The following is a 56,562-nucleotide window of genomic DNA, read 5'->3' as shown; positions in this document are numbered from 1 at the left end:
GGGATCAACATCTCGACACCGTTGGTGGTGCCGTGCGTCCCGACGATGTTCGGGCTGTGCGCGAACCCGACGATCGCAATCCGGGGGAGGGTCACTGCAGACTCCTTGATGGAAGTGGTCCGGTCGAAGAATGTTTGTCGCTCAGAGGAACTCGCGATACGACTCGTACTCGGCGTCGGGTTCACCGGTGGGGCGGAAGTGGCTGATGCTGCCCATGGACAGTTCACGTTCCTCCTCGGGCTGCCAGACCGCCTGCACCCGCATACCCATCCGCACGTCGGCGGCCTCGCAGTCGAGGATCAGGTGCAGGAACGGGATGTCGGTGCCGTCGAGCAGGACGTACGCGGCCACATACGGCGGCTTGATCCGCTGCCCCTGGAACGGGACGTTGACGATGCAGAAGGTCGTCACGATGCCGGTGTCGGCCAACTCGACCCGCTCCACCGCGGCCGAACCGTCGGACGGGCTGACTGCTTTCGGCGGGAAGTAGACGCGCCCGGCATCCACCCCGGAGCCGATCCGCGACCCGTACAGCTTGCCGGCCTTGAGACCCTCGAGATACCAGGACTCCTCCTCGGTCGCCGAGTGGATGATCTCGGTGCTGATGGGGGTCGGCATGACGATGAGTTCGTCGTCGGAGTTCTCGGCCTCGTTCGCCGGTGCCGCGTCGGAGGTGTCACCGGGTGCGAAGTAGGCGATGTCGTCGATGCGGCCGATGCGGGCCGCCTTCCAGACGGCGTGTACCCGCAGGCCGGTGGAGATGTCGGCGGGCGAATCGACCGCTACCGCATGCAACATCGCGGTGTCCGCGCCGTCGAGGGTGATCAACGCCCAGGCGAAAGGCTTGTCGAGGGGTTGAGGCGTCAGCGGGTGCGGCTGCCACGACCAGGTGAGCACGGTGCCCACCGAGGCGACGTCGACCAGCTCGGTGGTCTTCGCGCCGCCGATCGGGTCGAACTCACGAGGCGGCACCGATACCGTGCCGTCGCTGCTCTTCGATCCGATGATGCGGCCGTCGCGGAGAGCGAGGGCGAACTGGCTCAGGACGGGTCCGAGCGAGCGTGTGTAGTCGAAGGAGTTCTTCAGCGGCGCCGACAGGATCTCCGACTGGGGCGCGGGGACCTCGGCGACCGGACTCGCCGGGGCAGGGCGGGGTGCAGTTGTGCTGGTGCTCACCCATCGAGTAGAACACGTTCTAGTATTGAGGCACAAGATGCACGTCACAGACCCGCGGAGGATGCACACGTGAAGCTCGGACTGCAGCTCGGATACTGGGGTGCCGGCCCCATCGACAATGCTCCGGAGCTCATCGCGGCTGCCGAGGAGGCTGGATTCGACGCGGTGTTCACTGCCGAGTCGTGGGGGTCGGACACCTATACCCCGCTGGCCTGGTGGGGTGCGGCGACCGACCGGATCCGGCTCGGCACGGCCGTGTCGCAATTGTCGGCGCGGCCGCCGACGTCGCTGGCGATGGCGGCGTTGACCCTCGACCATCTCTCCGGTGGCCGCCACATCATCGGTCTCGGTGTGTCTGGGCCGCAGGTGGTCGAGGGCTGGTACGGGCAACCTTTCGGCAAGCCGTTGGCGCGCACTCGCGAGTACGTCCAGGTGGTCCGGGACGTACTCGCCCGTGAGGGCAAATTGTCCAACGCGGGCCCGCATTATCCGTTGCCGTACCCGCCCGATGCGCCCGGATCGACGGGACTCGGCAAATCACTCAAGCCGATCACTCATCCTTTGCGAGCCGACATTCCGATCTGGCTCGGCGCCGAGGGGCCGAAGAACGTGGCGCAGACCGCGGAGATCGCCGACGGATGGCTTGCGATCTTCTACAGTTTGCGTCTGGCCGATCAGTACGAGGCCTGGCTGGCCGAAGGATTCGCGCGCCCCGGGGCCCGACGCACTCGTGACGACTTCGAGGTAGCGGCGACGGTGCAGGTGGTGATCACCGATGACATCGCAGAAGCCGTGGAGCGGTACCGACCGTCGACGGCACTCTACGTCGGTGGAATGGGCGCGAAGGAGAAGAACTTTCACGCCGAGCTGTATCGGCGCATGGGCTACGGCGACGCGGTCGACGAGATCGGCGCGCTGTTCCGCGAGGGCCGCAAGGCCGAGGCGATGGCTGCGGTCCCCGACGAGATGGTGCGCGAGACGATGATCGCCGGCACCGCCGATGAGGTGCGTGCTCAGATCAAGCAGTGGGAGGCTGCGGGCGTGAGCATGTTGATGGTTACCGCGCGCGACGCGGAGACGATCCGTCAGTTGGCGACGCTGGTGTGACCGTCGGCAAAACTCTCGCGCGCCCAGCAACCAACCGCGCGTGCAGTTTCACGCGCGGTTGATCGGCGGGCGCGCGAGGACCAGGCGACCTACCGCACCCGGGCCAGGAGTCGTTGTCGGGTGTGGTGACTTGTTCGACGCAGCTTGCGCTTTCGTCGTCGAGTACGTGCGGCGAGTCGTGCCGGCGAGATCGGCTTGCGCCGAACCGCCGCGTCCGCAGCCGGTGGTTCGGTTTCGGCTGGTTGTGGGTCCTCGCTGATCGTGCCGCTGCGGAGGTAGTGTTCGAAGAGTTCGCCGACCTCGTGGATCCGGTTGACCTGGGGTGGTCCGGGTGGGCTGCCGTCGAGTGGGTTCAGTGTCCACCCGGCGCGGCCGGCGTCACGGCCGTGGCGGATGATGCGAGTGGTCCATTGTCCGGGTTTGGGGCCGACCATCCGATTGTGTGGTGGGCAGGCTGGTGCGGTGGTGTCGATGTCGGTGGTGCCGCCGTCGGCCCAGTCTTTGTCGGCGTGATGGATTTCGACGATCGCGCTCGGATGTGAGCAGCCTGGTTTGGAACATCCGCTGCCGCCGTCTTGGGCGAAGTGCATCAATCGTTGCGCCTGGTTGGCGAAGCGTTTGGCGGTGCCCAGATACAGCGGTTGGGCGGTGTGGTCTTTGAATACGGCGAGGTGGAATTGCGCCTCGGCGGCCATCTCGATGATGTCGGCGATGGGCAGTTGGGTGCCGGTGGCGGTGTGTCCGAACCCGGTGCGGTCACGCAGATCGGTTTCGTTGACCTTGACGATGATGTGTGGCGGCAGACCGCGGTGGCTCTTGCCGAGCACACCGCCGTCGAGGACCAACTGGAACAGGGTGTGCAGCGCGTCGTGGTTGCGTTGGCCGGTGGATCGATTGTCGCGCCCGGCTGCCTCTTTCAGTTTCTCGATGTCGGCGTCGAGAGTCGCGCCGCGTGGGGAGTCCTTGTCGTCGGGATTGTTCATCCCGGGGGCGGCCATCTTGGCGAGGATCACGTCGAGCATGGCGCGGGTGGTGGGTGTGAGGGCACCGTCGAACTCGCTCATCGATTGATCATCTTGGTCGCCGATGAGTACGGAGCGGCGGCGGGCGCGGTCACGTTCATCGGTCAGGGTGCCGTCGGGGTCGATGCGCCCGAGTAGTTCGGCTCCGGCTTTCAGGATCTGTTTGGGGGTCAGGGTGCGGGCGAATTCGGCCATCATGGTTTCGGCCTTCTCGGCGACGTCGAGTGGCACCGAGCGGGGAATCTTCTTCACCACTTTCAACACGGCATCGACGTGGGCGGGTGTGGCGGCGCCGTCGGCGACCACCGCGGCCAACGCCGCATAGCGTGGGGGGGTGAGTTCGCCCTGCAGGGACCGGAATTCGGTTAGGGCCCGCATGTGTCGCATGCGGCGGCGGTGATCGGGGATGCGTAGATGGTGGGCCATCATCTCGCCGATGTGGCGGTAGCCGAGTTGGCCGGGTACGCCGCGGTCGTTGCAGTCCATCATGCGGCGATGCCCGATCAGACTCATCCGACGATGGGCACGTTCGTGTTGTTCGGCCACATCCAACACCGCGTCATCCATGGCAGGGGTGGTGTCGACGGCATCGATACGGTCGAGCAGGTCATGCAACTGCGCATACAGCTGCTGCACCTCACTGACCTGATCTGTGCCCGACACTGAATCCCCCGACTGTCGTTCGAACGTATCTTCGAGAGTAGCGCCAAACTTTGATGCCTGCAACTGTCAATTTTCCGGGACGTCGGGACAGTCCGGGCGGTCGTGCAGTCGCGCCGCCCTCGCGCTACGAAGAGTCCGTAATCCTGGTGGGAACTTCGGCCAGTATCGCCTCGGCGGACCGTAGGGTGAAGTCGCGCAACCACTCTGCAGGCCGGCCGCGGTCGGGGAGATGTCGTCGTACGGCCGCGTAGGGCAGGTCGACGAGTGCGAACGTGACCCGATCCATCACCTCGGCATCGGATGAGCCGAATCGTTGTCGAGCGTATCCTCGCACCACTTCGCGCGTGCGGCGATTGTGCGTCCGGAGTTCGGCGGCGAGTGTATCGGGCCAGGCGCGCAACAGGTCCCGCTTGTTGTACTGCAGCAGCAGCGCGGACTCCCCGGGATGCGCGGCCGTCCAATCGAAACAGTGCGCGACCGCGGCTCGGGCGGCCTCGTTGGCATCGTTGCGCCGCAAGGCTGTGACGACGCCCTCCTGGTATCGCGCGATGGAGCGTAGCCATAGCCGGGCCATCAGCTCGTCGCGGCTGGCGAAGCGGTGATAGACCGACCCCGACGGTGCCCCGATGCGACGGGCGACGGCGGATACGGTCGCCGCCGCCGGGCCGTCCTCGACTACGAGTTCGAGTGCGGCGTCGAGGATCTCGTCAATGCTGTAGCGCGGTTCTCGACCCGCGGCCCCGGACCATGCTCGTTCCCTGCGCGGCGGCGACCACGCGCCGGGTTCCGTCATTGTCGATGACGCTGATGTCGCACCGGGCAACGGCTTTGGTTCGGCCCGCGTGGACAAGTGTCGCGTGGGTGACCAGTTCACGCCCGTCGCGTGCAGGGGAGAGGTACTCGATCGAGAAGCCGCTGGTGACGATATCCGGACCGAGACCGAGCGCGGCGGCGTAGGTCAGTGCATTGTCGGCGAGGTAGCTCAGCACCCCGCCGTGGATGTAGCCGTACTGCTGACGGAGATCGTCGCGGACGTCGACCGCCAGTGTGACGCCATCGTCGCCGATGTGAGTCAGGCGTGCGCCGAGCATGCGACTGAACGGCTGGGCGTCAAGCACTGTATGTGCCAGATCCAGGTCCATCATTTATCAGAGACTTCTCTCCATTATCGCGCGTGTCAAGGGTGCGCCCGGATAGAATCCATCCGTGGATGGATTGACACGCCTATCCGCCGGGAGCAGGGTCGAACTGTGGTCAGGACGCTGAAGAACGACTGGTCGGGGCAAATCTTTCCGCACGCCGACCGTCGCAAACCGCTCATCGGTGACCTGGGAGTCTCGAGCCCCAGACACCCCATCCTGGATTTGCTTGCGTGGGGCGCCGACCTCGGCCCCATCTTCGAGATGCGGATCTTTCGGCAGAACTTCGTGTTCGTGTCTAGTGCAGAGCTCGCCGCCGAGCTCTGCGATGAGACGCGGTTCTGCAAGGCGCTGCCACCGGCGATCACTGCCCTGCGGCAATACGCCGGCGACGGGCTGTTCACCGCCGAGAACGACGAACCCAACTGGCAACTGGCACACGAACTGCTGATGCCCGCGTTCACCAAGTCGGCGATGCAGTCGTATCACCCGATCATGTTGGCCACCGCCGATGAACTGTTCGCGTTCTGGGAACGGCAGGCCGGACCGGTGGACGTCACGCAGTCGATGACGAAACTGACCATGGAAACGCTGAGTCGTGCGGCGTTCAGCCACGACTTCGGGTCCTTCACCAGTCAGCAACCGCATCCGTTTGTCGGCGCCATGATCCGAGCATTGGAAACCGGGCGTCGCAAGGGTGGTCTGCTGACGGCGCCCGGAGGCGCGCTGCTCGGCAGGCTCATCGATCGGCGCAACGCGGGCCAGCAGGCGTATGTAGATAAGATGCTCGACGACCTCATCGCCGAACGTTCGGCATCTTCCGACGATCACGATCTGCTCGGCATCATGCTCAACACCTCTCACCCGGAGAGCGGGGAGCGACTGTCACCGTTGAACATTCGATATCAGATTCTGACTTTCCTGGTGGCCGGCCACGAAACCACCTCGGGTGCGTTGTCATTCACGCTGTACTACCTGTCGCGGAACCCGCATTGCCTGGCGAAGGCGCAACAGGAGGCCGACGAGATCCTCGGTGACGACTCGGACGCGGTGCCGACCTTCGAGCAGATTCCGAAGTTTCGCTACATACGCCGATGTCTGGATGAGGCACTGCGCATTTGGCCGACGGTGCCGGCCTTCGCCCGCAGCCCGCGGGGCGAGACCATGCTGGCCGACGCCTACCGGATGCGGCCGCAGGACTGGGCGATCATCGTGCTCGGCTTCGTTCACCGAGATCCGTCCGTCTGGGACGATCCGGATGTCTACGACCCGGATCGATTCCTCCCGGCCAACGTCAAGAAGCGTCCCGCGCACAGTTACAAACCGTTCGGTGCCGGGTTGCGGGCCTGTATCGGCCGCCAGTTCGCGCTGCATGAATCGGTACTGGTGCTCGCGCGCATCCTGCATCGATACGACCTCTCCGGTGACCCCGATTACGAACTCGCGGTGGACGAGCGACTCACCATGGTGCCCAAGGGGTTCGAACTCGATCTTGTGCCGCGACGTGCGCCCGCCCTGCTGCGGTGATCCGGCCGCCAGGTCACCAGAAGCGCCAGTGCGAGCAGGATCTCGGCGATGTCACCCCAGTAGTACATGAGCGTGCCACCGGCACGGATCTCTGCGGCCGGGGCGTCGATCGCGACAAACCATCCCGCGTAGAGCAGCTGTGCGATCACGGCGTGTCCGAAGATGGCCACACCGAGTACCACGAGCCGGGTCCGCACGCCGGGCCGGTGTGGCCCGGGGTCGGGTCCGGCGATCATCCAGGCGAACAGGTATCCGACCACGAAGAAATGCACGTGGATCGCGGAATGTACGAGGTTGTTCCGCTCTGAGAGACCGAAGAGGCCGGTGAAGTACAGCGCCGCGAGACCTCCGATGTTGGCTGTCAGCAACACGATCGGATGAGTCATCACACGCGCCGGTGTGGAGCGGAACAGTCGAGTGATCGCGGCGCCCACCGACGGCGGCACAGATCGCAGCAGCAAGGTCAACGGTGCAGACAACACCAGCGCCAGCGGGGCAAACATTCCGATGAGCAGGTGGCCGAGCATGTGGTCGGCGAACCCATCGGATGTCGCCGGCCGGGCGGCGACCAGCAGTAAGGCCAACCCGGTCAGAAATCCGACCGTGCGCCGATGATCCCAGCCGCGGTTCTCACTGTGGCGCCGCCGCGCAGCGAGAACATACGTGGTCCCGGCAAATGCCGCCAGCACCAGGACAGCGATGGTGCCGGTGGGAACTGCGGTCTCGGCGCCATGTGCCAGCGTGTTCATTGTCCTGCGAGTGAGTCGACGCCAGGAACCGGTCGAGCGGTGCGTTGCAGTAACCATCCGCCGACAACGAGTAGCGCGCCCAGGACCAGGAACCCGAGATCCCACAGCAGTTGGTGATCACCGCTGCGGACATGGTGAATCCGCAGGATGTGGTGGTCGATGACTCCCTCGACCAGGTTGAACATGCCCCAGCCGACCAGGACCCAACCCCACAGTGCCCGTGACGTCCACAGCCGGCGGCGGGCGTCGGTGACCCGGCTGTAGAGCAATGCCAGGCCGATGAGCACGGCGAGCCAGGTGAACGTGTGGAACAGCCCGTCCCACACCGTGTTGATCTGCAACCCGTGCACGGTGTCTGCCGAGTAGTAGTCCACACCGAGCCGATCGTCGTCGGTACCGGTCAGCATGTGGTGCCACTGCAAGAGTTGGTGCAGCAGGATGCCGTCGACGAATCCACCGAGACCGACGCCGAGGACCACGCCGGGTAGGGCAAGGCTGCGTGTCGATTGCTCGTGCGCTGCCGGGCCGGCTTCCGGGTCGCCGCGGGTCATGTTTCCTCGTCGAATCCCGGTGTGCGCTGTGCGGCCGCGACCGATCCGCCCGCCTCGTCGGCTGACTGCCCGCCACTCGTGGTGGTGCGACGATCGTCGGTGCCGTCTGGCTGTCGCTCGTCTTCGGCCACAGCGCCCGCCTCGGGTGTATCGCCGAAGTCGGGTTCCTCCTCGGCGAGGCGCTCATCCAGCGTTTCGCCTTCGCGCTGCTCGCGGGCGGTGACCCCGGTGCGGTCGGCGGCTGACCAGCCCTCGGGAGGATCCATGCCCTCCTCGAGCGGGTCGAGCTGCAGCCGGTCCTCATCGAGATCCTCGGCGTCGACCGCGGAGGCGAGTTCGGGGTTCACCGAATCGGCCGGGTCGGGAATGTGCGGTTGGTCGTGTTCTGCTGCCATCGGTACTCCTCTCATCGCTGCGATGAGGGGGATACCCGAACCGGCATGGCGCCAACCATGCCGACGCCGGCGGCTCGACCGCGGTCATTCCCCGGTGAAGACCGGCTTCTCCTTGTTGGCGAACGCGCGGGGACCGACCTTGGCGTCTTTGCTCTTGAACACCGAGATGCCCAGCTTGGATTCGATCTCGAAGGCGTCGAGTTCGTGCATGCCCTCGGTGTCACGCATGGTTTTGAGGATTGCCTGTACGGCGAGCGGGCCGTTGGCGGTGATGGCCTCGGCGATCTCGAGCGCCTTGTCCAGAGCCGATCCGTCGGGAACCGTGTAACCGATGAGGCCGTACTCCTTGGCCTCGGCTGCGGTGATGTGGCGTCCGGTCAGCAACAGGTCGGCGGCGATGGTGTACGGGATCTGCCGAGGCAGTCGCACCGCGCTGCCGCCGAGCGGGAACAGCCCCCATCGGGCTTCGGCCACACCGAACTTCGCGCTCTCGCCGGCCACCCGAATGTCGGTGCCCTGCAGGATCTCGGTACCGCCGGCTATGGCCGGGCCCTCGACCGCGGCGATCAGCGGCTTGGTGAGGCGCCGTCCCTTCAGCAATGCGGGCAGGCTCGCCGGGTTCCAGGTGCCCTGATCGGCGGTGTCCCCGGGGGAGTTCTTGTTCATCGCCTTGAGGTCCATGCCGGCGCAGAATGCGCCACCGGCGCCGGTCAGGATCGCCACGCGGATGTCGGGGTCGTCGTCGACCTGATCCCAGGCCTCGACCATGATCCGCATCATCTCCGCCGACAGTGCGTTCCGTGCCTGCGGACGGTTCATGGTCACGATCAGGACGTGGCCGCGCTTCTCGACGAGGCAGTCGGGAGCGTGGTCGGTGGCGGCTTGCGAACCGGCAACTGTGGTCATCGTCGTTCCTCGCGAATCGGTGCGGATTGCTGCTTGCTCAAAACGATAACACGTTCTAATTTTGAGCCATGGCCTACACGATTGCCGACCTCATCGAGCATGCCGTCGATTTGATGCCCGAGCGCATCGCCCTGGAATCCGGCGACCGCACTCGCACCTACGCAGATTTGGAGGCGCGCTCCAATGCGTTGGCCCACAAACTCCGCGAGCTCGGCGTGCAACCCGGCGACCGAGTGGGTCTGTACAGCCGTAACACCATCGAGGCGGTCGAGTCGATGGTCGCGATCTTCAAGGCCCGCGCGGTCATGGTGAACGTGAACTACCGCTACGTCGAGGCCGAGCTCGAACACATCTTTACCGACTCCGGGATGAAGGTCCTCATCCACGAGCGACAGTTCTGCGAGCGGGTGTGCAACACGTTGCCGAATTGTCCGTCGATCGAGCATCGGATCGCGATTGACGACGGCAGCGATGCTTCGTTGAGTTGCAGCGGTTACGAGGACACCATCCCCTACGACGATGCGATCGCGGAGTCGTCGACCGAGCGCGACTTCGAGAAGCGCACCAACGACGACCTGTACATGCTCTACACCGGTGGCACCACCGGAAAGCCCAAGGGTGTGGTGTGGCGGCAAGAAGACGTGTGGCGGGTCCTCGGAGGCGGGATCGACTGGTACACCAGCGAACCCGTGGCCGATGAGTGGAAGCTCGCGCAGGACGGCGCTGCGGGCGGGCAGCTGGTGCGCTACCCGATCCCGCCGTTCATCCACGGCGGGTCGCAGTGGGCCATCTTCCAATCACTGTTCGCAGGCGGAAAAGCGGTGGTGTACCCGGAGTTCAGCGGCAGCGCCGCCTGGGACATCGTCGAACGTCACGGCGTGAACGTCATCTTCATCACCGGCGACGCGATGGGTCGGCCGATGATCGAGGCGTTGGCGGAAAAGGACGAACACGATCTGTCCTCAGTTGTATCCATCGCGTCGTCGGCATGCCTGTTCTCGCCGACCATCAAGGATCAATTCGTCGACCGGTTCCCCAATGCGGTGATCGTCGACGCGATCGGGTCGTCGGAAACGGGTTTCGGAGGTCTGAGTGTGGTGGCCAAGGGCGCGCCACACAGCGGTGGACCACGCGTGAAGGCGGACAGCGAGACCCATGTGCTGCGTGAGGACGGCACTCCGGTGGAGGCCGGCAGCGGCGAGGTGGGTGTGTTGGCGAGGTCCGGGCACGTGCCGCTGCGCTACCACAACGATCCGGAGAAGTCGGCGAAGACCTTCAAGGAGTTCAACGGGATTCGGTATTCGCTGCCGGGTGACAACGCGCAGCTGGAGGCGGACGGCACCATCACCATGCTCGGGCGCGGCTCGGTGTCCATCAACACCGGCGGGGAGAAGGTCTTCCCCGAGGAGGTGGAGGGTGCGCTCAAGGCGCATCCCGACGTGTTCGACACGGTTGTCGTCGGCGTGACCGACGACCGGTGGGGGCAGCGGGTTGCCGCCGTCATCGCCACCCGTGACGGTGCCCGGCCCTCGATCGCCGACCTCAACGACGTGGTCCGCAAGGAACTCGCCGGCTACAAGTGCCCGCGCAGCGTCTGGTTCGTCGATCAGATCAAGCGTTCGCCCGCAGGCAAACCCGACTACCGGTGGGGTGCCGGCATCACCACCGAACGTCCCGCCGACGAGGCGCTGTAGCGCCGGAGATGAGCTGAGATGCGTACCGAACTCGCCGACCGTTTCGGCATCGACTACCCCATATTCGGATTCACCCCGAGCCAGCATGTGGCCGCCGCGATCAGTCGCGCCGGTGGCATGGGAGTGCTGGGTTGTGTGCGCTTCAACGAGGCCGACGAACTCGACGAGGTCCTCGAGTGGATGCACGAGAACACCGACGGAAAACCCTTCGGTGTGGACATCGTGATGCCCGCGAAAATTCCCACCGAGGGCAGCCAGGTGGACCTGGACTCGATGATCCCGCCCGAGCACAAGGCGTTCGTGGAACGCACCCTCGATGACCTCGGTGTGCCACCGCTGCCCAACGGCGAACGGGTCAACGCCGGTGTGCTCGGCTGGCTACATTCCGTCGCGCGATCCCACGTGGACGTCGCGATGGAGCACACGCGAAAGTACGGGCAGATCAAGCTGATCGCCAACGCCCTGGGGTCCCCGCCGGAAGACGTCATCGCGACATCCCATGACAACGGCCTGCTCGTCGCGGCGCTCGCGGGGGCGAAGGAACACGCGCTGCACCATGTGGAGGCCGGGGTCGACATCGTGATCGCCCAGGGCTATGAAGGCGGTGGCCACACAGGCGAGGTCACCTCGATGATTCTCTGGCCCGAACTCGTTGACGCGTTGGGTGACGCGGCGCCGGTGCTGGCTGCCGGCGGTGTCGGTAGTGGCCGGCAGATCGCCGCGGCGATCGCGTTGGGCGCGCAAGGCGTGTGGATGGGCACCTACTGGCTGACCGCCGCCGAATACAAGCTCGGCATGGCCCCGGACGCTGACGGGCCGTCGACGGTGCAGAAGGCGCTGCTGAAGGCGACGTCGCGGGATACCGTGCGTCGCCGCATCTACTCCGGCAAACCCGCCAGGTTGCTGAAGACGAAGTGGACAGACGCCTGGGACGCCGACGGCGCGCCGGACGCGCTGCCCATGCCCTTGCAGAATCTGCTCGTCAGCGAGGCGCACGCGCGGATCTCGGCCGCCGACGATCCGGAGGTGGTGGCGATGCCGGCCGGTCAGATCGTGGGACGTTGCAACGAGATCACCCCGGTCGCCGCACTCATCGAGGATCTGGTTACCGAGTATGAGCAGGCGGTGGCGCGAATGAACACGACGTTGTCGACGCCGGTGAGCTGAACGTCCGTTTCGTCCGTGGGTGGATCGGCTATCTGTAGCGTTGTGCAACCGAAGGCCGATAAGCCTCACCCCGAGCGAAACGGACACCGATGACCCACCATCAGGCCAAGCAGACCGTCGACCGCGTCACCGACAGCCCGTGGTTCGAGCGGGCAGCGCGCGCCGGTTACCTCGTGACCGGTCTGCTTCACCTGCTCATCGCCTACATCGTGATGCGCATCGCCTTCGGTGGAGGCGGCAGCGCCGACCAATCTGGGGCGTTGGCGGTCTTCGCAGGTGAGCCCGGCGGGCAGGTGGTGCTCTGGGTGGCTGCGGTGGCCTTTGCCGCGCTGGCATTGTGGCGACTGGCCGAGGCGATCCTCGGTGGCAAGGCCAACGACCCGGATTCGTCGGACGGCGGTCTGAGCGAGTGGTTCGACCGCGGAAAGGCGCTGGCGCTGTTCGTCCTGTACCTGGGCCTGGCATGGTCGGCGATCAACTTCGCGACGGGCGGCGGGCAGTCCAGTGGGCAGCAAAATGCGGGCATGAGCGCGCGACTGATGCAGCACACCGGCGGCAAGGTGGTCCTGGTGATCGTCGGCCTGATTGTCATCGGCGTGGGCGCATACTTCATCTACAAGGGAGTCACCAAGAACTTCCTCGACGATCTCCGTCGTGGTGGTGGAACCGCGGTGACGACGACGGGGGTCATCGGGTACACGGCCAAGGGGGCGGTGATCGCCGGCGCGGGAATACTGGTGATCGTCGCAGCACTCCGGGCCGATCCGTCGAAGGCTGCCGGCATCGATGCGGCGATCAAGACCCTGGCGGGCCTGCCCGCGGGCCAGATCCTGTTGATCCTCGCCGCCGTTGGCCTGGCCGCGTACGGGGTGTATTGCTTCGTCATGTCGCGTTGGGCCCGGATGTGATGGTCACGCTGTATCCGGCTGCAGGTTCAGCGAGCAGCGGCGGCAATCATTGCGGTGCCGACACTGTGGCGCCGCAGAGATTTCGTCGTCCTACGGCGAGGCGTCAGCGGTGACCGCGTACCTCCCGCCATGTCGAACCCAGGTGGGCGGGCCGGCTGATTCCCGGAGTTGACGTTTGACCGTCTTGAAGGTGGCCGTGTCCGGTAGTTCGCGGGTCAGGCGCACGCGGTGCGGCCACTGTTTGGGTCCGAGATCGCTCTGGCGGCTCAGGAAGTCGGTGAATTCGTCGGCGTCGAGGCTCCGGTCGACCACCAGCACCGCCTCGATCTCGTCGCCGATCTCCACCGCCACGCCGTATACCGCTACCTGACGAACCATCGGATGCCTCAGTAGGATTCGTTCGATCGGTCCGGTGCCCAGGTTCTCGCCGTCGACGCGCAGCCAGTCGCCGAGCCGCCCGGCGAAGTGTAGGTAGCCGGCTTCATCGACCCAGGCGAGGTCTCCGGTGTGATAGACGCCGCCGCGCATCCGGTCGGCGGATGCGTCCGGATCGTTGTAATAGCCGCTGAACAGGCCTGGGCCCGAGGAATTCACGATCTCACCGACCTCGCCGACGGGTACCGGATCGCCGGATTCTGGGTCGACGACGGCAGTCGGCGCCCGCAGCGGACCCAACGCGTCCGGGGGAGTGTCGGGCGTGCGGGTGATGGCGACTCCACCCTCGGTGGAGCCGAATCCGTCGACGACCCGACATCCGAATCGGTCGGCGAAGCAGGCGCGGTCGGCTGCTGATGCCTCGTTGCCGTACATGATGCGAAGCGTGTTGTCGGCGTCGTCGGATCGTTCGTCGGTGGCGAGAATGTAATTGAGCGGCTTGCCGACATAGTTCGCGAAGGTGACGCCATATCGTCGGACATCGCGCAGGAAACCACTGGCGGAGAAGCGATTGCGCAGCGCGATCGACGCGCCACCGGCGAGGGCCACCGACCAGCCGGCGATGACCGCGTTCGAATGGAACATCGGCATCGACAGATAGATGACATCGTCTCGGCCGATGTCGAAACGGTCGGCGAGCATTCGGCCACTCTCGGCGAACTTCCGCTGGGTGCACCGAACGGCCTTTGGATCGCCGGTTGTCCCGGATGTGAAGATGAGCATCATCATGTCGTCGGGTGCGGGGGTCTCGACGTCGCCTGGGTCAACCCGGCGGTTGGCCTCTCCGCCGAACCGGCGGTGCGGGTCGTCGATGACCGGGATCCCCACGTCGACGCCGTCGAGGAGGTGGCGGCTTGCGCTGTCGGTCACCACGATCTGGCAGTCGGCACGAGCGATGTCGGCGGCCAGGGACTCGCCGCGGCGAGTCGTGTTGAGACCTACCAGTACGAAGGAACCCAGCGCGGCGGCGCCGAGGAGAACACTGAACTCGGGGGTGTTCTCCATCAATACCCCGACGTGCGGGGGTGCGTCGTGCGGCAACAACTCGCGCACCGCAGTTCCCCACGACCGTGATGCGGCGACATGGTCTCGCCAGGACATGAACCCGTCGTCGTGGTGCAGGCCGCGGTCGTCGACGTCGTCGACCGCGTGGAGCAGGTCGGCGAGGGTCACGCCGGGGTGGCGGCCAGGTCGGCGCCGATCGCGGCAAGCACCACCGGTGCCGAACCGAGGGTGAACTCGTTCTGCTTGGCGCGTAGGAAGTACCGATGTACCGGATGGCTGGTATCCAGGCCGACGCCGCCATGCACGTGCACGGTGGTGTGCGCGATCCGATGTCCGGCTTCGGCGGCCCAGAACTTGGCGGTCGAGATGGCGGTGCGCAGATCGGTCTCGCTGCCGGTGGGGGCGTCGGAATGGAAGTTGGCGAGCATCCACGCCGCCTGGATGGTGGTCAGCGACAACCCTTGGGCATCGATGTAGCCGTCGGCGAGCCGCTGGGCGACTGCCTGGAACGAGCCGATCGCGCGACCGAATTGTTCGCGTTCCCGGGCGTATTCGGCGGTGAGTTCCAGGGCGCGGGAGATGATGCCGGACTGTTCGGCGCAGACGGCCAAGGTCAGGCGTTCGGCGACATCACGTACGGCGGCCACCCCACCCTCGAGTACCCATGCGGTGTCGACGACTGCTTCGGTGAAGTCGACCTGACCGGTGGGGATCTTGCCGGTGGACGACTCGGCGCGGACGGTGACACCGGCTGTCTCGCGGGGCACAAGCACCGCCAGCGGTCCGTCGGGCCCGGCCGCGTTGACCACGAAGACGTGCGCGGCCTCGGCGTAGGGCACGTTGATCTTGGTGCCGGTGATCGTGATGCGTGCGTCGTCGACCACCGCGGTGGCCGTGGGTGCGGCCACGTCGACGCCGAGATCCTCCTCGAAGGCAACCGTGAGGATCTGTTCGCCACCGGCTGCCGGGCCGATCACCGAATCACGCAGCGCCCGAGAGCCGCGGTTGGCAGCCACCGGTAGGGCGGCGCAGGCGTGCGCGGCAAAAGGCACCTGCGCGATCGCGCGGCCGAGTTCCTCGGCGACGACGGTGTTCTCGATGGCGCTCAGGTCGCCGCCGCGTTCGCCCGCCAGCGAGGATGCGACCTCGAGGCCGAGCAACCCGGCCGCGCCGAGCTCGCGCCAGAGCTCGGCGTCGACCGGGGCGCCGGATTCCTCCAGCGTGGCGACCCGTTCGGGGGTGCTGATCGTGGTGACGATGTCGCGAGTGAGTCCGCGGACGTCGTCGGCGGTCTCGGGGTAGGTGAAGTCCATGGTGGGGGCCTTCTTTCGGGAGGGTGAGTTCAGCGCCGAGCGGCGGGGAGGCCCAGGGCGAGCATCCCGATGATGTCGCGCTGGATCTCGTTGGTGCCGCCGCCGAAGGTGAGGATGAGCGAGGTGCGCTGGAAGCGTTCGAGGCGGCCGTTGAGGTGAGCGCCCGCGGACCCCTGACGCAGGGTGGCCGCGGGCCCGACCACCTCCATCAGCAGTCGATAGGCCTCGGTGGCGAACTCGGTGCCGAACACCTTGGTCGCCGACGCGTCGGCGGGACTCGGCGACCCGCCGGAGGCGGCGATGGAGGCGATCTTCCAGTTGATGAGCTTGAGGAACTCCACCTTGGCGTGCACCCGCGCGAGGTTGGTCTGCACCCACGGCGAGTCGATCACGCGCTGACCGTCGCCGGTCTTGGTGTGCTGAGCCCACTCGATGGTCTCGCGTAGCGCGGTCTGGATCGGTGCGGCGCTACACAACGCGACACGTTCGTGGTTGAGCTGGTTGGTCACGAGCGGCCAGCCGCCGCCCTCGTCGCCGACGCGGGCGCTCGTGGGCACCCGCACGTCCTGGTAGTACGTGGCGCTGGTGTCCACGCCCGACATCGTGTGCACCGGCGTGTAGCTGAACCCCTCGGCGGTGGTGGGGACGATGATCATCGAGATCCCCTTGTGTTTCTTTCCGCCGGGCTCCAGGGTGGCGGGATCGGTGCGGCAGGCCAGCCAGATGTAGTCGGCGTAGGGGACCAGACTCGTCCACATCTTCTGTCCGTTGATGACGTAGTCATCACCATCACGGATCGCCGTCGTACGCAGCGCGGCGAGGTCAGTGCCCGCGCCTGGCTCCGAATAGCCGATGGAGAAGTGCAGCTGACCTGCGGCGATCTTCGGCAGGAAGAATGCCTTCTGCTCCTCGGTGCCGTAGTGCATGATGGTCGGCGCCACCGAGTTGATGGTCAGGAAGGGCACCGGCGCACCAGCGATCGCGGCCTCGTCGGTGAAGATCAGTTGATCCATCATCGAGCGGTTCTGCCCGCCGTACTCGGTGGGCCATCCCAGCGCGAGCCAGCCGTCGGCGCCCATCTGGGCGACCACGTCGCGATAGGCGTCGCCCTCACCGAGTTCACCGCCGTCGCCCCCGCTGAGCGCGGCGCGGCGTTCGTCGGTCATCAATCCGGCAAAATATGACCGGAGCTCCCGGCGGAGGTCGGCCTGTTGATCGGTGTAGGCGATACGCATCGGGGTCTCCGTGTCATAGTGGACAGCCGTGTGGCGGCGGGCACATGCTCGCCAACTTCTGAAACACGTTCTAACCTGTAGATCACAACCCGTCAACCAGACGAAGAGTCGGGAGAAGGAGTTCAGTATGCGAATCAAGGCAGATTTCGACCTGTGTGAGTCCAACGCCGTGTGTGTGGGTATGGCGCCGGACGTCTTCGATCTCGATGACAACGACTACCTGGTGATTCTCAAGGAAGAAGTCACGCCCGAGCGTGAGGAGGAGATGCGCCAGGTGGTGGCCAGCTGCCCCAAGTCCGCACTGTCGCTCGAATGAGTTCGGCTGGGCAATTCTGACCAACCGGTTCCGGTTGCCACGCGTTCGTGCTAGAACAGGTTCTAGTTTAAGAAACCTTTGGGGAAAGGGTGAGGCGTGAGCCGGTCGTTGGACGGACGTGTGGCGGTGGTGACGGGTGCCGGTGGCGGACTCGGGCGCGCGGAGGCCATCGGCCTCGCCGCCGAGGGGGCGACGGTGATCGTCAACGATCTCGCCGCGTCGCTGGACGCCAGCGACGTGATCGACGTGATCGGCTCTGCCGGTGGACGCGCGGTTCCGGTGACCGGTGACATCGCCGACTCGGCGACCGCCACCGAGATCATGCGCACCGCCACCGGTGACCTCGGCGGTCTCGACATCGTCATGAGCAACGCGGGCATCACTCGCGACAAGATGCTCTTCAACATGACCGACGACGAGTGGGACCTGGTGATCCGGGTGCACCTGCGGGGGCATTTCCTGCTCAACCGCAACGCCGCAAGCCACTGGCGCAGCGCCTCCAAGGCGTCCGGTGCGCCGGTCTACGGTCGGCTGATCAACACCGCATCCGAGGCCGGTCTGCTCGGCCCGGGCGGGCAGGCGAACTACGCCGCCGCCAAGTCCGGCATCATCGCGCTGACCGTCTCCGCCTCGCGGGCATTGGCCCGCTACGGGGTCACGGCCAACGCCATCTGCCCGCGCGCCCGGACGTCGATGACGTCGGATGTGTTCGGCGACGCCCCGGCCGACGGGGTCGACCCACTCGGACCCGAGCACGTCGTCACCTTGGTGAAATATCTGGCCGGGCCCGACGCCGCCAACATCAGCGGGCAGGTCTTCGTCGTCTATGGCGGCAAGGTGATGTTGATGGCCGCCCCGACGGTCGAGGAGACCTTCAGCGCGGTCGGTGATGCGTGGGATGACGCCGACCTGACCAAGACTCTGACCAGCTACTTTTCCGGTCGAGACGCGGCACGGTCGTTCTCGGCGAGTGAACTGGTCGACTGACCAATTATCTCGCGCAGTGCGTGATAGGTTCGCGGTGTTCGACGGGGCGGGCACTTTCGGCGGGTAGCAACCCGGGGGGATAGGAGTGTTGGTGTTCGAGAAGCTCGCGACGCCCATGGCAGGCGTTGGAGACTTCGTCGCGCTGGGGGTGGAATCGTCTCGGGAGCTGCTACGGCGTCCGTTCCAGTGGCGTGAGACGGTCGAGCAGTCCTGGGCCATCGCGCGGGTCTCGATGGTGCCGACGCTGCTGGTCGCCATCCCGTTCACGGTGCTCGTCAGCTTCACCCTGAACATTCTCCTGCGCGAGATCGGCGCCCAGGACTTGTCGGGGGCAGGTGCCGCCTTGGGCACCATCACCCAGATCGGACCGATCGTCACCGTGCTCATCGTCGCCGGTGCCGGTGCCACCGCGATCTGCGCCGACCTCGGCGCGCGCACGATCCGTGAAGAGATCGACGCGATGAAGGTGCTCGGCATCAACCCGATCCACCGACTCGTCGTCCCGCGCATCATCGCCTCGACCGGCGTCGCGATCCTGCTCAACAGTCTGGTCTGCACCATCGGCATCGGCGGCGGGTTCATGTTCTCGGTGTTCCTGCAGGATGTGAACCCGGGTGCGTTCATCGCGAACCTGACGTTGCTCACGGGCTTCGGTGAACTGATGATCTCGATGGTGAAGGCCGCGCTGTTCGGTCTGTTCGCCGGGATGGTCGGCTGCTATCAGGGCCTCAACGTCAAAGGCGGCGCCAAGGGGGTGGGCGACGCGGTCAACGAGACCGTCGTTTATTCGTTCATGGCGCTGTTCGTGGTGAACGTGGTGGTCACCGCGGTCGGTCTCAAGGCGACGGCGGGCTGAGCGATGGTTCTTCCGTTCACCACCCGCCTGCGCAGTGCCCGCGTTGCGGTCAAACGCGCCGGCGAGGACTGGGACCAGATCGGCGATCAGGCACTGTTCTACTGGGACAGCATCATCGCGATCCCGCGCGCGCTCAAGCAGTACAAGAAGGAGACATTGCGGCTGATTGCCGAGATCTCCATGGGCACCGGCGCGCTGGCGATGATCGGCGGCACCGTGGTGGTGGTCGGCTTCTTGACGCTGTTCACCGGCGGCACCATCGCCGTGCAGGGCTACAGTTCGCTGGCCAACATCGGCGTCGAGGCGCTCACCGGCTTCTTCTCCGCGTTCATCAACGTCCGCATCGCGGTGCCGGTGATCGCTGGTATCGCCCTGGCCGCCACCATCGGCGCCGGCGCGACCGCGCAGCTCGGCGCGATGCGGGTCAGTGAAGAGATCGACGCGCTCGAGACGATGGCGATCTCGTCCATCCCATACCTGGTCAGCACCCGGATCGTGGCGGGGCTGATCGCGATCATCCCGTTGTACTCATTGGCCTCGCTGGCGTCGTTTCTGGCCAGCCGGTTCGCGACGGTGTTCCTCTACGGTCAGTCGCCCGGCGTCTACGACCACTACTTCAACACCTTTCTGATCCCGTCGGACATCCTGTGGTCGTTCGTGCAGGCCATCTGCATGGCGGTCGCGGTGATGCTCATCCACACCTATTACGGCTACAACGCGTCGGGCGGCCCGGTGGGTGTGGGTGTGGCGGTCGGCAACGCCGTGCGCGCCTCGCTGGTCGTGGTCGTGGTGATCACCCTGCTCACCTCGCTCGCCATCTACGGCGTCGACGGCAAGTTCAACCTGGCGGGATAGGGCCGAACAGACATGGCACGACGACAAGAACGCAGCAGAGGTGTTCGGCGTACCGCCGCGGTCATCATGGTCGGCGGACTCGTCGCGATCATCGCGGCCGCGTCGGGACAGTTCCTCGGCTGGTTCGGTTCCACGCAGACGGTGACGGTGCAGGCGCCGCGGGCCGGACTGGTGATGAGCCCCGACGCCAAGGTGCGGCTGCGTGGGGTGCCGGTCGGCCGCGTGGACTCGATCGACACCGGCGGGGACGAGGCAGTCCTGACGTTGAGCATCGACTCCGACCAGATGGCGCAGATCCCCGGCAATGTTGGTGCCGACATCAAGTCCAACACGGTGTTCGGTGCCAAGGCGGTCAATCTGGTGGTGCCGGAGTCGGGGCCGAGTGGTCGGCTCCAACCCGATCAGACCATCACCGCCGACCACGTCGTGGTGGAACTCAACACCGTGTACCAACAGCTGGTGAACGTGCTCGCCGAGCTGCAGCCGGAGAAGCTCAACTCCGTTGTCGGTGCGGTCAACACCGCATTGGCCGGGCACGGCGACGAGGTGGGGGCGGCGCTCGAGCAGCTGTCGAACCTGCTGGCCAAGACCAACAAAGAGCTACCCGAACTCAACGAGCTGATCCGGCAGACCGCGGCCACCACCAATGTGTACGCCGACGCGATGCCCGACCTGATGCGCACCGTCGACAACGTGACCTACCTGGGCAACACCCTGGTCGCCAACTCCGCCAATCTCGATGCACTGCTCATCAACGCGACCGGGATGGCCGACACCATCAACGGCGAACTCGCGCCGTCGAAGCAGACGCTGATCTCCGCACTCACCAACCTGGACCCGGTGTCGCAACTGTTGGGCTATCAGTCACCGGGTGTCGAGTGTTTTCTGACCACGTCGGCGGTGTCGGCGGACCTGGCCAAGCCCTACTTCGGCGGCAAGAACGGCAACCTGTTGCTGTACGCCGGTCTGTTGCCCGGCAAGGAGCCCTACACCTACCCGGAGAGTCTGCCCCGCGTCGATGCGGCGGGTCCGCCGACGTGTGCGGGCGGCTTGAGCGACCCGACCACCAAGGTGCACTCCGACTTCTATGTGACCGACAACGCGCCGGTGCCGTATCAGCCCCGGACCAAACCGAAAGCCAACCGCGAGAAATTGTTCCAACTGCTGTTCGGGGAGCCAGGGCGTGGATAATCGTGCGCGCGCGTTTCGCGCGACCGTCATCAAGCTTGGTGCGTTCGCCATCGTCATGGTCCTGGTGTTTGTCGGGCTCGTGGTGGTCTTCAGCAACTATCGGTCCGGCAAGTCCGACGACTACCGGGCAGTGTTCACCAGTGCCTCGGCGATGAAATCCGGCAGCAAGGTCAAGATCGCCGGGGTGGAGGTCGGCCAGGTGTCGGGGGTGTCACTGACCCGCGACAACGATGCCGAGGTGGAGTTCTCGGTGGACCGCGAGTACCGACTCCCGTCGTCGGTGCGCGCGCTGATCCGCTACGAGAACCTCACCGGCGACCGGTATCTGGAGCTCGAACAGGGCAGTGGGGCCGCCGGTGAGTACCTGTCGCCCGGTGAACAGATCCCGGTCGATCAGACCGAGCCGGCGTTGGATCTCGACAAACTCCTCGGCGGTTTCAAACCGTTGTTCCGCACCCTCGATCCCGATGAGGTCAACGAGTTGTCGGCCTCGATCGTGGCGGTGTTCCAGGGGCAAGGCCCGGCGTTGAACAAGTTGCTGGCCGACACCGCGTCGTTCACCGGCGCGCTCGCCGACCGCGACCAATTGATCGATCAGGTCATCGACAACCTCAACACCACCCTGAGCACCCTCGACGGTGACCGGACCGGCCTCGACAGCAGTATCGATCAACTGCAGCAGTTGGCCTCGGGGCTCGCCGAACAGCGCGGGGTCATCGGGAACTCGCTGACCCAGACGTCGAAGGTGACCAACGGTCTGGCCGACCTGCTGCAGACCACCCGGCCCGACCTCCAGCAGATGGTCGCCAACACCGGCAGCACATCGCAGGAACTGCTCAACGCCGAACCGTATCTGCGGTCGCTGATCCCACGGTTGCCCAACGACTACAAGATGCTGTCCAACCTGGGCTCCTACGGCGCCTGGTTGCAAATCTACTTCTGCCGAATCCGGTTGCTGCTCACCGGTCCCGGCGGCAAACAGTACTTCTTCACGTCCAACGACGTGATGGGGGACACGACCAAGGCAGGCGGGAGGTGCGCGGCGCAATGACCGGACCGTTCGGCAGGCTCTTCAGCAGCCAGCGCAGCGAGTCGACGGAGGCCGAGGTCTCCCGCGAGGCCAAACGTGGCGGACGCAGCCGCGCCGGTATCGGCGTCATCGGCGTGGTGGTGACCACTCTCGTCGTGGTGGTCGCGATGCAGATGGACAACCTGCCCTATCTCCGCCCGATCAGTTCCTACACCGCCTATTTCGACGACGCCGGCGGCCTGGTCACCGGTGACATCGTGACGGTCGCGGGCGTCAACGTGGGCACCGTGCAGAACATCGAACTCGCTCCGACCGACGACGGCACCAAGGCGGCGGTGACGTTCCGGCTGAACGACACCGTGGTCCTGGGCACCGAGACGCAGGCGGCCATCAAGACCGAGACGGTGCTCGGTCGGCGGAATCTGACCATCCTGCCGCACGGTACCGGCCGGATCGAACCCGGTGGAGAAATCCCGAACGGCAACACCGTCGCACCCTATTCGCTCACCGATGCCCTCGACGACGCCACCACCACGCTGTCGGAGACCGACACCGACCAACTCAACGAGGCGCTGACCACAGTGTCGGCGGCGTTCGCCGAGACCCCCGACCAGGTGCAGGACGCGGTCGACGGAGTGGGGCGGTTGTCGAAGGCGATCGCCGACCGCGATAACACCCTGCGCGAACTGCTCGCCAAGGCCAATGGCGTGACCAAGATCCTCGGCGACCGCAACCAACAGATCAACTCGCTTCTGGTGGATACGAATTCATTGCTCGGCGAGCTACAGATGCGTCGTGCGGCGATCGCCGAACTGATCACCGGCGCCCGCGACGTGTCCGCGCAGATCAGCGGATTCATCGCCGACAACAACGAACAGCTGACGCCCACGCTGGAGAAACTCGACGGTGTGCTCGACATCCTGAACGACAACGAGCAGAGCCTGCGCGAGACCATCGACCGGATCGGACCGTACGCGAACGCGCTGGGTGAAGCCGTCGCCAACGGCCCGAACTTCGACTCTCTGGTAGGTGTGTCAACCTTCGGCGACTACACCGCAACCTTCCTCAAGGTGCTGCAACAGAAGTACCCGGAGGCGGCGAAGGCGTTCAGCTACAGCGGATTCCCGCTGCTGCCGAACGCCTGGAGCGAAGCGCCACCGGCCGGCAGTCGGCCAGAATCGCCCAAGCCCCCGCCCGCGACCTATCCGACACCACCGCCGACGAGTTCGAGATCAGGAGGCTAGCGCGATGACCAAACGTGTCCTCCAGGTTGTCGCCGGCGTCGTGCTCATCGCGCTCGTCGCGGTCGCCGCCTACCTCGGCTTCACCAAGGCGACGACGAAGTCGGTGACCGCCTACTTCCCATCGGCCACCGGCCTCTACAACGGAGATCCGGTGCGGGTGCTCGGCGTCGACGTCGGCAGCGTCACCTCCATCACACCCCGCGAAGGCGATGTGCGGGTGCAGATGTCGATTGACCATGACACCCCGATCCCGGCGGACGCCAAGGCGGTCGTGGTGGCTCAGAGCCTGGTCTCCGGACGTTTCATCCAGCTGACCCCGGTGTACTCCGAGGGCCCCCAGCTCAACGACGGCGACGCCATCCCGATGAAACGCACCGCCGTCCCGATGGAGTGGGACGACGTGAAAAAGCAACTCGGTGAGCTGACCGAGGCGGTCGGTCCGCAGGGAGCCGAACCGGGCACCGCCGCCACCGCCATCGACGTGTTCGAACAGAATCTCAACGGCAACGGCGCCGCGATCAACCAGTCGATCACCGAATTGTCGGACGTGATGGACACTCTCGCCGCCGGACGCGGAGACCTGTTCGCGACCATCCGCAGTCTGCAGAAACTCACCGATGCGCTGTCGGACAGCCACGAACAGCTCGTGCAGTTCAACGGGCGCATCGCCTCGGTCAGTGATGTGTTGGCCGACAACACCGATGCGCTCGACGGTGCGCTGCACAACCTCGACTCGGCGATGACCGACATCCAGGGCTTCATCGCGCAGAACAAGGATGCGTTGACGACGTCGGTGTCCGATCTCGCCCAGACGACCTCGATCCTGGCCGACAAGGACGAGCAGCTGCGCGGCCTGCTGCATTCAGCACCCAACCAGCTCGCCAACTTCTACAACATCTACAACCCGCTGACCGGGGCGCTCTCGGGTGTGTTCGGCCTCGGCATGGGCCACAACCTCATCACGCTGCTGTGCGGCACCATGGACGCCAACAACCGGCCGGGCCAGAGTCAGGCCGACGTCGAACATTGCGTGGATGTGCTCGCGCCGATGCTGTCGACCATCGCCGTGGCCTACCCACCGTTCATGACCAACCCGGTCACCGGCATCAACGCCACGCCCGATCAGATCACCTACCAGAACGAGAGTGTGAAAGCACGCGCCCAGGCCGGGGTGCGGGCACAGGACGCCCAGACGCGACGAGACAACGGCGGCGGTGCCCTCGGTGACCTCCTCGTCCCGTGGGGAGCCGAGGGATGACCGGGTCGATGATGCGGCAGGTGCGCCTGCTGGTGGTGTTCGCCACGGTGATCGTGGCCGCCACCGCGTGCGGATTCTCCGGGCTCAACAGCCTGCCGGTACCGGGCGCGCAGGGAACGGGCAACGGCGCCTACCAGATCAGCGCGGTGCTGCCCAACGCCGCCGGGCTGGTGAGCAACGCGCCGGTGATGATCGACGACGTCACCGTCGGCTCTGTCGGTGACATCGAGGTGCGGGATTGGAATGCCGAGCTCGACATCCGTCTCGACAAAGGTGTGCGGATACCCCAGGGTTCACATGTGATGGTCGGGATGACCAGCGTCCTGGGTTCGACCCACCTGCAGATCGTCGAACCCGACTCTTATGACGGGTACATGGCGCCGGGGGACCAGATCCCGCTGCCGGCCTGCCCGGAGTCACCGAACATCGCGGCGCCGACGACCGCCCCGCCGGAGCCCGACATCAACTCCGCACAGCAGGTGCCAGGGTGTTCCTATCCGACCACCGAGCAGGTGCTGAGCTCGCTGTCGGTGGTGCTCAACGGTGGTGGGCTCTCGCAGTTCGGCGACGTCGTGCACGAGATGGATGCCATCTTCGGTGGTCGGCAGGAGCAGATCCGCGCCCTCGTGCCGCGGCTGAATGTGCTCGTCGCCGACCTGAATCGGCAGCGAGGCAACATCATCCGGGCGATGGAAGGCCTCGACCGGATGACCGCCGCGATCAACGAACAGACCCCGACGGTGGAGAAGGCGCTTGCGGATGCCCCGGCGATCCTGTCGCTGCTCAATGATCAGCGACAGCAGTTCGTCACCGCACTCGATTCGCTGGGCCGGCTGTCGAAGACCACCAACGACGTGCTCGACGCCAACTCCGACGACATCGAGACCATCGTCGCGAATCTGGACCGGGTGCTCGAGCAGACGGCCGCCGCAGGCCCGGCACTGCCCGGGTCGTTGAAGATCCTGCTGACCTTCCCGTTCCTGGAGGAAGCCATCCCCACGATCGTCAAGGGCGACTACGTGAACTCGGATCTGGTGCTGGACCTGACCTTCGAGAGGCTCAACAACACGATCTTCCGGTCGGTCGGCGCCGTCGGACCCGAGGCCGTCGCCGGCACACCCGCCGGTGCCGCCAAGCGCGGGCTGGACCCGTTCACCTCACCGCTGACCCCGGGCGGGGAGCGACGTCCGGACTCTGACGAGCCCGTTCCCGCGCCGGCCGCCACGCCCAGCGCAACGACACCCCAGCGTGGTTCGGGAGGTGGCAACTGATGAAGATCACGCGGTTCGTCCGCATCCAGCTGATCATCTTCGCGGTCGTCACCGTGGTGGCGATGGTCGCGATGGCGATCTACTACGTACGGATTCCGTCGATGGTCGGCATCGGGCGCTATCAGGTGGAACTCAACCTGCCCAGCACCGGTGGCCTCTATCAGAACGCGAATGTCAGCTACCGCGGCGTCAACGTGGGCAAGGTGGAGTCGGTGCGGCTCACCGAGAACGGCGTGCAGGCGACACTGTCGATCGACAGTGACACCAAGGTCCCGGCGTCGTCGCAGGCATCGGTGCGCAGTGTGTCGGCCGTCGGCGAGCAGTACGTGGAGTTCACGCCGCGTGACGACGGACCGAGTGGAAACCTTCACGACGGGTCTATTCTCACCAGCGACGATGTGCCGGTGGAGATCTCGTCGGTACTCGATCAGGCCAATGCGCTGCTCGACAAGGTCGGGGACACCAAACTGCGCGCACTGATGGACGAGGCGTTCACCGCCTTCAACGGCACGGCCGAGGATCTGCGACGGCTGCTCGACTCGATGATCCTGCTGGTCGACGACGCGGACAAGAACTCCGATGTGACCATCGACCTGGTCCGGCAGGCGGGCCCACTGTTGGCGACGCAGTCGGCGACCGCAGACGACATCCGCTCGTGGACCGCCCATGTCACCGCCGTCACCGATCAGCTGCGCGCCAACAACCCGGAGATCACCGATCTGCTCGAGAAGGGGCCGACGACGGCGTCGCAAACCGAGCAGCTGTTCGCCTCGATGGATCAGACGCTCCCGCTGCTGATCTCGAATCTGGGTGTGGCGTCGAAGACCCTGGCGGTGTATCTGCCCAACCTCCAGCAGATCCTCGTCATCTATCCGCGGCTCATCGACGCCCTGCTCACCTCGCTCAACGCCGGTGATCCGCGATACGGCCCGAGCGTGATGTTCTCACTCGGCTTCCAGGATCCGCCGCCGTGCACGGTCGGCTTCCTGCCGCGCTCGGACTGGCGATTCCCGTCCGCGCAGACGGCGCGGGAGCTCCCGCCGGGCATGCTGTGCCGGGTGCCGCAGGACGCGCAGGTGGCGGTGCGCGGCGCGCGCAACTATCCGTGTGTGGAGTTCCCCGGGCGACGGGCACCGACCCCGGAGGAGTGTCGGACCGGCTACAAGCCGGAAGCCGGCACGAATGATGCCTTCCCGAACGGATTGCCCGGTGTTCGGCTGCCCAACGAACCGGCCGGTTACACCACGCCGGGGACACCGGCCGACCACGAGCCCGGGCCGGCCGTCTACGCCACCAGTTACGATCCCGAGACAGGAGATTTCATCGGACCGGACGGAAAGACCTACAACGCCGGTACCGGACAGAATTCGCAAGGACAAGACAGCACATGGCAGAGCCTGATAACGAAGACCGTCGAGGGCTGACCCCGCCGGCCGGGCAGACCGGGCCGGTGCGTCGCGCACCGCTGCGGCGGCCCCGGCGGCCGGGCGCCCGAGAGACGAAACCCGACGTCGGCGGCGAGAGCCCACCCCCGTCTCCCGATGAGCGCGAAAGTGACCCTCTGGTGCCTGAGGAGCGAGCTGGCGAGCGTCACGAAGGGCCGGCTGGCGAGGAGCGCGAAAGTGGCCCTTTGGTGGCTGAGGAGCGAGCTGGCGAGCGTCACGAAGGGCCGGCCAACGAATTCACTGACCGCGGCGCCGGTGACATCGAGGCCGACCCGACCGAGGTCGAACAGCGTCTCGGCTATCGGGCACGGCGCAAACGGCGACGCTCGGCCACCCGCCCGGCAGCGCCGAGCACGATCGACAGCGTGCGCTATCGCGGTGCCCGGCGTTCGCGTGGCTGGATTGTCGGTGGCGCGGTGGGTGTGGTGGTCCTCGTGGCGAGTGTGGTCGCAGCGGTGGTGTTTGCCGTCGGCATCGGCCGGATCACCGACGAACAGGAACTGCGCCAGGAGTACTCGACGTTCGCCCAACAGATGGTGGTGAATCTGACGTCGCTCAACGCCGACAACGTCGACGACGCGATGGCGACGTTGGAGGACAAGACCAGTGGCCGCGCGCATCAGCAGATGCAGGACTCGATGAAGCAGGCGGTGAGCCTGGTGCGGGATCAGAATCTCGACACCAAGTCCACCGTGATCTCCGACGCCGTGACACTGGCGACCGCCGACGAGGGCACCGTCATCCTGGTGTACGGCTGGCAGATGAAGCCGGAGAAACCCGACGAGCAGACCATCGTGCAGACCTTCCGCTGGCGCGTGCAGATCACGCGGATCAACGATGAACTGAAGATGACGAATTTCGAGTGGGTGACCTGATGCAGCTCACCACACGTAGATTGCTCGTGGCGGCCGCCGTCGTGGTCACCGTCGCATGTGTCTGTGTCGCAGGCTTTCTGGGTTATCGCTACAACGAATTGCGGCTCTCCGAGCAGGCGCGTGATTCCTCCTTGGCGGCCGCGAAGGGATATGCGACGACCATGTTCGGCTACACCCCCGATAACGTCGAAGAGCATGTCGCGCAGTCGAAACAGGTGCTCACCGGAGCAGCCAAACCGACGTACGAAGACCTGGTGACCAAGAACAACCTGGTGTCGGAGGTGCAGAAGCAGTTGGTCGTGTCCGAGGTGACGATCCAAGACGCCGGGGTGGTGACCAACACCGCCGACACGTCGCAGGTGCTGATCTTCATGAACCAGTCGGTGACGCGCGGCGGAAAAGAACTCGTGCGAGTCGATCCCAGCCGTCTGACCTTCGACTTGGTCGAACAGGACGGCCGATGGATGATCACCGGGATCGACGTGATCACCGACGATTCGTTCCGCAGCCGGATCGAGCAGACCGACACGCCACCGCCGGGTGCGGTCCCGTTGCCGGCCCCGAGTGCGCCTGCATCGCCGACGCCGGCGGGCTGACCTTTCGTGTATGACGTGGTTCTCGCGACCACCGGTGGCCGAGTAGGCCGACGCGCTAGCCGAGGTCGTATCGAGGTCACCTGACGTGGTCTCGATACGCGACTCACTCCGTTCGCCGCTACTCGACCATCGGGTTGTGTGTTCGTGGTTTTCTGGTGGTCGAGTAGGCCGACGCGCTAGCCGAGGTCGTATCGAGGTCACGTGACGTGGTCTCGATACGCGACTCACTCCGTTCGCCGCTACTCGACCACCGGCTGTTGCGTTCGCTGCTACTCGACCATAAGGGGTGCGTTCGCCGCTACTCGACCACCGGGGTTCCGCAGCACAACACAGAACCGGGGTCGACGGCCTTGTGGCCGCCGACCCCGGTATCCCCTGTGAGAGATCAGGCTTGCGAGGTGTAACCCATCGGCATGAGGATGGACTTGTGTTCCAGGTAGGACTCGAGGCCTTCGCGGCCGTTCTCCCGGCCGATCCCGGAGTTCTTGTAGCCGCCGAACGGTGACGCGGGATCGATGGCATACCAGTTGATCCCAAGCGTTCCGGTGCGGATCTGCTTGGCCACCTGCACGCCACGCTCCACATCCGCTGTCCAGATCGAACCGGCCAGACCGTAGTCGGAGTCGTTGGCGATGGCGATCGCCTCGTCGACGTCGTCGTAGGCGATCACACTGATGACCGGGCCGAAGATCTCCTCACGTGCGATCGTCATGTCGTTGGTGACACCGGTGAAGATTGTCGGAGTCACATAGAAGCCGTTCTCCAGGCCCGCTGGGCGGGTGCCCTCGAGAACAGCGGTCGCGCCTTCGGCTTTGCCGGTGGCGACGTAGCCCTCCACCTTGTCGCGTTGCTTTTCGGTGATGATCGGGCCGAGCATCGTGCCCTCGGCGGTCGGAAGGCCCGGCGTGAACGTCTTGGCGGTGTCCACCATGGCGGCGACGATCTCGTCGTGCCGTGACCGCGGCACCAGCACCCGGGTCTGGGCGACGCATGCCTGCCCGGCGTTGATCAGGCCGGCGGAGAACACCAGCATGTGAATGTTGGCCGCGAGATCGACATCGTCGAGGACGATGGCCGCCGACTTACCGCCGAGTTCCAGCGAACAACGCTTGAGGTTCTCGCCGCAGCGCGCGGCGATGGCGCGACCGGCGGCCGTCGACCCGGTGAAGGTGATCTTGTCGACGTCGGGATGCTCGACGAGGGCCTTTCCGGTCTCCGGTCCGCCCGGCACCACCGATATCACTCCTTCGGGTACACCGGCTTCGACGAAGAGCTGCGCCAGCAGGTTCGCGTTGAGCGGGGTCTCCGGAGCCGGTTTCAACACGATCGAGCACCCCGCCGCCAGCGCCGGGCCGAACTTGTTGCACAGCAGGAACAGCGGCACGTTCCACGCGATGATGGCGCCGACGACACCGACCGGCTCGCGCGTCACCAGGGTCTCGCCGAACAGGCCGGTGCGTGTCTCCTCCCACGGGAAATCGGTTGCGGCGCCTGCGTAACCCTGTAGCACGCCGGTCGCCGGTAATTGTTGCAGGGTCGCGACGTCGGTGGGAGTGGCACCCATTTCCGCCGAGACCAGATTCGTGATGTCGCCGGTCCGCTCGTTGATCAGGTCGGCGGCGCGACTGAGCACGGCCGCGCGTTCGGCGGGTGCAGTGGCGCTCCAGACACCCGAGTCGAAGGCGGCACGCGCACGGGTGACCGCGGTGTCGACGTCGGTCTCGTCGGCGAGCGGAACCGAGCCGACACGTTCGCCGGTGGCGGGCGAGAACACCTCGAGCGTCTCGGTCGAATGCGGGTCGACCCACTGGCCACCGATGAACAGTTGCGGCTGGTCGCCGGCGCCGACAAGGGCGGATGCCGGACGGGACTCGACGGTCTCGGTCATAGATGTGCTCCTGAGTCGGGTGTGAACTACTCCACACCTGATACTAGAACACGTTCTAACTTTGTGGCCAGGGGCGTCCCAAGCGCATCGGTCACCGACCGAAGCGGATCATCGCGGTCAACCCCTCGACGACGTCGTCGAGCACCGCGAGTTGCGCCGTGACGGTGTCGCATTCGAGCAATCGCTGTCGGTCCGCCGGGCCGATCGGCAACCGCAGTGTCCAGGCGAACAACCCGTGCTCGACGACGTCGTCGACGTCGAAGTGCGGCAGCCCCGCCGCGGCCGCCTCCGGCCGTGTCTGCGCGACCTCGGTGACGAAGTCGGTCAGTCGGTCGCGCAGGTCGATGATGCGCGGATGATCGTCGGCGGTGATGGCGGCATCGGGCAGCGGTTCGGTGACGGCTCGTGGATAAGGGTCGTCGGGCAGCCATTCGGTCACCCGGAACCGCCCGGCTCCGGTGCAGGTCAGCGATGCCTGGCCATCGGCCTGCCGCAGCACATTGTCGATGCGCGCATACGTGCCGACCTCGTGGCGCACGTCGCCGCCACCCACCTCATGGCCGCGCGCGATCAACACCACACCGAAGAACCCGGCACCGTCGGACCGCTCAGCGCGACCCAGGCAGTCCGAGAGCATCTGCCGGTACCGTGGCTCGAAGATCCTCAGCGGCAACGGTTCACCGGGGATCAGCGCGGTGCCCAGCGGGAACATCGGTGTCACCGGCGGGCCCTCCGGCGTCACAGGGCGGCCGTCATCGGTGTGCGAGGTTCGACGCCACCGTCAGGTCGACGGTTTGGCGTCGAGCACGACCTCGAACTCGAGCAGGTCGGCCCCGCTGGCGACGGGCTTGGCGCGCTCGCCGGAGTGTGCCTCGCGGGCGGGACCGGACGCCCACGCCTGAAAGTCCTCCTCGGTCTCCCAGTGCGTGACCACGAAGTAGCGGTCGTCGCCCTTGACCGGACGCAGCAGCTGGAATCCCAGGAAGCCCTTCGATCCGTCGACCGAATGAGCCCGATTGGCGAATCGCTTCTCGAGTTCGGGGCCGGCGCCTTCGGGGACCGAGATCGCGTTGATCTTCACAACAGACATGGCCACACCCTACTGGCATGCTGGAGGACGTCATCAGCAGTTCGTATCGGAGGCGGAGGTTCGTGATGGCGCGGGAGCGATTGACGCCGGGTCCGGAGCATCCCATCACCGTGGCGCGCGCGGATGGGCGGGTCGTGGTGCGCGCGGGTGACGCGGTGGTCGCCGACAGCGTGACCGCGCTGATCCTGCGGGAGGCGCACTACCCGCCGGTGGTCTACCTCCCCTTGTCCGACGTGGATTCATCGATGCTGCGTGAGAGTGCGACCACCACCTACTGCCCGTTCAAGGGGGAGGCGAACTACTACGACCTCGTCGTCGACGGCGGTGTGTTGCCAGATGCGCTCTGGGTGTACCGCGATCCCTACGACGCGGTCGCCACCATCGGCGGTCACGTCGCGTTCTACCCGGATCGGGTGCAGATCGAGACCGGCGTCGCGCGGGTCGGCTAGTTCGTCGCTGCCATACCCTGGAGTTCGTGACGACCGAGTACGTGGCGGGAACGGTGAGCAGGTCGGGCGATGCAGCGCCGGCAGTCCGGGAGACCGGGTTGCGTGATCATGGCGGGCCGGTCGACGTCGACGGACACGATGTTCGTGGAGTCGGTCCGATCGTGTTGCTGCACGGACTGATGGGGCGCGGACGGACCTGGCGTCGACAGATTCCGTGGCTACGTCGCCACGGCCGCGTCTTCACCTTCGACGCGGCCTTCCACACCGGCGCCGACGTCGCCGCACCCGACGATGTCGCCGAACTGAGTACCGAACGCTTTGTGGCCGACCTCGCCGAGATCCTCGTGTGGATCGATCAGGGACCTGCGGTGCTCGTCGGCCATTCCATGGGCGGGCTGCACGCCTGGTGCACGGCGGCGGCGTATCCGGAGATGGTGTCGGCGTTGGTCATCGAAGATATGGCGCCGGATTTCCGTGGCCACACGACGCGGGACTGGACACCGTGGTTCGACTCCTGGCCGGAGCGATTTGGCTCTGTCGAGCAGGCCCAGCAGATGTTCGGTGAGGTAGCGGGGCGCTATTTTTTCGAGGCTTTCGACGACGGCCGGCTGCACGGCGATCTGCAGATCTGGACCGAGCTCGCCGAGGAGTGGGGCCGGCGCGACTTCTGGTCGCAGTGGCGGGCGGTCGACGTACCCAGTCTGCTCATCGAAGCCGGCAATTCGGTGACCCCGCCCGGGCAGATGCGCACCATGCGTTCGCTGCAGCAGTATGCCGACCATCTGTGCGTGGTGGGTGCGGGACATCTTGTGCACGACGACGCCCCGGACGTCTACCAGGGTGCGGTCGAGGCGTTCTTGTCGGCGTTGCCGAGGTGAGTGTTCTGGCGGCGGGTGCTGTGGTCTCGATACGCTGACTCGCCTAGCGGCTCGTCGGCTACTCGACCACCGGAGGGCGCGGGTCGTCGGCTACTCCCTGGATCGAGTAGCGAGATCGACCACCGGAGAGGTGGCTCCAATCGCTGGTCGATCTCGATACGCGACTCACTCCGTTCGCTGCTACTCGATCCAGGGAGTAGTTGCAAGCTGCTAGGCGAGCGACGTATCGAGACCATTCACACCTTCAGCCCGCTTCTCCCGCAAGGCAATACCGGCCATCGTCGGTGAGCTCGACCAGACCGTCGACGAGCAGTGAGTCCAGCGCGCGGTCGCGCTGCGCGGTGTCCGACGTCCACACCTGGTCGAGTCGTGGGCGTTCGACCGGATGGGCGGTGCCCCGCAAGACGTCGAGCAACAGTCCACGCACCTGGCGATCGGTGCCGGCGAACTTCTGCACCTTGCGTTTCGGTCCGGTGTGAGCCGGGCGACCGAGGCGGACCCAGGTGCAGTCGGTGAGCGGGCACTCGTCGCAGCGAGGTGTGCGTGCCGTGCACACCAGCGCACCGAGTTCCATCAGCGCCGCGGAGAACCGGGGCGCGGTGTCGGCGGGGGAGCCGTCTGCTGCGCGGGGCAGCAGAGCGTCGGCGTCGGCGAGATCGGCTCGGGCGGGGTTGCCCGGGTGTTCGCGGCCGTGCACCGCGCGGGCGATGACCCGTCGGACGTTGGTGTCCACCACCGGAACCGGTTGCCCGTAGGCGAAACAGGCGATCGCTCGAGCCGTGTAGTCGCCGATACCCGGCAACTGCAACATCGCGGCCACGTCGTCGGGCACGCGGTCGTGGTGATCGCGGGCCAGCACCGTGGCGCATTCGTGCAGACGCAGCGCCCGCCGAGGGTAGCCGAGCTTGCCCCAGGCGCGCAGCACCTCGCCCGGGGAGGCGGCGGCCATCGCCGACGGCACCGGCCAGCGCGTCACCCATTCCCGCCACGGTCCGATCACCCGGGAGACCGGGGTCTGCTGCAGCATGATCTCGCTGATCAGGATCTGCCATCCCGATAGTCCCGGCTCTCGCCAGGGCAGGTCGCGTTCGTGGAGGTCGAACCAGCCCAGCAGCGCGGGCGGTGGCACACTATTCGACATGAGCCAACTGACGCCTACCGAAGCCTGGAAGATCCTGCAAGAGGGGAACGATCGGTTCGTCGCCGGGGAGTCTCAACATCCCAAACAGGGTATCGAGGACCGCGAACGTCTCACGTCGGGGCAGCACCCGCACGTCGTCCTCTTCGGGTGCTCGGATTCACGGTTGTCTGCCGAGATCATCTTCGATCAGGGCCTCGGCGACATGTTCGTGGTCCGTACCGCGGGCCAGGTTCTCGATTCGGCCGTCATCGGTTCGCTGGAGTTCGCCGCCGCCGTCCTCGAGGTCCCGCTGATCGCGGTGCTCGGGCATGACAGTTGCGGAGCGGTGAAGGCAACTCTGAACGCGTTGGACAACCTGGAGATCCCCGGCGGCTACATCCGGGACGTCGTGGAGAAGGTGAGCCCCAGCATTCTGGCCGGCCGCAGCGAGGGACTGACCCGTGTCGACGAATTCGAGGCACGCCACGTGCTGGAGACCGGTCAGCAGCTGATGGAGCGTAGCCGGATCATCGCCGATCGTGTCGAGGACGGTCGGCTGGCGATCATCGGGTTGACCTACGAGCTCGGCGAGGGGCGTGCGCAGGTTCGCGGCGTGCTCGGTCAACTCGACGGAGTCGAGACGGTCGACGTCGCGCACGGCTGAGGTCACCGGGCGGGGCTGAACCCCAACTTTAGACTTTCCGCCGGTCAGGCCCGGTTTGCGCGACACGCCGAGCCGGGTCGGACGGTGGTTTCTCGCCTCCCGTTAGCGTGGGGGCGTGATCGAACCGAGCGGCCCGCTACCACCCGAGATCTACTGGCGACGACGCGTCGTCGCGTTCGGTGGCGCCGTCCTCGTGATCGGTCTGATCATCGGTTTGATCATCTGGGCCACCAGCAGCGGCGGCGACGAGCCCAGCAATGCGGCCGCGATGTCGTCGGCCCCGTCGTCGACGATCGCTTACTCGGCCGAATCGTCGGAGCCGTCGGAGAGTGCCGGCGTGTCCGGAGGCGGAACCGGCGGTGGTGTCGCCGGTGGTAACGCGGCCGCCGGGGCACCGAACGACGCCTCGGCGTCCGGGGCAGTGCCCACGCCCGGCGGTGAGTCGGCCACCCCCGGTCCGGTGCCGGCCTCCGGATTGTGTCCGGACGCGAACATCTCCGTGGTGCTCTACACCGACAAACCCACCTATTCCCAGGGCGACCAGCCGGTGTTCACCATCGTCACGACCAACGCCGGCCTGACCGAGTGCACGCGTGACGTCGGCAAATCCGCTCAGGATGTGATCGTCCGCAACCTCGACGGCACGCGCACATTGTGGTCGGCGCGCGACTGCTCGCCGCTGCAGACCCCGAACAACGTGAGCCTCAAACCCTCCCAGCAAGTGCGCGACACCATCACCTGGTCGTTCACCACGAGCAGCCCCGGCTGTGACACGCCACGTGTGCCAGTCCCGGTCGGGGCTTACCAAGCCATCGGAAAAATCGGGGAGAAGGAGTCCGCGCCGATCACGTTCAACGTGGTCGCGCCCGCGCAGGAGCCGTGACCCCCGGTTTCGTAGTACCAACCAGCGAAAAACCGCGGGTTGGTACTACAAAACGGGTCAGGTGGTGGCTCGACCGATGAGCTCGACCGGCAGGCGAATCGTTTCCGGTTCGCGGTCGGCGACCAGGTCGAGCAGGCGGCGAGTGGCAGTGGCGCCGATGTCATGTGCCGGTGATCGCACGGTGGTGAGTGGGACCGGCAACTGCGCGACCACCGGGATGTCGTTGTAGCCGATCAGCGCGAGATCCTCGGGAATGCGCAGACCGAGATCGCGGGCCACGCCCATCACACCGATGGCGATCGTGTCGGAGACCGCGAAAATCGCGCGGGGTCGGTCCGGGCTGTCGAGGAGTTGCCGGCCGGCAACGATGCCGCCATCGACCTCGAAACCGGATCCGACGACCCGACTGTCCGGCAGCGGCACCGATGCCGTCTCGAGGGCGGCGCGGAATCCGGCGGTTCGGTCCGATGCGGTGGTGGCGTGCGGTGGGCCCGCGATCACCGCGAGGTCGGTGTGGCCGCGGTCGAGCAGGTGGCGCGCGGCGAGATAGCCGCCGTGCCGGTCGTCGCCGCCGACGAACGGCAACGACGACCCGGCGTGGCGGGTGACCGCGAGCAGCGGAAGTCGGCCGAGCGCCAACGAATCGACGAACGGATCGCCGGGGGTGTGCAGGCCGCTGATCATCAGTCCGTCCACCTGTCGACCCACCAGCAATTCGATGGCCCGGCGTTGGGCGGCGAGCTCATCGGGCGGGCTGGACAGCAGCACCGAGTACCCGGCTTTCGACGCGGCTTCCTCGATGCCCTGGTAGGTCGTCGCGACCACACCGTCGGTCAGCCGTGTCATCACCACCCCGAGTGTGGTGGTCTTGCGGGTACGCAGGCTTGCCGCCCAGATGTTGCGCTGGTAGCCGAGTTCGTCGGCGACCTGTCGCACTCGTCGGGCCGATTCCGACCAGCCCACCGCGGGCTCCGGCTGGCGCAGCACTCGCGACGCGGTCGAGACGTGCACGCCGGCCCGTTCGGCGATTTCTTTCAGCGTTGGGACCCGATCTGCTTCGGTCACGTGCGCAGCCTCCCCTCGAACGCCGTTGACGAACCGCGTGTGTGCCCCTAGCCTAGGCCATGCAAACGTTCTCGCAAACGTTAGCGAGAACGATCTCTCATACCAAAGCGCAGTAGTCTGAGACTGTTGCCGACGCTGCCATCGGAGGTAGACCACATGTCCCGACCCCAGACTCTCGGTCAGTTGTTCGCGCTGGACTCGCTGCTCGAACCGGAGGAGATCGCGATCCGCGACACCGTGCGCAAATTCGGTGAGGAGCGCCTGCGTCCGCACATCGCCGAGTGGTTCGAGGATGCGCAGCTGCCGGCCCGGGAGCTCGCGAAGGAACTCGGTGAGCTCGGGGCGTTGGGTATGCATCTCGATGGTTACGGTTGCCCGGGCATGAGCGCGACCGCCTATGGCCTGGCCTGCCTGGAACTCGAGGCCGTCGACTCGGGCATTCGCAGTCTGGTGTCGGTGCAGGGTTCGCTGGCGATGTTCTCGATCCATCACTGGGGTAGTGAGGAGCAGAAGCAGGAATGGCTGCCGCGGATGGCTGCGGGCAAGGCCATCGGCTGCTTCGGGCTCACCGAACCCGACTTCGGCTCCAACCCCGCCGGGATGCGCACCAACGCCAAGCGCGACGGCGACGACTGGGTGCTCAACGGCACCAAGATGTGGATCACCAACGGTTCCATCGCCGACGTCGCGGTCGTGTGGGCACAAACCGACCTCGACGACAGTCCCCGCGGCATCCGCGGATTCGTCGTCCCGACCGACACCCCGGGTTTCTCCGCGCCCGAGATCACCAAGAAGCTCTCGCTGCGCGCATCCGTGACCTCCGAGCTGGTGTTCGATGACGTCCGGTTGCCGGCTTCGGCGATGCTGCCGGAGGCCGCGGGTCTCCGCGGGCCGCTGACCTCGCTGGGCGAGGCACGGTTCGGGATCATCTTCGGCGCGATGGGGGCCGCACGTGACTGTCTCGAGGTGGCCGTCGACTACGCGCAGTCGCGCCACGTGTTCGACAAGCCGCTGGCCGGATATCAACTGACGCAGGCCAAGCTGGCCGACATGGCGCTCGAAGTGGGTAAGGGGCATATGCTGGCCTATCACCTCGGCCGGCTCAAGGACCGCGGCGAGATCACCCCTGAGCGCGTCAGTCTCGGCAAGCTCAACAACGTGCGTGAGGCGATCGCGATCGCGCGTGAATGTCGAACCATCTTGGGCGCCAACGGCATCACCCTCGAGTATCCGGTGATCCGACATGCCAACAACCTGGAGTCGGTGCTCACCTACGAGGGCACCTCCGAGGTGCATCAACTCACCATCGGCAAGGCGCTGACCGGGGAGGGCGCATTCCGGTGACGGCCGCACTCGATGGGCTGGTCATCGCCGATTTCGGTCGAGTGCTGGCGGGGCCGTATGCCACGATGCTGCTCGCCGATCTCGGTGCCGAGGTGATCAAGGTCGAGCGGCCGGGTGCGGGCGACGACACCCGCGCCTGGGGGCCGCCCTGGGTGGGCACCGGTGATGATGTCGAGTCGTCGTACTTCCTGTCGGCCAACCGCAACAAGCAGTCCGTCGCACTGGATCTCACCGACGACGACGGGCTCGACGCCGCCCGCGGGCTGGTGGCGCGCGCCGATGTGGTGGTGGAGAACTTCCTGCCCGGCACCATGGATCGCCTCGGCCTCGGCTACGACGCGGTGCGTGAGATCAACCCCGACATCGTCTACTGCTCGGTCACCGGCTTCGGCGGTGGCAATCAGCTTCCCGGCTACGACCTGCTCATCCAGGCCGTCGGCGGCCTGATGAGCATCACCGGCCCCGACCCGGACACACCCACCAAGGTCGGTGTCGCGATGGTCGACGTGATCACCGGACTTCATGCGGCCGTTGGCATTCTGTCTGCGCTGCGGCATCGGGATCGCACCGGTGAGGGGCAGCGGGTCGAGGTCAACCTGCTGTCGTCGTTGCTGTCCGCGCTGGTGAATCAGACCTCGGCGTATGTGACCGCGGGCGTGGTGCCGCACGCGATGGGCAACCGGCATCCCAGCATCGCGCCCTATGAGGTGTTCGGCACGGCGGATCGGCCGCTGGTGCTCGCAGTCGGCAACGATCGTCAATTCGCTGCCCTCGTCGACGCGCTGGGCCGGCCGGAACTTGCTGCCGACGAGCGGTTCTCGTCGAACAAGGCGCGGGTGGCGCATCGTGAGGAGCTCGGCGAGATCCTGAACACGGCGCTCGCCGCGCACACCGCCGACGCCTGGTTCGAGCAGCTCACGAAACGGCGCGTGCCGTGCGGTCCGCTCAACGACATCGCTGACGCTCTCGCGCTCGCCGAGCGGCTGGGGCTGACGCCGGTGGTCGAGATCGCGGACCCGGGCCGAGCCATGTCCGTCCGAACCGTCGCCAACCCGATCCGTCTGTCGGCCACCCCTGCGACCTACCGGTCGGCGCCGCCCCGGTTGGGTGAGCACACGGTTCCGGCCGCAGAAGTCGAGGCCTGCGGGGCGCCGCCTACTCGGCGCGACTACTCGTAGCGTTCGATGCTGCTCTCGGCGAGACGGGAGAGTCCCTCGCGGATGTGGCGCGCCCAGATGCTGCCGATGCCCTCGACGGCCTGCAGGTCGGCGGCACTGGTGGCCAGCAGCGCCTGCAGGGTGCCGAAACTGCGCACCAGCCGGTCGACGTGCGCGAACTGCAGACGCGAGATCCGCGCGAGCAGTCGATAGCCGCGCGGGCTCATCGTGGTGTCCTGCGCGTCGATCGTCGTCGGGTAGCCGAACGCGCCGGCCAGGAGCGTGAGGTCGAGCAGGTCGGCGTCCGACAGCTGCTCGACGGTCTCCAACGTCTGGCGCACCTCCTCGGTGCCCGCGGGTTCGGGGCTGGCGAAATAATCGCGAACCAGCAACTCGCGCATGGTGTCGTTGTCGTTGATCAGTTCCTCGAGCTGCAGGCTCACCTGGCGACCGTTGACGCCGAGCTCGAGGACGTACTCCTCGATCTCGACCGACACCCGGCGCACCATCTCCATCCGCTGCGCGGTGGACATCGCGTCACGCAGCAGCACGTAGTCCTCGATCTCGGCGCGGGACAAGCCGGCGATCACCTCATCGAGCCGCATCTTGTACCGCTCCAGGGTGGCCAGGGCTACGTTGGCGCGCGACAGGATGGGGTCGGGACTCTCGACGACCCGGCGCACTCCGCCGACGTAGACACTCACGATCGACATCGAGGCGCTCACCGAGATGACCGGATGGCCGGTCTGCACCGACGTGCGTTCGGCGGCCCGATGCCGGGTGCCGGATTCCTCGGTCGGGATCGACGGGTCGGGCACCAACTGGACGTTGGCGCGCACGATCCGTTTGCCGTCGGTGGACAACACCACCGCTCCGTCCATCTTGGCGAGCTCACGCAAGCGGGTCGGGGCGAACTCCACGTCGAGGTGGAACCCGCCGTCGCAGATCCGTTCCACGTCGGAGTCATGGCCGATGACGATGAGGGCGCCGGTGCCGCCACGCAAGATGCGTTCGAGTCCGTCGCGCAGTCCGGTCCCGGGGGCGACCCGCGCCAGGGTCTCCCGGGTGAGCTCGGATGTCGCGGTCTCCGCCATGTCGGCCTTCCTACGGCTACGGGTGGGTCTGCCCACCGCGGGCAGGTGCGCTGCGACTAGGGTATCGGGACGTGAAGAGCAGTTTTGTGGTGCCTGCCGACCTCGATGCAGTCCAGCGCCATCCGAAGGCGGCGAAGGCCGGCGAGCGGATGCGGATGCACAATCCGCTTTGCTACGGCTGCGGCGAGGAGTCGGCCGAGGGCCTGCACCTGCAGATGTTCGCCGGCGAGGACTTCGAGGTGACCGCGACCATGGATGTCGCCGCACGCTTCGAGGGCGGTCCCGGGGTGATTCACGGCGGTGTGCTGTCGACGGCGTTCGACGACGTGATGGGCATGATTCCGCTGCTGATCGGGCCGTCGGCGGTCACCGTGCACCTCGAGGTCGACTATCAGCGGCCGATCCCGATCGGATCGCAGCTGCAGTTCACGGCGAAGCTGCTCGGTCGCCAGCGCCGCAAGATCTACGCCGAGGGCATCGCCCACCTCGGTGATCCGGATGAGCCCGTGGCCACCGGCCACGCAATCTTCGTCACCATCGATGTGCGCGAGCATTTCGCCGACCATCTGGCCAACAGCCGGCTCGCCGACGAGTACAAGGCTCGGATGTCGCGCCCGTAGTAGGGGCCGGACGCGCCGGGTTCAAAACGGGGCGTCGACCACGTCGCGCTTGCGCTTCGCCGCGATCGCCTGCGCGAGATTGTCCACGCGGGTTATCCGGATACCGGACGGCAGTTTCTCGTCGGTGCCGGCGGGGATGATCGCGTGGGCGAAGCCGAGTCGTTTCGCCTCGGCCACCCGGCGTGCGACGGCCGTCACCCGGCGGACCTCACCGGCCAGGCCGACCTCGCCGATCGCCACGGTGTTGTGTGGGATCGGTTGATTCTTGACGGCCGAACCGATGGCCAGCGCGATCGCGAGATCGGTGGCGGGCTCGGTGACCCGCATGCCGCCGACCGTCGACACATAGACCTCCTGATCGTCCAGCTTCACGCCGAGACGGCTCTGCAGGACCGCGATGAGCATCGCCACCCGCGCCGAGTCCACACCGGAGACTGCCCGTCGCGGCATGGCCATCGACGATTTGTTGGTCAGCGCCTGGATCTCGCCGACAAGCGCCCGTTTACCGTCCATCGCCACCATCGCCGTCGAACCGCTGACGTCGACGTCGCGTTCGTGACGAAAGATTCCGGAGGGATCGGGGACCTCATGGATGCCGTCGTCGCGCTGTTCGAAGCACCCCACTTCGTCGGCGGCGCCGAAACGGTTCTTGATGCCGCGCACCATCCGCAGCGTCGAATGGCGATCGCCCTCGAACGACAGCACGACGTCGACGAGATGCTCGAGCGACCGCGGCCCCGCCACCGCCCCGTCCTTGGTGACGTGCCCGACCAGGATCACTGCGATGCCGCGGTTCTTGGCCATCGACACCAGCGCGGTGGTGACTGCGCGGATCTGGGTGACGCCGCCGGTGACGCCGTCGGTGCCGGTGGCCACGACGGTCTGTACCGAATCCACGATCACCAGTGACGGACTCACCGCGTCGACGTGGCCGAGGATTGTCGCCAGATCGGTTTCCGCTGCGAGATAGACGTTCTCGTGGACCGCGTCGGTGCGCTCGGCGCGCATGCGCACCTGCCCCGCGGATTCCTCACCGGTCAGATAGAGCGCGGTGCGACCGCCTCGCGCCCAGTGTTTGACGCTCTCGAGCAGCAGGGTGGACTTGCCGACCCCGGGCTCACCGGCGAGCAGGATCACCGACCCGGGCACCACACCGCGGCCGAGCACCCGGTCGAGTTCACCGATCCCGGTGGCGATGGCCGCCGACGAGTCGGCATTGATCTCGGTGAGCGGGCGGGCCGGACTCGTCGGCGCGACCCCGCCGACGCCGTTGGATCGTGCCGGCACCGATGCGACCTCGTCGACGGTGCCCCACGCGCCGCAGTCCGGACACCGGCCGACCCATTTGGCGACCGTGTGTCCGCAGGCGCTGCACCGGAACGTCGACCTCGCTTTTGCCACGCGCCCACCCTAGTCGCGATGCCCGACAACACTTCCGCGCGCGCCCGCAGGCGTACACAAAACCTCACCTGCCGCCCTTTGGCTTCCGCGCAGGAGGCTGGGCAGCAGGTGAGGTTGGTGTTCTGTGTCTGGGACTCCGAGCTCAGTGCTCTTCGCCGGCGTGCTGATCGGCCGGCGGCTCGGCTTGCCGGATCTTGTCTTGGCGAACCATGTAGGTGCCGGCATCGACGGGGGTCTCGACAGTGACCTCGCCGGAGTTCTCGAAGCGGAAGGTGAGCGGCGTGGTCAGTCCGGGGGCGACGGAATCGCCGGCACCGGACAGCGTCACGGTGAGCCGTTCCTGTTCGTCGGTCGCCTCGACGTCTTCGGGCACGAGCAACCCCACCGGCTCGCCGGCACGCAGGGCCTGGCCGGCCGGGATGTCGCGATTGTCACCGGTGATGCTGACGGTGCCGCCCGCAGGGGCGTCGATGCCGAGGAGACGATCGTTCTCGATCGGGTCGATGTTGCTGATGACGAAGGAGACCTCGAAGGGTCCGCCGTTGCCGAACACCTCGTCGGACTTCTCCGTCGGGTACATGATCTGCACGTCGCGCAGTTGCAGCGAGCCGAGGGTGGCGAGGTTGCCGTTCACGGCCGGTTCCATGTTGGCGGTCTGCGAGATCTGACCCGCGCCGCAGGCGGTGGTGCCGAGGGCAAGCGCGATGCCGAAAGCGGCTACCGCCGTGGCCTTCACGGCGCGCCCACCGAAGGCGCGCCCGGTCGTCGTACGTCGAGCGGTTTTGCGAAGCACTGACACCCGTTCCTCCCAGGTCATCGAAGGCGACACGCCACTCGGCGCGAACCCTGCACTACGCAGCGTAGTGGGCGCCGGGCGCAAAAGTCCGATCGGGTGCCCGATTGGTCGGCCGAGGCCCCTGCGCGTCGGGTTGTGCACAGGCTTCCAGGACGGGTTTGTGGGGCCGATCACGGCGTGGTTTATGCAGGTCCGTACGCTCTCCAGAGGGCTGCGTAGGTGCCGCTTCAGGGCGTTGACCTGCACCGTTGGGTGTGCCCTCTCGGACGCCCGTGCTAGACTGGCTGTACTCGAAAGGGGCATGGAACATTGAACTTCAAAGTTGGCGACACCGTTGTCTACCCCCATCACGGTGCTGCTCGAGTCGAAGACATCGTGACTCGGACCATCAAGGGTGAACAGATCGAATACCTTGTTCTCAAAGTCGCCGATGGTGACATGACCGTCCAGATCCCCTCGACGAAGCTCGAATACGTCGGTGTGCGCGATGTGGTGGGTGAAGAGGGTCTCGACCAGGTCTTCCAGGTGCTTCGCGCCCCGCACACGGAGGAGCCCACCAACTGGGCCCGCCGCTTCAAGGCGAATCAGGAGAAGCTGATCTCCGGCGACATCATCAAGGTCGCCGAGATCGTCCGCGACCTGTGGCGTCGCGAACAGGATCGTGGGCTGTCCGCGGGCGAGAAGCGCATGCTGACCCGCGCTCGTCGCGTGCTGGTCGACGAACTGTCGCTGGCGCAGAACACCGACGACGCCAAGGCCACCAGCATCCTCGACGAGGTCCTGGCCGCGGCGTCCTGAGTCGCGTACGTGGCTGACTTCTCGGCTGCCGCGGTTCGTCCCCCTGATCTTCGTTCCTTCTCCGAATACATTCGGGGGAGGATCGAAAATGAGGCGGACGAGCCATGGCTGCGCGCTCGGTGTGGCGAGGGCTCGTCGTGAGCGTCGGCGTCATCATCCCGGCCGCAGGGTCCGGAACCAGGCTTGGCGAGCCGGTACCCAAGGCCTTTGTTGAACTGGGTGCCCGGACGATCCTCGAGGTCTGCGTGGCCGGCGTGCTCGATGCGGGCGTTGCCGACACCGTCGTCGTGGTGGTCCCGGCAGAGTTGATCGACACTGCGCAGCGACTCGTGCCCGAGGCAGTCGTGGTCGCCGGGGGTGCACACCGATCCGATTCGGTCCGTGCCGGCATTGCTGCTGTGCGTACCGCCGACATCGTGCTCGTCCATGACGCCGCACGTCCTCTCACCCCGCCAGGTGTGTTCGAACGAGTAGTCGCGGCCGTTCGCGCGGGCCATCCGGCAGTGGTGCCCGGTCTGCCGGTTGCCGACACCCTCAAACGCATCGACCCTCATCCGGTGGACGGTGCCGAACGCGTGGTTGCGACTGTGGACCGCGAGGTGCTGCGTTCGGTCCAGACGCCCCAGGGCTTCACCCGCGATGCGCTGCAACGCGCGCACGCAGACGACCTCGGTCTCGCCACCGATGACGCCGGCCTGGCCGAACGCTGCGGCATCCCGGTGCACGTCGTCGCCGGTGACCCGTTGGCCCTAAAGATCACCACCCCGTGGGATCTGCGCATCGCCCGCGACGTCGTCGCGGAGCCGAACTCTTCCGCCGGTGACGTGCGTGACGGCCGCAGCGCGGAGCCGTATCGCTCCGCTGGTGCCGTGGGCGGCGGCGGGGACCCGTATCCTTCCGCTGGTGCCGTGGGCGGCGGCGGGGACCCGTATCCTTCCGCTGGTGCCGTGGGCGGCGGCGGGGACCCGTATCCTTCCGCTGGTCGAGTAGGCGACGAGCGCAGCGAGGAGCCGTATCGAGACCACCCGACCCACGATCGGAGCTCCACATGAGAGTCGGCATCGGAACCGACGCCCACCAGGTCGATGCCGACTCGCCGTGTTGGATGGTCGGCCTGCATTTCCCCGACGAACCCGGATGCGCCGGCCATTCCGACGGTGACGTCGGCGCGCACGCGTTGTGCGACGCCGTGCTCTCGGCCGCCGGTCTCGGTGACGTGGGCTCAGTGTTCGGTACCGGTCGGCCCGAATGGGCGGGGGTGTCCGGGGTCGCGATGCTCGAACACGTGCGGGCACTCATCGACGCCGAAGGGCTCAGCGTGGTCAACGCCGCCGTCCAGGTGATCGGTAACCGGCCGAAGATCGGACCCCGTCGCGACGAGGCGCAGCGGGTGCTCGGTGCGGCGCTTGGCGCACCGGTATCGGTGTCGGCGACCACCACCGACGGACTGGGGATGACAGGTCGCGGCGAAGGCGTGGCGGCGGTTGCGACCGCCCTGCTCGACTGACGCGATCGCCCGGGCGACCCGAACGGGGAATCTGACCAGGTAGACTCGCACGTCGTGACCTTGCGCCTGTATGACACCGCAACCCGAGAGGTGCGTGACTTCGTTCCACTGCACCCCGGCCACGCCTCGGTGTACCTGTGTGGCGCCACCGTGCAGGGCATCCCGCACATCGGTCACGTGCGCAGCGGCATCGCTTTCGACGTGCTCCGACGCTGGCTGCAGCACCAGGGCCTCGACGTGCTGTTCGTTCGCAACGTCACCGACATCGACGACAAGATCCTGCGCAAGGCCGACGACGCGGGCCGGCCGTGGTGGGAGTGGGCCGCCACACATGAACGCGCCTTCGACAACGCTTACGACGCTCTCGGCGTGCTGCCGCCGTCCGGTGAGCCTCGCGCCACCGGATTCGTCACCCAGATGGTCGAGTACATGCAGCGTCTGATCGAGCGCGGGCACGCCTACGCCGCCGACGGCAACGTGTACTTCGACGTGCAGAGCCTGCCCGACTACGGTGCGTTGTCGGGTCACCGACTCGACGACGTGCACCAGGGTGAGAGTGCGGGCACCGGCAAACGCGACCCGCGCGACTTCACCCTGTGGAAGGCGGCCAAGCCCGACGAGCCGTCGTGGCCCACCCCCTGGGGACACGGCCGGCCCGGTTGGCATCTGGAATGCTCGGCGATGGCCACGTCGCTTCTCGGCGCAGAATTCGACATCCACTGCGGTGGAATGGATCTCATCTTCCCGCACCACGAGAACGAGATCGCGCAGGCGCATGGCGCCGGTGATCCGTTCGCCCGCTACTGGCTGCACAACGGCTGGGTGACCATGGGTGGCGAGAAGATGAGCAAGTCGCTGGGCAACGTGGTGGCGATTCCCGCGATGCTCGAACGGGTGCGCGCGGTGGAACTGCGCTACTACCTGGGCAGCGCACATTACCGGTCGATGCTGGAGTACTCCGAGGGCGCGCTCACCGAGGCGGCCGCGGGTTACCGGCGGGTGGAGTCGTTCATCAACCGGGTGTCCGCTCGCGTCGGTGCCGTCGGTGCCGTCGAGGCCGGCGACGTCCCGGCCGAATTCGGTGCCGCGCTCGACGACGATCTGGGTGTCCCGGCTGCGCTCGCCGTGGTCCACAACGTGGTGCGTCAGGGCAACACCGCGCTCGAATCAGGCGACGGCGCAGGCGCATTGGCGGCCGCATCGTCGGTGCGGGCGATGATGGGCATCCTCGGGGTGGACCCGCTCGACCCCCACTGGCTCGACGAACAGACCGACGAATCGGCCGCGACCACCGCCCTCGACGTGCTGGTTCGAGCCGAACTGCAGCGGCGTGCACAGGCGCGCGCCGACAAGGACTGGGCGACCGCCGACGGCGTCCGTGACAGACTCGCCGAGGCGGGCATCGAGGTCACCGACACCCCCGACGGGGCGCAATGGTCGCTGAAGGGAACCTCCTGACATGGCCGGAAACTCCAAACGTAAAGGTGCCGTACGCAAGTCGGGGACCAAGAAGGGGCAGACCGTCGGTTCCGGCGGTCAGCGTCGACGTGGCCTGGAGGGGCGGGGCGCAACGCCGAAGGCCGTCGACCGTCCGTATCACCCGGCGCACAAGCGCGCCAAGGCCGCATCGAAATCCACCACGGGACGTCCGCGAGCCAACCGCAAGGACGATGGGCCCGAGTACGTGTTGGGCCGCAATCCCGTCCTGGAGTGTCTGCGTGCCGGCGTGCCCGCGACCGCGTTGTATCTGGCGACCAATTCCGAACCGGACGATCGGGTGGCCGAGGCTGTCAAGATCGCCGGTGACAATGCGATCACCATCCTCGAGGTCGGCAAGCCCGAACTCGACCGGATGGCATCCAACGGCATGCACCAGGGCGTCGCCCTGCAGGTGCCCGAATACAGCTACGCCCACCCGGACGATCTGATGCGCGAGGCCATCGACAGCGGGACACCGCCGTTGCTGGTGGCGCTGGACAACATCACCGATCCGCGCAACCTCGGCGCGGTGATCCGCTCGGTGGCCGCATTCGGCGGCCACGGCGTGGTGATCCCGCAGCGCCGCAGCGCCAGCGTCACCGCGGTCGCGTGGCGCACCAGTGCCGGTGCCGCGGCTCGGCTGCCGGTCGCGCAGGCGCCCAACCTGACTCGCACACTCAAGGATTGGGCCGCGTCGGGGGCGCAGCTCGTCGGACTCGACACCGAGGGTGATGTCACCCTCGACGAGTACGACGGCACCGGGCCGACGGTCATCGTGGTCGGCTCCGAGGGCAAGGGGCTGTCGCGGCTGGTCCGGGAGAACTGCGACTCGATCCTGTCCATCCCGATGGCCGGTGACGTCGAGAGCCTCAACGCCTCGGTCGCCGCCGGTGTGGTGCTCGCCGAATTCGCCCGTCAGCGTCGGCAGGCCTGACTCCGCCCACAGAACCCCGAATCTCGCCGAGAGAACCGAGAATCTCGCCGATGCATCCCGGTCGCGCGCCGACAGAACCTTGGATGTCGTCGATGGACCCGAGATCTGGTCGACGCCACCGGCTTGCCGTCAGGCTTCGGCGTTGCGCGTCGTCACTAGACTGAGCTCATGACGCGGTCGGAGATCATCATCGACCTGAACGCCGACCTCGGCGAGGGGGTCGGCGACGACGAGGCCATGATCGGCGTGGTGACCAGCGCGAACGTCGCCTGCGGATTTCATGCCGGCGATCCGCACGAACTGCTCGCGACCTGTCGGGCCGCCGCGGCGGCCGGTGTGCGCATCGGCGCGCAGGTCTCCTATCCCGACCGCGAAGGGTTCGGTCGGCGGTTCATGGACATCGAACCGGCCCGACTGACCGCCGACATCATCTATCAGATCGGTGCGCTGCAGGCGATCGCACGATCCGTCGGGGCGGATGTCGAGTACGTGAAACCGCATGGTGCGCTGTATAACTCGATCGTCGCACACGAAAATCAGGCGGATGCGGTGATCGACGCCATCGTCGAACTCGGTGTCGACCTACCGCTGATGGGGCTGCCCGGTTCGCTTTCGTTGCGCCGCGCAGAGTGCAGAGGTGTCCGGGTCATCGCGGAAGCGTTCGCCGATCGCGGCTACCGCCCGGACGGCACGCTTGTGCCCCGATCGGAGCAGGGTGCGGTGCTCACGGACACCGATGAGATCGCGCGTCGGGTGGTCTCGATGGTCGAACATCACGAGATTCGGGCCGTCGATGGAACGGTGATGCGCATCGAGGCCGAGTCGGTATGTCTGCACGGTGATACCCCGGGGGCGGTGGAGCATGCCCGGGCGGTCCGTAACGCTCTGGCCGCCGCAGGGATCGGCTTGGCGGCCCGCTGACGATTCTGTTGGTGCCAGATTAGGTTCTGTCGGCGAGATTCTGGGTTCTGTCGGCGGGTGGCGCGGAACCCGGCGTGACGGGGGTCACTCGACGGTGGACCATGCTGCATTATCTTGGGCTATATGACAGCGATCGATAGTAGGGTTACCACGGCCGATGGCATCGTCGAGGGGGTCCGGGGCAAGCGCACCCGGCGCGGCACCATCAGCTGGAAGGGCATCCCGTTCGCGGCACCGCCGGTGGCCGGGCTGCGGTTCCGCGACCCCCAGCCGGTGCATCCGTGGCCGGGAGTGCGCGATTGCACCCGATTCGGCAAGGCGGCCATCCAGGAGAAGATGTACACCGCGGTCGGCCCCGGCCGTTACCAGCCGATGGGCGAGGACTGCCTGACGCTCAACGTGTTCGCCCCGGAGAAGTCGTCGTCGCGGCCTCGGCCGGTGATGGTCTTCGTCCACGGCGGCGCCTACATCCTGGGTACTGCGGCCACCCCGCTCTACGAGGGCTCATTGCTCGCGCGTGCCGAGGACGTGATCGTAGTGACGGTGCAATACCGTTTCGGCCCGTTCGGTTACCTCGATTTCAGCGCCTACAGCACCGACGAGCGCCCGTTCGACTCGAATCTGGGCCTCAAAGACCAGGTCGCGGCTCTGCAATGGGTGCAGCGCAACATCGCCGCCTTCGGTGGTGACCCCGACAACGTCACCGTCTTCGGCGAGAGTGCGGGAGCGTCGGCGGTGCTTTCGCTGATGTGCGCACCGGCGGCGAAGGGACTGTTCGCCCGGGCCATCTCACAGAGCCCGGCGCCCGACCTCACCATCGGCGCCGACGCCGCCCGCGCCTACGCCGACGAGTTCGTGCGTATTCTGCGTGACCCGGATCGTCGCGCCACGCAGCTCGATGACGGGGTCGAGCCGATCTCTGCCGACGAGGTGCAGAACGTGCTCGCCCGCGCCTCCGCTCGCGACATCCTGCGCGCAGGCGATCGACTGATGAAGTTCGCGCAGGTGGCCGGCCTCGGAGACCCGATCCCGTTCGGGCCGGTGATCGACGGCGAGTACCTGCCCGCACTGCCGCTGCAGATGGCCGCGGCCGGGAAAACTCATCCGGTGCCGCTGATCATCGGCAGCAACCGCGACGAGGGGCTGTTGTTCAGCAAACTCTGGAACGTCCTGCCCGATGCCGAGAAGGCCTTGGTGCGTGTCGACGACGAGCAGTCGCGCAGAGAGATCAGCGCGCTGTACAACGGTGGCGACAGCGACCTGATCCGGTTGTCGGCGGATTCGGTGTTCTGGGCGCCGATGGTGGCCTTCGCGGAGGGTCACGCCGCGGTGGCCCCGACCTACGTGTACCGCTACGACTTCCGCAGCCGGATGCTGAAGGCCACCGGCATGGGTGCCACCCACGCCACCGAATTGTTCGCGGTGTTCGGGGCCTTTCGGTCGGCGATCGGTGCCGGTCTCGCGGTGGGCGACTGGCGCTCGACGGGCCGGATGATCCGGTCGGTGCAGGCCCGGTGGGGCGCATTCGCAACGGCGGGTGTGCCCGGGCTGGGCTGGCCCACCTACGATCCGGCCACGCGTAAGGTACTGGTCATCGACAACCCGGATCGTGTGGAAACCGATCCGGACGGGGCGCGCCGTGTGGCCTGGCGCAAGGTGCATGTACCGGCCTGATGTGCCCTTCGGTCAGCGGTAGGGCACCCAATGGTGGGGTGGGTCGGCGGCCAAGAAGGACACCACCAGCGGATTGAAGAGTTCCGGTGCCTCGACCGGCAGGATGTGGGTGCCCGGCAGCACGGCCAGCCGGCCCTTGGGCAGTGCCCGGACCATGTCCAGCACGTGGTCGAGGAGGCCGACGCCGTGATCGGGCGCCACCACCAGCGTTGAAGCAGCGACCCCGGCAAGCACTGACAGGTCGAAGTCGGGTTCGTGTTCCAGCATGGCGAACGTCTTGTCGTAAACGACGCCGAAGTGCTCCGGCCCGTCCGGGGTCACCGCGACATACCCGTCGCGCAGGAACTCCACCGTCGCCGGATGGCGGGACCGGATCAGGTCCAGGAACTCGGCCGCATCGTGGCCGGTCTGGTTGATGTAAGTCGATGTCGTCACCACACGGCTCACCAGGTCCGGCCGGCTGCGAGCGACGAGCAGCGCGATCACCGCCCCGTCGCTCCAGCCGACGAGGTGCGCCGGCGCGCCCACCGCCCGCTCGAGGTAGCCGATCGTCTCGGCGACCATGTCGTCGAGTGTGAACGGCCCGTCATGGTCGGGCGAATGCCCGTGCCCGCTGCGTTCGGGAGCGAAAATGGACAAGCCGGCGCGGATGAAGTCGCTGAACTGTGCGCCCCAGGTGGACGCCGACCCGAACGCGCCATGCAGCAACACCACCGGCGGCCCGGACGGGTCGCCGCCACAGAAATGCCAGATCCGTCGTCCGCCGACGTCTATGTAGACGCCGCCGTCGACCCGATCACCGATGGTCACGCTCGACACTCCCGCCATCGTTCCAGAATCCGTGGAGCCGTTGGGAAACGGTTGCGACTCGAATGCGCAACGGGGGCCGAAACCGAAACCGATCGCCCGGGCGCCGAAAACGCCGACGGCGGGTCCGTGTCGTTGTCCTGCCACCGAGATCGGTTTCGACTAGGTTTCCAGGTGGAGTTCGTAGGTTGTTCCGGGGTGAGGAGTGCGCGGTGGGGGCCGTGCGTCGTGCGCAGGGAAGGGTTCGATGTACGTTCGCCAGGGGTATGGCCGTCGCGTGCAGGCGATGTCGGTTCTCATCGCGGTGCTGGGCATGGTCGCCGCTTCCGTCGGCCTCGCGGGTGCGGCCTCGGCGGCGCCCGGCGATCCGCCACCACCGATGAGTCTGCGTGACCTCGGATCGTCGACGACCCTCGCGTTCGAGGGTCAGCAGGGTGAGATCAGCTTGAGTCTGCCCGTCACACCTGATCTCACACCGTCGGTTCTGCGTGCCGAAACCCAGGTGCCGGCCTTCGTTACCGGCGGCAGTATCGATGTCCTGCAAGGGGAGCGACTGATCTCGCGCACCCCACTCACCGCCGGTGTGGGTGCGCCGATCTCGCTGTCGCTGCGCGGTGTTCGGGTCGATCAGAATGCCGTTGACCTGACGCTGCGCGCCTACCTGCGCGTCGAGGGGTTCTGCCAGTTCGACCCCGAGAACGCGTTGCGACTGACCAACACGGAGGTGGTCTACACCGGGCGTGAGGCCATTCCGCAGACCGTCGCCGGGTTCCTGCCGCCGACCCTGCGCGGGCTCACCATCTATGTTCCCGACGATGTCCGCGAGGCCGAGGGAGCGGCGGCGGTCAATCTGGCGTCGGCCGTGGTGTCGCAGTACGCTCCCGCGCCGGTCCGCATCGAGACGGTGCCGTTGTCGCGCGGTTCGATGGTGCCGCCGACGGCGGCCGGACCGCTCGAGCGGCAGATCGTCATCAACGGCGACGCCGACCCCGGACTTGCGATCGAAACCTCCCGCGGGTCGTCCTACCTGGTCATCGGCGGGTCCGATGAGGATCTGCTCACCCAGACCCAGTTCCTCACCTCCAACCTCGCGCCGATCGCGCTGAGCTCGTCGGCGGTCGCCGGCGCGCTGCACAACGCGCCCCAGCTGCCGGCGTCGGTGCAGACGCTGAGCGACCTCGGCGTGCCCGATCAGTCGATCACGTCCGCGGCTTGGCCGCGGGTCACCTTCGGCATCGACCAGACCCGACTGGGCTGGTCGGCCACCGGGGTACGAGTGCAGTTGATCGGTGTTCGTACAGCCCCGGACCGTCCAACTCCGGCAACGGGGCCATCGCCGTCCGGGTCGGTGACCGGGTGATCACGACCATCCCGATCGACGGCTCGGGCACCTATAACACCTGGGTCGACATCCCCGATGACGTTTTGCGGCGCTACACCGAAGTGTCGCTGACGCTGGAGCGGGGCAATCTGGGCGAGACCTGTGGCAGCGGTTACCGGAACACGCTCAGTATGTCGTCGGCCGGTGAGATCACTTCCGAGCAGGCCGACCCGCCGCAGCCCGCAGGTTTCGGCTCGCTGCCGCAGGCGCTGATGCCGCGCACCCAGCTCGCGTGGACCAACGGTGACGCGGCCGACGTGGGCCGTGCCGTCGCGATCGTCGCCGGACTCCAGTCGATGTCGGCGGTGCCGCTGGGTATCGACGTGGTCTCGATGGACACCGCGGCGTCGTCGGGCCAACCGGCCATCCTGATTTCCGCCGACGGCGAGGGGCTGCCGGAGATGACCCTGCCGTTGACCTCGGACGGACGCACCCTGACCGTCACGTCGGCAGGGGAGTCGGGGCAGGCGTCCACAGTGACGCTGAATCCCGGGATCGAGTTCGGAGCGTTGGAGGTGACCCGGCAGGGCGGGCGCAGCCTGCTGGTGGCGACGTCCACCGACGACGAACGTGATCTCGACGCGCTTCTGCAATGGCTGTCCACCGATGACCGGTGGCCGGCGCTCGATGGAGATGCGGTGCTGCAGGTCAGCGGTCAGGATCCGGTGTCCGTCGCATCCGACGAGGTCAATGCGCCGGACACCGATTCCGAACAGATCGGACCGTGGGTCATCGGCGTCGCGTTGCTCGCCGCGGTGGTGCTTGCCGGAGCGGTGATCTTCGGCACCCTGGTCATCCGGAGACGACGCGGGCGTCCGGAGTCGTCGTGACCGCGACGGCGCCGGTCCCCGCACCGGCGACACCGCGAGCGGGTCTGCGTGAGCGGATCTCGCAGGACGTGACATGGATCCTGGGTCTGCGGTGGGCGCTGGTGGTGGCCGCGACGATGGTCGCGTTCTGGAACACGCTCGGCGCCGTCGTCACCGAGATGGGCTCGCAGACGATCATCACCTATCTGCCGGCCGTGTTGGTGCTGGTGCTCATCGCCGCGACGGGTGTGTCCTGGCGCCGCGGCGAGGAACGGCCGATCCACGACCGGCAGACCGATGTGATCGCCGGTGTGGTGCTGCTGTTCATCGCGATGACCGTCAAGTTCCTCAACTTGCGTTACACCGACGCCTACCTGGTGAGCCACGTCGATCTGTTGGCGCTGTGGATCTTTGCGCTGGGCAGTTGCGCTCTGGTGTTCGGACTGCGACCGGTGGCCCGCTACCGCTGGGTGTGGTTCCTGCTGCTGATGATCTTCCCGGTGCCATACCGGATGGAGGTGCTGGTGATGCGCGGCGGGCCGGTCGCCGCAGGCGTCGTGATGGTCGCCTTCGCCGCGGCGGCGACCTGGGTGGCCTCCGCTCGCACCTGGCGGCGTGGACTCGTCGGGGCTTCGATTGCCGCGGTCGCCGGCACCATGGCGCTGTTCGTGGTGCGCATGGTCTTCCCGGATGTCCGCCTGTGGGTCTACCAGACCGTGCCCGCCGTGGCGGCTGCGCTGGCAGCCTGCGCCGTGCTGTACGTGGACCGTCGCCGGGTGTCGCATGTCGCGTGGAGCCCGCTGGGGCGCGAGAAGTATCGCCCCGCCGTGAAGAAGGTCGGTCGGCCCGGGATGCTGCTCGCCGCGGTGGCGATCGCGATGGCGTTCATCCCGATCCCGACCTTCGGCGACATCCCTAATCCGCGGATCGACGGCCTCGACACCCGCCCGCCGATGCTGGTGCCGTCCGGTTGGGTGGCCGGGCAGGTCCGGCAGTACGAGTGGGTGTCGCGGATGTACGGCCGCAACGCGGTGATGACCGGTCAGGATCTGTATCAGTCGCAGGGGAGTCTCGAGTTCGACAAGTTCGCCCGGCCCCGCAAGGTCGTGGTGAACACCATCGAGAGCTCGCGACCGATCACCTTCGAGGTGTACCCCATCTTCTTCGTCTACGACCTCGTCGGCGACCGGTTCAGTGACTCGCAGGAGATTCCGCTGCCGCACGGCGTGATCGGGTTTCTGCAGACCGTGGTCGACGACACCAGCTACCTCACCTTCAACCGACTCACGTGGGAGTGGAACAACGGCACCACCACGCAGCGGGTCACCATCGTCTCGGTCGACAATCACGAACCCGACGCGCAGTTCCCGTCGCCGCAGCCGACGGTGGTCCGCAACCTCAACACGTTCATCACCGTCCTGTTCCGCGGCAACTCGGTGGTCACCGACCTCGAACCACAGTTCAAGGACAAAGATCTGCTGATCGACTGCGCCACCGATCTCATCAACGCGCAGGTCGACGCGATCGGGACGACGACATGACACCGCGGGATGGCCGAAGCGTGGCCGAACTCCTCGACGACGCCGACTACCGGGAGGCCGCGCTCTACGACGCCGTCGAGCGGCTGCGTGACATCGATCCGCAGATGTCGGCGTCGGTGCCGTTCAGTCGCGGCCAGAAGATCGGCGGCATCGGCGCGCTGGTGGTCGTCGTGGTCCTGCTCGTGCTGTTCCCGGTGCATACCGCGGCCGGGTTGATCTCCGTCGCGACCGTCGTCTACGTCCTGTCGCTGCTGGATCGGTTGGTGATCTTCCGGCGTGGACTGGTCAACGGCGCCATCCGGATCAGCGACGAGCAGGCACGGGCAATCCCCGACGACGAACTGCCGCGGTACACCGTGCTGGTGCCCGCCTACGGCGAACCTGAGGTGGTCGGCGACCTCATCGCGGCCATGGAGTCGCTGGTGTATCCGCACGCCAAGCTGCAGGTTCTGCTGCTCTTGGAGGCCGACGACGAGCCGACGATCACCGCGGCTCGCGATGTGGGCGACAATGACCTGGTGACCGTGGTGCTGGTCCCGCCCGCGGACCCGCGCACCAAGCCGAAGGCCTGTAACTACGGTCTGCACTTCGCCACCGGCGACATCGTCACCATCTTCGACGCCGAAGACCTGCCCGACCCGCTGCAGCTGCGGCGAGCGGTGGCCGCTTTCCGGCAAGAGGACGACCGGGTGGTGTGCGTACAGTGCGCGCTGAACTTCCACAATCCGCGCGACAACGTCCTCACTGAATGGTTCACCGCCGACTACGGCATCTGGTTCGGCTACCTCCTGCCCGGCCTGATGGTCAGTCGCGCACCGATCCCGTTGGGCGGTACGTCGAATCACTTCCGGCGCGACATCCTCGACGACATCGGCGCCTGGGACCCGTTCAACGTGACCGAGGATGCCGACCTCGGCGTCCGGATCTCCGGTAATGGTTACCGCACCGCGGTTCTCGACTCGATCACGCTGGAGGAGGCCAACGTCGACGCGATCAACTGGGTGCGCCAGCGGTCGCGTTGGTACAAGGGCTACATGCAGACGTGGCTGGTGCATATGCGCCGCCCGGTGGCCTTGTGGCACATCTTGGGGCCGGTGGCGTGGTACCGATTCACACTTCTGATCGCCGGCACCCCGGTCATCGCGTGTATGAACATGATCTTCTGGCTGATCATGGTGGTGTGGATCGCGGGACAGCCGCCGGTGTTCGCCGACCTGTTCCCGGGGCCGATCTACTACCTGTCGCTCATCTTGAGGTTCCCCCCGAACCGTAGAGGCATCGATAATGAGGAGCACGATGCCAGAGAAGCGGAAGAAGTACGACCGGGAGTTTCGTGATGGGGCGGT

Annotated in this window: 55 protein-coding genes and 1 pseudogene (1 of these 56 only partly in view); 35 read left to right on the top strand and 21 right to left on the bottom strand. The window is 66.6% G+C overall.

Going from position 1 to position 56,562, the window contains the following annotated elements; all coding sequences use genetic code 11:
* On the bottom strand, window positions 1-95 hold the 5' portion of the coding sequence (locus tag ACIGKQ_RS22225; RefSeq protein ID WP_235726057.1) for a thiolase domain-containing protein. It extends 940 nt beyond the left edge of the window; only the first 95 of its 1,035 coding nucleotides appear in the window; its start codon is at window positions 93-95; its stop codon lies off the left edge, out of view.
* 46 nt (window positions 96-141) lie between these two features.
* Complete coding sequence (locus ACIGKQ_RS22220) at window positions 142-1,176, bottom strand: Zn-ribbon domain-containing OB-fold protein (protein WP_396574956.1); 1,035 nt, start codon at window positions 1,174-1,176, stop codon at window positions 142-144.
* A gap of 69 nt (window positions 1,177-1,245) precedes the next feature.
* On the opposite strand from ACIGKQ_RS22220, the gene ACIGKQ_RS22215 reads away from it, so the two are divergent.
* Window positions 1,246-2,283, top strand: coding sequence for an LLM class F420-dependent oxidoreductase (locus ACIGKQ_RS22215; RefSeq protein ID WP_396574955.1), 1,038 nt, complete (start codon window positions 1,246-1,248; stop codon window positions 2,281-2,283).
* A gap of 89 nt (window positions 2,284-2,372) precedes the next feature.
* On the opposite strand, the gene ACIGKQ_RS22210 is transcribed toward ACIGKQ_RS22215, so the two are convergent.
* The 3 genes from ACIGKQ_RS22210 to ACIGKQ_RS22200 form a co-directional block, all read right to left on the bottom strand.
* Entirely contained in the window at window positions 2,373-3,968 is a 1,596-nt protein-coding gene (locus ACIGKQ_RS22210) for a DUF222 domain-containing protein (protein WP_396574954.1), read from the bottom strand.
* Between the two features lie 124 nt (window positions 3,969-4,092).
* Window positions 4,093-4,761 carry a TetR/AcrR family transcriptional regulator gene (locus ACIGKQ_RS22205; RefSeq protein ID WP_396574953.1) on the bottom strand — a complete coding sequence of 223 codons (669 nt, stop codon included), beginning with the start codon at window positions 4,759-4,761 and terminating at the stop codon, window positions 4,093-4,095.
* Entirely contained in the window at window positions 4,676-5,113 is a 438-nt protein-coding gene (locus tag ACIGKQ_RS22200; protein ID WP_396574952.1) for a PaaI family thioesterase, read from the bottom strand. Before ACIGKQ_RS22200 ends, ACIGKQ_RS22205 begins: the two co-directional genes overlap by 86 nt.
* 105 nt (window positions 5,114-5,218) lie before the next feature.
* Here ACIGKQ_RS22200 and ACIGKQ_RS22195 point away from each other — a divergent pair, with 105 nt between their 5' ends.
* Window positions 5,219-6,634, top strand: a complete 1,416-nt coding sequence (locus tag ACIGKQ_RS22195; protein WP_396574951.1) for a cytochrome P450 — start codon at window positions 5,219-5,221, stop codon at window positions 6,632-6,634.
* On the opposite strand, the gene ACIGKQ_RS22190 is transcribed toward ACIGKQ_RS22195, so the two are convergent.
* The 4 genes from ACIGKQ_RS22190 to ACIGKQ_RS22175 all read right to left on the bottom strand — a co-directional run bounded on the left by ACIGKQ_RS22190 (window position 6,541) and on the right by ACIGKQ_RS22175 (window position 9,235).
* Window positions 6,541-7,383 (bottom strand): cytochrome c oxidase assembly protein, encoded by an 843-nt coding sequence (locus ACIGKQ_RS22190; protein WP_235726064.1) that lies wholly within the window; start codon window positions 7,381-7,383, stop codon window positions 6,541-6,543. The two genes, ACIGKQ_RS22195 and ACIGKQ_RS22190, sit on opposite strands and share 94 nt — an antisense overlap.
* Entirely contained in the window at window positions 7,380-7,934 is a 555-nt protein-coding gene (locus ACIGKQ_RS22185) for a DUF2243 domain-containing protein (protein WP_235726065.1), read from the bottom strand. Before ACIGKQ_RS22185 ends, ACIGKQ_RS22190 begins: the two co-directional genes overlap by 4 nt.
* Entirely contained in the window at window positions 7,931-8,329 is a 399-nt protein-coding gene (locus ACIGKQ_RS22180) for a hypothetical protein (protein WP_235726066.1), read from the bottom strand. The genes ACIGKQ_RS22185 and ACIGKQ_RS22180 overlap by 4 nt, the downstream gene beginning before the upstream one ends.
* A gap of 84 nt (window positions 8,330-8,413) precedes the next feature.
* On the bottom strand, window positions 8,414-9,235 hold the full coding sequence (locus ACIGKQ_RS22175; protein WP_235726067.1) for a crotonase/enoyl-CoA hydratase family protein: 822 nt from the start codon (window positions 9,233-9,235) through the stop codon (window positions 8,414-8,416).
* Window positions 9,236-9,303: 68 nt separating this feature from the next.
* Between ACIGKQ_RS22175 and ACIGKQ_RS22170 the strand changes: the two genes are divergently transcribed.
* The 3 genes from ACIGKQ_RS22170 (at window position 9,304) to ACIGKQ_RS22160 (ending at window position 13,004) form a co-directional block, all read left to right on the top strand.
* Window positions 9,304-10,929, top strand: a complete 1,626-nt coding sequence (locus tag ACIGKQ_RS22170; protein ID WP_266059996.1) for an acyl-CoA synthetase — start codon at window positions 9,304-9,306, stop codon at window positions 10,927-10,929.
* Window positions 10,930-10,947: 18 nt separating this feature from the next.
* Complete coding sequence (locus ACIGKQ_RS22165; RefSeq protein WP_396574950.1) at window positions 10,948-12,096, top strand: NAD(P)H-dependent flavin oxidoreductase; 1,149 nt, start codon at window positions 10,948-10,950, stop codon at window positions 12,094-12,096.
* A gap of 89 nt (window positions 12,097-12,185) precedes the next feature.
* Window positions 12,186-13,004, top strand: a complete 819-nt coding sequence (locus tag ACIGKQ_RS22160) for a DUF1206 domain-containing protein (protein WP_235726070.1) — start codon at window positions 12,186-12,188, stop codon at window positions 13,002-13,004.
* Between the two features lie 90 nt (window positions 13,005-13,094).
* Here the strand turns inward: ACIGKQ_RS22160 and ACIGKQ_RS22155 are convergent, their stop codons facing one another.
* From ACIGKQ_RS22155 to ACIGKQ_RS22145, 3 genes are read right to left on the bottom strand one after another with little or no spacing between them, the layout of a single operon-like run.
* Window positions 13,095-14,612, bottom strand: a complete 1,518-nt coding sequence (locus ACIGKQ_RS22155) for a long-chain-fatty-acid--CoA ligase (protein WP_266059999.1) — start codon at window positions 14,610-14,612, stop codon at window positions 13,095-13,097.
* On the bottom strand, window positions 14,609-15,757 hold the full coding sequence (locus tag ACIGKQ_RS22150) for an acyl-CoA dehydrogenase family protein (RefSeq protein WP_235726072.1): 1,149 nt from the start codon (window positions 15,755-15,757) through the stop codon (window positions 14,609-14,611). The genes ACIGKQ_RS22155 and ACIGKQ_RS22150 overlap by 4 nt, the downstream gene beginning before the upstream one ends.
* Window positions 15,758-15,786: 29 nt before the next feature.
* Window positions 15,787-16,992: an acyl-CoA dehydrogenase family protein gene (locus ACIGKQ_RS22145; RefSeq protein ID WP_266060001.1), complete on the bottom strand. Its 1,206-nt coding sequence runs from the start codon at window positions 16,990-16,992 to the stop codon at window positions 15,787-15,789.
* 127 nt (window positions 16,993-17,119) lie between these two features.
* Between ACIGKQ_RS22145 and ACIGKQ_RS22140 the strand changes: the two genes are divergently transcribed.
* From ACIGKQ_RS22140 to ACIGKQ_RS22085, 12 genes are all read left to right on the top strand, one after another.
* Window positions 17,120-17,308, top strand: coding sequence for a ferredoxin (locus ACIGKQ_RS22140; protein ID WP_266060003.1), 189 nt, complete (start codon window positions 17,120-17,122; stop codon window positions 17,306-17,308).
* A 96-nt stretch (window positions 17,309-17,404) separates the two neighbouring features.
* A complete protein-coding gene (locus ACIGKQ_RS22135) occupies window positions 17,405-18,295 on the top strand; it encodes a 3-oxoacyl-ACP reductase (protein WP_266060004.1) in 891 nt (296 codons plus the stop codon).
* Window positions 18,296-18,410: 115 nt separating this feature from the next.
* Window positions 18,411-19,151 carry an ABC transporter permease gene (locus tag ACIGKQ_RS22130; protein WP_268900602.1) on the top strand — a complete coding sequence of 247 codons (741 nt, stop codon included), beginning with the start codon at window positions 18,411-18,413 and terminating at the stop codon, window positions 19,149-19,151.
* A gap of 3 nt (window positions 19,152-19,154) precedes the next feature.
* On the top strand, window positions 19,155-20,006 hold the full coding sequence (locus ACIGKQ_RS22125) for an ABC transporter permease (protein ID WP_266060005.1): 852 nt from the start codon (window positions 19,155-19,157) through the stop codon (window positions 20,004-20,006).
* 12 nt (window positions 20,007-20,018) lie between these two features.
* The gene (locus ACIGKQ_RS22120; RefSeq protein WP_266060006.1) at window positions 20,019-21,197 is read left to right on the top strand and encodes an MCE family protein; all 1,179 of its coding nucleotides are present in this window, start codon (window positions 20,019-20,021) and stop codon (window positions 21,195-21,197) included.
* Window positions 21,190-22,248, top strand: coding sequence for an MCE family protein (locus tag ACIGKQ_RS22115; protein ID WP_266060007.1), 1,059 nt, complete (start codon window positions 21,190-21,192; stop codon window positions 22,246-22,248). Before ACIGKQ_RS22120 ends, ACIGKQ_RS22115 begins: the two co-directional genes overlap by 8 nt.
* Entirely contained in the window at window positions 22,245-23,471 is a 1,227-nt protein-coding gene (locus ACIGKQ_RS22110) for an MCE family protein (protein ID WP_266060008.1), read from the top strand. The genes ACIGKQ_RS22115 and ACIGKQ_RS22110 overlap by 4 nt, the downstream gene beginning before the upstream one ends.
* Before the next feature lie 4 nt (window positions 23,472-23,475).
* Window positions 23,476-24,729: an MCE family protein gene (locus ACIGKQ_RS22105; RefSeq protein WP_396574949.1), complete on the top strand. Its 1,254-nt coding sequence runs from the start codon at window positions 23,476-23,478 to the stop codon at window positions 24,727-24,729.
* Window positions 24,726-26,000 carry an MlaD family protein gene (locus tag ACIGKQ_RS22100; protein WP_396574948.1) on the top strand — a complete coding sequence of 425 codons (1,275 nt, stop codon included), beginning with the start codon at window positions 24,726-24,728 and terminating at the stop codon, window positions 25,998-26,000. The genes ACIGKQ_RS22105 and ACIGKQ_RS22100 overlap by 4 nt, the downstream gene beginning before the upstream one ends.
* The gene (locus ACIGKQ_RS22095; protein WP_396574947.1) at window positions 26,000-27,424 is read left to right on the top strand and encodes an MCE family protein; all 1,425 of its coding nucleotides are present in this window, start codon (window positions 26,000-26,002) and stop codon (window positions 27,422-27,424) included. The genes ACIGKQ_RS22100 and ACIGKQ_RS22095 overlap by 1 nt, the downstream gene beginning before the upstream one ends.
* Window positions 27,425-27,633: 209 nt before the next feature.
* Window positions 27,634-28,320: a hypothetical protein gene (locus ACIGKQ_RS22090; RefSeq protein WP_287016891.1), complete on the top strand. Its 687-nt coding sequence runs from the start codon at window positions 27,634-27,636 to the stop codon at window positions 28,318-28,320.
* Window positions 28,320-28,916 (top strand): hypothetical protein, encoded by a 597-nt coding sequence (locus tag ACIGKQ_RS22085; RefSeq protein WP_287016890.1) that lies wholly within the window; start codon window positions 28,320-28,322, stop codon window positions 28,914-28,916. The genes ACIGKQ_RS22090 and ACIGKQ_RS22085 overlap by 1 nt, the downstream gene beginning before the upstream one ends.
* Window positions 28,917-29,301: 385 nt before the next feature.
* On the opposite strand, the gene ACIGKQ_RS22080 is transcribed toward ACIGKQ_RS22085, so the two are convergent.
* The 3 genes from ACIGKQ_RS22080 to ACIGKQ_RS22070 all read right to left on the bottom strand — a co-directional run bounded on the left by ACIGKQ_RS22080 (window position 29,302) and on the right by ACIGKQ_RS22070 (window position 31,894).
* Entirely contained in the window at window positions 29,302-30,804 is a 1,503-nt protein-coding gene (locus tag ACIGKQ_RS22080; RefSeq protein WP_287016889.1) for an aldehyde dehydrogenase, read from the bottom strand.
* A 91-nt stretch (window positions 30,805-30,895) separates the two neighbouring features.
* The gene (locus ACIGKQ_RS22075) at window positions 30,896-31,516 is read right to left on the bottom strand and encodes an LON peptidase substrate-binding domain-containing protein (RefSeq protein WP_287016915.1); all 621 of its coding nucleotides are present in this window, start codon (window positions 31,514-31,516) and stop codon (window positions 30,896-30,898) included.
* A 69-nt stretch (window positions 31,517-31,585) separates the two neighbouring features.
* Window positions 31,586-31,894 carry an antibiotic biosynthesis monooxygenase gene (locus ACIGKQ_RS22070; protein ID WP_235726087.1) on the bottom strand — a complete coding sequence of 103 codons (309 nt, stop codon included), beginning with the start codon at window positions 31,892-31,894 and terminating at the stop codon, window positions 31,586-31,588.
* Window positions 31,895-31,911: 17 nt separating this feature from the next.
* Here ACIGKQ_RS22070 and ACIGKQ_RS22065 point away from each other — a divergent pair, with 17 nt between their 5' ends.
* Window positions 31,912-32,343, top strand: a complete 432-nt coding sequence (locus ACIGKQ_RS22065) for a DUF427 domain-containing protein (protein WP_328714634.1) — start codon at window positions 31,912-31,914, stop codon at window positions 32,341-32,343.
* A gap of 41 nt (window positions 32,344-32,384) precedes the next feature.
* Window positions 32,385-33,221 carry an alpha/beta fold hydrolase gene (locus tag ACIGKQ_RS22060; RefSeq protein ID WP_396574957.1) on the top strand — a complete coding sequence of 279 codons (837 nt, stop codon included), beginning with the start codon at window positions 32,385-32,387 and terminating at the stop codon, window positions 33,219-33,221.
* Between the two features lie 244 nt (window positions 33,222-33,465).
* Here the strand turns inward: ACIGKQ_RS22060 and ACIGKQ_RS22055 are convergent, their stop codons facing one another.
* Window positions 33,466-34,362, bottom strand: coding sequence for an A/G-specific adenine glycosylase (locus ACIGKQ_RS22055; RefSeq protein WP_235724157.1), 897 nt, complete (start codon window positions 34,360-34,362; stop codon window positions 33,466-33,468).
* Between ACIGKQ_RS22055 and ACIGKQ_RS22050 the strand changes: the two genes are divergently transcribed.
* Both ACIGKQ_RS22050 and ACIGKQ_RS22045 read left to right on the top strand, forming a co-directional pair.
* A complete protein-coding gene (locus ACIGKQ_RS22050; RefSeq protein WP_235724156.1) occupies window positions 34,361-35,005 on the top strand; it encodes a carbonic anhydrase in 645 nt (214 codons plus the stop codon). The genes ACIGKQ_RS22055 and ACIGKQ_RS22050 overlap by 2 nt on opposite strands.
* Window positions 35,006-35,120: 115 nt before the next feature.
* Window positions 35,121-35,888: a hypothetical protein gene (locus ACIGKQ_RS22045; RefSeq protein ID WP_266060026.1), complete on the top strand. Its 768-nt coding sequence runs from the start codon at window positions 35,121-35,123 to the stop codon at window positions 35,886-35,888.
* A gap of 57 nt (window positions 35,889-35,945) precedes the next feature.
* On the opposite strand, the gene ACIGKQ_RS22040 is transcribed toward ACIGKQ_RS22045, so the two are convergent.
* Entirely contained in the window at window positions 35,946-36,953 is a 1,008-nt protein-coding gene (locus tag ACIGKQ_RS22040; protein ID WP_266060027.1) for a LacI family DNA-binding transcriptional regulator, read from the bottom strand.
* 156 nt (window positions 36,954-37,109) lie between these two features.
* Here ACIGKQ_RS22040 and ACIGKQ_RS22035 point away from each other — a divergent pair, with 156 nt between their 5' ends.
* Together ACIGKQ_RS22035 and ACIGKQ_RS22030 are read left to right on the top strand one after the other, a co-directional pair.
* Entirely contained in the window at window positions 37,110-38,297 is a 1,188-nt protein-coding gene (locus ACIGKQ_RS22035; protein WP_396574946.1) for an acyl-CoA dehydrogenase family protein, read from the top strand.
* Window positions 38,294-39,475 carry a CaiB/BaiF CoA transferase family protein gene (locus ACIGKQ_RS22030; protein ID WP_396574945.1) on the top strand — a complete coding sequence of 394 codons (1,182 nt, stop codon included), beginning with the start codon at window positions 38,294-38,296 and terminating at the stop codon, window positions 39,473-39,475. Before ACIGKQ_RS22035 ends, ACIGKQ_RS22030 begins: the two co-directional genes overlap by 4 nt.
* Here the strand turns inward: ACIGKQ_RS22030 and disA are convergent.
* Window positions 39,466-40,548, bottom strand: a complete 1,083-nt coding sequence (gene disA / locus ACIGKQ_RS22025; RefSeq protein ID WP_235724151.1) for a DNA integrity scanning diadenylate cyclase DisA — start codon at window positions 40,546-40,548, stop codon at window positions 39,466-39,468. The two genes, ACIGKQ_RS22030 and disA, sit on opposite strands and share 10 nt — an antisense overlap.
* A gap of 71 nt (window positions 40,549-40,619) precedes the next feature.
* Between disA and ACIGKQ_RS22020 the strand changes: the two genes are divergently transcribed.
* Window positions 40,620-41,168, top strand: a complete 549-nt coding sequence (locus ACIGKQ_RS22020) for a PaaI family thioesterase (protein WP_235724150.1) — start codon at window positions 40,620-40,622, stop codon at window positions 41,166-41,168.
* Between the two features lie 21 nt (window positions 41,169-41,189).
* Here the strand turns inward: ACIGKQ_RS22020 and radA are convergent, their stop codons facing one another.
* Window positions 41,190-42,569, bottom strand: coding sequence for a DNA repair protein RadA (gene radA / locus ACIGKQ_RS22015; RefSeq protein WP_235724149.1), 1,380 nt, complete (start codon window positions 42,567-42,569; stop codon window positions 41,190-41,192).
* A gap of 142 nt (window positions 42,570-42,711) precedes the next feature.
* Window positions 42,712-43,368: a hypothetical protein gene (locus ACIGKQ_RS22010; protein WP_235724148.1), complete on the bottom strand. Its 657-nt coding sequence runs from the start codon at window positions 43,366-43,368 to the stop codon at window positions 42,712-42,714.
* Between the two features lie 306 nt (window positions 43,369-43,674).
* Here ACIGKQ_RS22010 and ACIGKQ_RS22005 point away from each other — a divergent pair, with 306 nt between their 5' ends.
* The 7 genes and pseudogenes from ACIGKQ_RS22005 (at window position 43,675) to ACIGKQ_RS21975 (ending at window position 50,678) form a co-directional block, all read left to right on the top strand.
* Window positions 43,675-44,163, top strand: a complete 489-nt coding sequence (locus ACIGKQ_RS22005) for a CarD family transcriptional regulator (protein WP_160900148.1) — start codon at window positions 43,675-43,677, stop codon at window positions 44,161-44,163.
* 104 nt (window positions 44,164-44,267) lie between these two features.
* A pseudogene (gene ispD / locus ACIGKQ_RS22000) lies at window positions 44,268-44,966 on the top strand (2-C-methyl-D-erythritol 4-phosphate cytidylyltransferase); the annotation flags it as partial.
* A 245-nt stretch (window positions 44,967-45,211) separates the two neighbouring features.
* Complete coding sequence (gene ispF, locus ACIGKQ_RS21995; protein WP_328714639.1) at window positions 45,212-45,670, top strand: 2-C-methyl-D-erythritol 2,4-cyclodiphosphate synthase; 459 nt, start codon at window positions 45,212-45,214, stop codon at window positions 45,668-45,670.
* 54 nt (window positions 45,671-45,724) lie between these two features.
* Complete coding sequence (gene cysS, locus ACIGKQ_RS21990) at window positions 45,725-47,128, top strand: cysteine--tRNA ligase (RefSeq protein WP_396574944.1); 1,404 nt, start codon at window positions 45,725-45,727, stop codon at window positions 47,126-47,128.
* Between the two features lies 1 nt (window position 47,129).
* Window positions 47,130-48,083 (top strand): 23S rRNA (guanosine(2251)-2'-O)-methyltransferase RlmB, encoded by a 954-nt coding sequence (gene rlmB / locus ACIGKQ_RS21985; protein WP_235724145.1) that lies wholly within the window; start codon window positions 47,130-47,132, stop codon window positions 48,081-48,083.
* Window positions 48,084-48,251: 168 nt separating this feature from the next.
* The gene (locus tag ACIGKQ_RS21980) at window positions 48,252-49,004 is read left to right on the top strand and encodes a 5-oxoprolinase subunit PxpA (RefSeq protein ID WP_235724144.1); all 753 of its coding nucleotides are present in this window, start codon (window positions 48,252-48,254) and stop codon (window positions 49,002-49,004) included.
* Window positions 49,005-49,127: 123 nt separating this feature from the next.
* The gene (locus tag ACIGKQ_RS21975; RefSeq protein ID WP_396574943.1) at window positions 49,128-50,678 is read left to right on the top strand and encodes a carboxylesterase/lipase family protein; all 1,551 of its coding nucleotides are present in this window, start codon (window positions 49,128-49,130) and stop codon (window positions 50,676-50,678) included.
* Window positions 50,679-50,690: 12 nt separating this feature from the next.
* Here ACIGKQ_RS21975 and ACIGKQ_RS21970 read toward each other — a convergent pair whose 3' ends face one another.
* Window positions 50,691-51,497: an alpha/beta fold hydrolase gene (locus ACIGKQ_RS21970; protein ID WP_396574942.1), complete on the bottom strand. Its 807-nt coding sequence runs from the start codon at window positions 51,495-51,497 to the stop codon at window positions 50,691-50,693.
* A gap of 235 nt (window positions 51,498-51,732) precedes the next feature.
* Here ACIGKQ_RS21970 and ACIGKQ_RS21965 point away from each other — a divergent pair, with 235 nt between their 5' ends.
* From ACIGKQ_RS21965 to ACIGKQ_RS21950, 4 genes are read left to right on the top strand one after another with little or no spacing between them, the layout of a single operon-like run.
* Window positions 51,733-52,845, top strand: a complete 1,113-nt coding sequence (locus ACIGKQ_RS21965; RefSeq protein ID WP_396574941.1) for a hypothetical protein — start codon at window positions 51,733-51,735, stop codon at window positions 52,843-52,845.
* Window positions 52,842-53,696: a hypothetical protein gene (locus ACIGKQ_RS21960; protein ID WP_396574940.1), complete on the top strand. Its 855-nt coding sequence runs from the start codon at window positions 52,842-52,844 to the stop codon at window positions 53,694-53,696. The genes ACIGKQ_RS21965 and ACIGKQ_RS21960 overlap by 4 nt, the downstream gene beginning before the upstream one ends.
* Window positions 53,693-55,216 (top strand): hypothetical protein, encoded by a 1,524-nt coding sequence (locus ACIGKQ_RS21955; protein WP_396574939.1) that lies wholly within the window; start codon window positions 53,693-53,695, stop codon window positions 55,214-55,216. The genes ACIGKQ_RS21960 and ACIGKQ_RS21955 overlap by 4 nt, the downstream gene beginning before the upstream one ends.
* Complete coding sequence (locus ACIGKQ_RS21950) at window positions 55,213-56,553, top strand: glycosyltransferase (RefSeq protein WP_396574938.1); 1,341 nt, start codon at window positions 55,213-55,215, stop codon at window positions 56,551-56,553. The genes ACIGKQ_RS21955 and ACIGKQ_RS21950 overlap by 4 nt, the downstream gene beginning before the upstream one ends.
* Window positions 56,554-56,562: the final 9 nt, after the last annotated feature.

Source organism: Gordonia sp. NPDC062954, assembly GCF_044543825.1.
Lineage (GTDB): Bacteria > Actinomycetota > Actinomycetes > Mycobacteriales > Mycobacteriaceae > Gordonia > Gordonia tangerina.
This window is presented reverse-complemented; position numbering and strand designations above follow the sequence as displayed.

Excerpts from the sequence above, each read along its gene's own strand:
- ACIGKQ_RS22205 (WP_396574953.1), bottom strand. The coding sequence starts at position 4,761 with ATGACGGAACCCGGCGCGTGGTCGCCGCCGCGCAGGGAACGAGCATGG.
- ACIGKQ_RS22200 (WP_396574952.1), bottom strand. The coding sequence starts at position 5,113 with ATGATGGACCTGGATCTGGCACATACAGTGCTTGACGCCCAGCCGTTC.
- ACIGKQ_RS22190 (WP_235726064.1), bottom strand. The coding sequence starts at position 7,383 with ATGAACACGCTGGCACATGGCGCCGAGACCGCAGTTCCCACCGGCACC.
- ACIGKQ_RS22185 (WP_235726065.1), bottom strand. The coding sequence starts at position 7,934 with ATGACCCGCGGCGACCCGGAAGCCGGCCCGGCAGCGCACGAGCAATCG.
- ACIGKQ_RS22180 (WP_235726066.1), bottom strand. The coding sequence starts at position 8,329 with ATGGCAGCAGAACACGACCAACCGCACATTCCCGACCCGGCCGATTCG.
- ACIGKQ_RS22175 (WP_235726067.1), bottom strand. The coding sequence starts at position 9,235 with ATGACCACAGTTGCCGGTTCGCAAGCCGCCACCGACCACGCTCCCGAC.
- ACIGKQ_RS22170 (WP_266059996.1), top strand. The coding sequence starts at position 9,304 with ATGGCCTACACGATTGCCGACCTCATCGAGCATGCCGTCGATTTGATG.
- ACIGKQ_RS22165 (WP_396574950.1), top strand. The coding sequence starts at position 10,948 with ATGCGTACCGAACTCGCCGACCGTTTCGGCATCGACTACCCCATATTC.
- ACIGKQ_RS22160 (WP_235726070.1), top strand. The coding sequence starts at position 12,186 with ATGACCCACCATCAGGCCAAGCAGACCGTCGACCGCGTCACCGACAGC.
- ACIGKQ_RS22150 (WP_235726072.1), bottom strand. The coding sequence starts at position 15,757 with ATGGACTTCACCTACCCCGAGACCGCCGACGACGTCCGCGGACTCACT.
- ACIGKQ_RS22145 (WP_266060001.1), bottom strand. The coding sequence starts at position 16,992 with ATGCGTATCGCCTACACCGATCAACAGGCCGACCTCCGCCGGGAGCTC.
- ACIGKQ_RS22140 (WP_266060003.1), top strand. The coding sequence starts at position 17,120 with ATGCGAATCAAGGCAGATTTCGACCTGTGTGAGTCCAACGCCGTGTGT.
- ACIGKQ_RS22130 (WP_268900602.1), top strand. The coding sequence starts at position 18,411 with ATGGCAGGCGTTGGAGACTTCGTCGCGCTGGGGGTGGAATCGTCTCGG.
- ACIGKQ_RS22125 (WP_266060005.1), top strand. The coding sequence starts at position 19,155 with ATGGTTCTTCCGTTCACCACCCGCCTGCGCAGTGCCCGCGTTGCGGTC.
- ACIGKQ_RS22120 (WP_266060006.1), top strand. The coding sequence starts at position 20,019 with ATGGCACGACGACAAGAACGCAGCAGAGGTGTTCGGCGTACCGCCGCG.
- ACIGKQ_RS22110 (WP_266060008.1), top strand. The coding sequence starts at position 22,245 with ATGACCGGACCGTTCGGCAGGCTCTTCAGCAGCCAGCGCAGCGAGTCG.
- ACIGKQ_RS22105 (WP_396574949.1), top strand. The coding sequence starts at position 23,476 with ATGACCAAACGTGTCCTCCAGGTTGTCGCCGGCGTCGTGCTCATCGCG.
- ACIGKQ_RS22100 (WP_396574948.1), top strand. The coding sequence starts at position 24,726 with ATGACCGGGTCGATGATGCGGCAGGTGCGCCTGCTGGTGGTGTTCGCC.
- ACIGKQ_RS22095 (WP_396574947.1), top strand. The coding sequence starts at position 26,000 with ATGAAGATCACGCGGTTCGTCCGCATCCAGCTGATCATCTTCGCGGTC.
- ACIGKQ_RS22085 (WP_287016890.1), top strand. The coding sequence starts at position 28,320 with ATGCAGCTCACCACACGTAGATTGCTCGTGGCGGCCGCCGTCGTGGTC.
- ACIGKQ_RS22080 (WP_287016889.1), bottom strand. The coding sequence starts at position 30,804 with ATGACCGAGACCGTCGAGTCCCGTCCGGCATCCGCCCTTGTCGGCGCC.
- ACIGKQ_RS22075 (WP_287016915.1), bottom strand. The coding sequence starts at position 31,516 with ATGTTCCCGCTGGGCACCGCGCTGATCCCCGGTGAACCGTTGCCGCTG.
- ACIGKQ_RS22070 (WP_235726087.1), bottom strand. The coding sequence starts at position 31,894 with ATGTCTGTTGTGAAGATCAACGCGATCTCGGTCCCCGAAGGCGCCGGC.
- ACIGKQ_RS22065 (WP_328714634.1), top strand. The coding sequence starts at position 31,912 with ATGCTGGAGGACGTCATCAGCAGTTCGTATCGGAGGCGGAGGTTCGTG.
- ACIGKQ_RS22050 (WP_235724156.1), top strand. The coding sequence starts at position 34,361 with ATGAGCCAACTGACGCCTACCGAAGCCTGGAAGATCCTGCAAGAGGGG.
- ACIGKQ_RS22055 (WP_235724157.1), bottom strand. The coding sequence starts at position 34,362 with ATGTCGAATAGTGTGCCACCGCCCGCGCTGCTGGGCTGGTTCGACCTC.
- ACIGKQ_RS22035 (WP_396574946.1), top strand. The coding sequence starts at position 37,110 with ATGTCCCGACCCCAGACTCTCGGTCAGTTGTTCGCGCTGGACTCGCTG.
- disA (WP_235724151.1), bottom strand. The coding sequence starts at position 40,548 with ATGGCGGAGACCGCGACATCCGAGCTCACCCGGGAGACCCTGGCGCGG.
- ispF (WP_328714639.1), top strand. The coding sequence starts at position 45,212 with ATGAGAGTCGGCATCGGAACCGACGCCCACCAGGTCGATGCCGACTCG.
- rlmB (WP_235724145.1), top strand. The coding sequence starts at position 47,130 with ATGGCCGGAAACTCCAAACGTAAAGGTGCCGTACGCAAGTCGGGGACC.
- ACIGKQ_RS21980 (WP_235724144.1), top strand. The coding sequence starts at position 48,252 with ATGACGCGGTCGGAGATCATCATCGACCTGAACGCCGACCTCGGCGAG.
- ACIGKQ_RS21975 (WP_396574943.1), top strand. The coding sequence starts at position 49,128 with ATGACAGCGATCGATAGTAGGGTTACCACGGCCGATGGCATCGTCGAG.
- ACIGKQ_RS21965 (WP_396574941.1), top strand. The coding sequence starts at position 51,733 with ATGTACGTTCGCCAGGGGTATGGCCGTCGCGTGCAGGCGATGTCGGTT.
- ACIGKQ_RS21950 (WP_396574938.1), top strand. The coding sequence starts at position 55,213 with ATGACACCGCGGGATGGCCGAAGCGTGGCCGAACTCCTCGACGACGCC.